This window comes from Pseudomonas sp. MH10 (genome assembly GCF_034353045.1).
In the GTDB taxonomy this organism is placed as follows: Bacteria; Pseudomonadota; Gammaproteobacteria; order Pseudomonadales; family Pseudomonadaceae; genus Aquipseudomonas.
Genome location: NZ_CP133783.1, coordinates 2,760,001 through 2,817,671, shown reverse-complemented (window position 1 = coordinate 2,817,671; position 57,671 = coordinate 2,760,001). Strand labels below are relative to the sequence as shown.

Below are 57,671 nucleotides of genomic sequence, written 5' to 3'. Positions count from 1 at the left end.
TCATGATAACGGGATCAAGTTTTTCTCCGGTCTGGGCGCCAAGCTTCCAGACGAAGTAGAAATGATGATCGAGGAACTGCTCGACACGCCGATGACGGTAGTGGAGTCGGATAAGCTTGGCAAAGTGTCACGCATCAACGACGCCGCGGGTCGTTATATCGAATTTTGCAAAAGCAGCGTTCCGACCAGTACCGATTTCGCCGGCCTGAAATTGGTGATCGACTGCGCGCACGGTGCTACCTACAAAGTCGCCCCCAATGTATTTCGCGAGTTGGGCGCTCAGGTCACGGTACTGTCTGCGCAACCCAATGGTCTGAACATCAATGACAACTGTGGTTCGACCCATATGGGTAACCTGCAAGCCGCAGTGCTGGCCGAACAGGCTGATCTCGGGATCGGCTTCGACGGTGACGGCGATCGAGTCTTGATGGTTGATCACACGGGTGCGCTTGTTGAAGGTGATGACCTTTTGTTTATCATTGCCCGTGATTTGCAGGAGCGAGGCAAACTGCAAGGTGGTGTGGTTGGCACCTTGATGACCAATCTGGGTGTTGAACTCGCTTTTGCCGAGCTTGATATTCCTTTCGTCCGTGCAAGTGTCGGTGACCGTTACGTGACCGCTGAGCTGCTCGAGCGTAACTGGCAGTTGGGTGGTGAAAATTCGGGGCATATCGTTTGCTTCCAGCACACGACGACGGGCGATGCGATTATTGCCGCACTCCAAGTGCTGCTGGCCTTGCGTCGTCGCGGTGAAAGCCTGGCGCTGGCGCGTCAATCGTTGCGCAAGTGCCCTCAGGTGCTGGTCAACGTGCGCTATGCCGGTGACATCGACCCTGTTGAGCATCCGGCCGTCAAAGAGGCATGTCAGCGCGTTACGGCCGCCATGGGAGGTCGTGGCCGTGTGCTATTGCGTAAGTCTGGCACTGAGCCGTTGGTGCGCGTAATGGTTGAAGGTGACGATGAGGTGATGGTTCATAGATATGCGGATGAGCTGGTAAAACTGGTTACTGAAGTTTGCGCCTGATTTCGGCTTGCCAGTGTTGTTGCGGTTGGGTAACATCTGCGCCCACTTTGACCGACGAGGTATAGCATGCGTCGCATTATGGTAGCCGGTAACTGGAAAATGCACGGTACCCGCGCCAGCGTCGCTGAGCTGACCAAAGGCCTTCGTAATCTGGTCTTGCCGAGCGGTGTTGATGTAGCGGTTTTTCCGCCTTTTTTGTACGTGAATCAAGTGATTGACGGGCTAAGTGGCAAGGCAATCGCTGTGGGTGCGCAAAACTCAGCGGCAGAATCATCGCAAGGTGCTCTGACCGGTGAAATTGCACCGAGTCAGCTGGCTGATGCGGGTTGTACGTTGGTGTTGATCGGACACTCCGAGCGCCGCCAGATAATGGGCGAGCATGACGAGTTGCTTAATCGCAAGTTTGCGGCTGCTCAGGCGTGTGGTTTGACGCCAGTGCTGTGTGTGGGGGAAACCCTTGAACAGCGCGAGGCGGGCAAGACGCTTGAAGTGGTAGGACGTCAGCTCGGTAGCATCATCGAAGAGCTGGGTGTCGGTGCTTTTGTAAATGCAGTCATCGCTTACGAGCCAGTCTGGGCTATAGGCACCGGGTTGACTGCATCGCCCCAACAGGCGCAGGAAGTGCACGCAGCCATTCGTGCGCAGTTGGCGGCAGAGAATGCTGAAGTCGCGCAAGGTGTGCGACTTCTTTATGGCGGCAGCGTGAAGGCGGCCAATGCGGCTGAACTGTTCGGCATGCCGGATATCGATGGGGGGCTCATTGGTGGAGCGTCCCTGAATGCAGATGAGTTCGGTGCGATCTGTCGCGCCGCGGGAAACTGAAAAAATGCTGGAAACAGTCGTAGTCGTTTTTCATCTGTTGGGCGCCCTGGGTGTTATCGCTCTGGTATTGCTACAGCAGGGCAAGGGTGCGGACGCCGGTGCGTCTTTCGGTGCAGGTGCTTCAAATACTGTATTCGGAAGCCAAGGTTCCTCTACCTTTCTCAGTAAATTTACTGCTATACTCGCGGCTGGTTTTTTCATAACCAGCTTGGGGTTAGGTTACTTTGCTAAAGAGAAAGCTCACCAGCTGACTCAGGTAGGTTTGCCAGATCCAGCGGTATTGGAAGTACCACAGAAAAAACCGGTAGTAAGTGATGTGCCGGTGCTCGAAGCGCAAAAGCCAGCAGTTGTTCCTGCTGACGTACCTCAAGCGCCACAGCAGAAATAAGTAGGGCAGGCGACTGATGCAGGGTCGCCAAAAAGTTGTATTGCCGAGGTGGTGGAATTGGTAGACACGCAACCTTGAGGTGGTTGTGCCCAATGGGTGTAGGGGTTCGAGTCCCCTTCTCGGTACCAATTGTCAGGAAAGCCCGCAATAGCGGGCTTTCCTGTAGGTGGAGGTTCGATTGACCCTGTAAGGGATCGGTCGTATACTTCCGCCCCAGCTTTGTCGCGGGGTGGAGCAGTCTGGTAGCTCGTCGGGCTCATAACCCGAAGGTCGTCGGTTCAAATCCGGCCCCCGCAACCAGTTTTAGCGGAGCCCCTTTTTAGGGGCTTTTTGTTAGCTGGACAGTTTATAACGCCGCTATTCGACGGCGTTTCAGGGATGGGCGTTTCGCCCATTTTTTATTTGCATCGCATGCACAAGGGGGTTCAGGTGTCGAGCAAGCTAGAACAGTTGCAGGCCTTGGTGGCCCCGGTGGTCGTGGCCCTGGGCTATGAATGCTGGGGGATTGAGTTTTCAGCTCAAGGTCGCCATTCACTGTTACGTATTTATATTGATAAAGAAGGCGGCGTTTTGGTGGATGACTGCGCCATTGTCAGCCGTCAAATCAGCGGTGTTTTGGACGTAGAAGATCCGATTGCCGTTGAATACACGCTTGAAGTTTCTTCTCCTGGTATGGAACGCCCTCTGTTCACTCTTGAACAGTTTGCCTTGCACGCCGGCGATCAAGTGAAAATAAAGTTGCGTTCACCCTTCGAGGGTCGTCGCAACTTTCAGGGCCTTCTCCGCGGGGTGGAGGAGCAGGACATCGTGGTGCAGGTAGAGGACCACGAATTCTTGTTGCCGATCGACTTGATCGACAAAGCCAACATTATTCCCAGTTTTGACTGAGACGCGGATCCCGCGGATCCAAATGGCTTGCGAAAGGCGAGGCGTACGATGAGCAAAGAAGTACTGCTGGTTGTTGAGTCGGTGTCCAATGAAAAGGGCGTTCCGGCAGGTGTTATTTTTGAAGCGTTGGAGCTGGCTCTTGCCACTGCTACCAAGAAGCGTTTTGAAGATGAAGTTGAACTGCGTGTGGAGATTAATCGCCAGACGGGTAACTACGAGACGTTCCGGCGCTGGACAGTTGTTGAAGATGAAGATCTCGACGACCCGGCACACGAACTGGCTGTAGATCAAGCTCAGGAAAAACAGCCGGGTGCAGTTGCCGGTGATGTAGTTGAAATTAAAATCGACTCCATCGAGTTCGGTCGAATCGCTGCGCAGACTGCTAAACAGGTCATCGTGCAGAAGGTTCGGGAAGCCGAACGTGCTCAAGTGGTAGATGCCTACCGCGAGCGTCTGGGCGAAATCATTTCCGGCACCGTTAAAAAGGTTACGCGTGACAATGTCATCGTCGACCTGGGTAACAATGCCGAAGCATTGCTGGCGCGTGAAGACATTATTTCGCGGGAAACCTTCCGCGTAGGTGTTCGCGTTCGTGCACTGCTTAAAGAAATCCGCACTGAAAACCGTGGGCCACAGTTGATCTTGTCGCGTACTGCGCCAGAGATGCTGATCGAGCTGTTCCGGATTGAAGTGCCGGAAATTTCCGAAGGTCTCATCGAGGTGATGGCTGCCTCTCGTGACCCAGGTTCGCGTGCAAAAATCGCTGTTCGCTCCAAGGACAAACGAATCGATCCGCAAGGTGCTTGTATCGGCATGCGTGGTTCGCGCGTTCAAGCTGTTTCTGGCGAATTGGGCGGCGAACGTGTGGATATCGTGCTGTGGGACGACAACCCGGCGCAGTTCGTAATTAACGCCATGTCGCCTGCTGAAGTAGCGGCGATTATCGTCGACGAAGATGCCCATGCTATGGACATCGCCGTTGGCGCTGACAATCTGGCTCAGGCCATTGGTCGCGGCGGTCAGAACGTTCGTTTGGCTAGCCAGTTGACTGGTTGGACCCTGAACGTCATGACCGAATCGGACATCCAGGCTAAGCAGCAAGCAGAGACCGGCGACATCTTGCGCAACTTCATCGAAGAGCTGGAAGTCGATGAAGACCTTGCCCAGGTGCTGGTTGATGAAGGCTTTACTAGCCTGGAAGAGATTGCCTACGTACCGTTGGAAGAAATGCTCAACATCGACGGCTTTGACGAGGAAACCGTCAACGAGCTTCGCGCTCGGGCCAAGGATCGGTTGTTGACTAAAGCCATCGCTACTGAGGAAAAGCTGGCAGACGCCCATCCGGCCGAAGACCTGCTCTCGCTTGAGGGTATGGACAAGGATTTGGCGATGGAACTGGCGGTGCGCGGCGTAGTTACCCGCGAAGACCTGGCCGAGCAGTCTATTGACGACCTGCTCGACATCGACGGCATTGACGATATTCGTGCCGGCAAGTTGATCATGGCCGCCCGAGCCCATTGGTTCGAGTAAGTAGGCGCGGCCTGAGGAGAGAAGTGCATGACGCAAGTCACGGTGAAAGAACTGGCCACAGTGGTCGACACACCGGTAGAGCGCCTGTTACAGCAGATGCGTGAGGCAGGTCTGCCGCACACCGCCGCCGAGCAAGTTGTGACCGACATAGAGAAACAAGCCCTGTTGACGCATTTGAAAAGCGGTCACAAGGCTAAAGTGGAAGAGCCGCGCAAGATCACTTTGCAGCGCAAAACCACTAGCACCCTGCGCGTTGCTGGCAGCAAAAGCATCAGCGTTGAAGTGCGCAAGAAGAAAGTCTTTGTACAACGCAGCCCGGAAGAAATCGAAGCCGAGCGCAAGCGTGAGCTTGATGAGCGTCGTGCTGTAGAAAACGCTGCGCGTCAGAAAACCGAAGAAGAAGCCAAGCGTCGTACCGAAGAAGATTCGCGTAACCAGCCTGCTGCTGCGCAATCGACTCCAGCCGTAGCCGCCGCTCCTGCTCCTGTTGCTGAGCCTGTGCGTGAAGCGCCGGTTGCAGCTGCACCGGTTGCTGATGCTCGCAAACGCAATGACGAACAGCGTCGTCCAGACAAGCCACGTGCCGACGATAACAATCGTCGTAGCACGGGCGGTGATGGCGACCGTAAAAACGCGCCGCATCGCGCCTCTGTTAAAGAGAAAGCGCCTGCGCCACGTGTTGCGCCTCGTACCACCGACGAAGAAAGCGACAGCTTCCGTCGTGGCGGTCGTGGCAAGGCCAAGCTGAAGAAGCGTAACGCTCACGGTTTCCAGAGCCCAACCGGCCCTGTAGTTCGTGACGTTGCCATCGGCGAGACCATCACTGTCGGCGAATTGTCGGCACAGATGTCGGTCAAGGCTGCTGAAGTCATCAAGTTCATGTTCAAGATGGGCACTCCGGTGACCATCAACCAGGTGCTGGATCAGGAAACTGCCCAGTTGATCGCCGAAGAGTTGGGCCACAAGGTCAAACTGGTCAGCGACAATGCCCTGGAAGATTCGTTGGCCGAATCGCTGAAGTTCGAAGGTGAGACGTTCTCCCGTGCGCCAGTAGTGACCGTAATGGGCCACGTTGACCATGGTAAAACCTCGCTGCTCGACTACATCCGTCGTGCCAAGGTTGCAGCGGGCGAAGCCGGCGGCATCACCCAGCACATCGGTGCATACCACGTCGAAACTGACCGTGGCATGGTGACTTTCCTCGACACCCCTGGTCACGCTGCGTTTACTGCAATGCGTGCCCGTGGTGCCAAGGCCACCGACATTGTGATTCTGGTTGTTGCTGCGGACGACGGCGTTATGCCGCAGACCATCGAAGCTGTTCAACATGCCAAGGCCGCCGGTGTTCCGTTGGTTGTAGCAGTGAACAAAATCGACAAGCCGGGTGCTGATCTCGATCGTATCCGTAGCGAGCTGTCTGTTTACGGCGTTACGTCTGAAGAATGGGGTGGCGACACGCCTTTCGTTTCAGTGTCCGCGAAAGTGGGTACTGGTGTAGACGAACTGCTTGAAGCGGTCTTGTTGCAAGCCGAAGTACTGGAACTGAAAGCAACTCCATCGGCTCCTGGCCGTGGCGTTGTAGTTGAATCGCGTCTCGACAAAGGTCGTGGTCCGGTTGCAACTGTTCTGGTTCAAGACGGTACGTTGCGCCAAGGCGACATGGTGCTGGTCGGTTCGAACTATGGCCGTATCCGCGCCATGCTCGACGAGAACGGCAAGTCGATCAAGGAAGCCGGTCCTTCCATCCCTGTCGAGATTCTCGGCCTGGACGGTACTCCGGAAGCGGGTGATGAACTCAGCGTACTGGCGGACGAGAAGAAAGCCCGTGAAGTGGCTCTGTTCCGTCAAGGCAAGTACCGCGAAGTCAAACTGGCTCGTGCTCACGCTGGCAAGCTGGAAAACATCTTCGAGAACATGGGCCAGGAAGAGAAGAAGACGCTTAATATCGTCCTCAAATCTGATGTCCGTGGTTCGTTGGAAGCGTTGAACGGTGCCTTGAATGGCCTGGGCAACGACGAAGTGCAAGTGCGTGTGGTAGGTGGCGGTGTCGGTGGTATCACCGAGAGCGACGCTAACCTGGCATTGGCTTCCAACGCTGTACTGTTTGGCTTCAACGTGCGTGCCGATGCTGGCGCTCGCAGGATAGTCGAGCAGGAAGGTCTGGATATGCGTTACTACAACGTGATCTACGACATCATCGAAGACGTCAAGAAAGCCCTCACCGGTATGCTTGGCAGCGACGTCCGGGAAAATATCCTGGGTACCGCCGAAGTGCGTGACGTGTTCCGTTCGCCGAAGTTTGGCGCGATCGCCGGTTGTATGGTTATCGAAGGTGTTGTTCACCGTAACCGTCCAATCCGTGTACTGCGTGAAGACATCGTTATCTTCGAAGGCGAGCTGGAATCCCTGCGCCGCTTTAAAGATGACGCTTCCGAAGTACGTGCCGGCATGGAATGCGGTATCGGCGTGAAGAGCTATAACGACGTCAAAGTCGGTGACAAGATCGAAGTCTTCGAGAAGGTCCAAGTGGCTCGCAGCCTCTAAGTCGCGAGCTTCAAGAGCCATGGTCGACCGCAGCATGCAAATGCCAGGCGGTTGTTCATGGGCTCTAAACGCAACGCCCGGTCTGACTTTTGTCAGGCCGGGCGTTTGCCGCTTTCAGACCGTGAGGGTTTTCGCCCCAGGTCGGTGACAGGTAGTAGACATGGCAAAAGAATATAGCCGTACCCAACGTATTGGCGATCAGATGCAGCGCGAGCTGGCTCAGTTGATCCGCCGCGAAATCAAAGACCCGCGCGTCGGCCTGGTGACTATCACCGCCGTCGACGTCAGTCGCGATGTCGGTCATGCGAAAATTTTTATGACCGTGATGGGGCAAGACAGCGCCGAAGAAATAGCGCAGACCATCAAAGTGCTCAACTCGGCAGCAGGGTTCCTGCGCATGCAGTTGGCCCGCGAAATGAAACTGCGCAGCGTTCCGCAGCTGCACTTCCACTACGACGAAAGTGTCGTGCGTGGTGCCCATCTTTCGGCGCTCATCGAGCGTGCTGTTGCCGAAGACGGTCAGCACCCGGAAGGCGCTCCGCAAAGCATTACGCCAGACAGTGACAAGCCAGAAACCAGCAAGGAGTAACGCAAATGGCTCAGGTCAAGCGTATACGCCGCAACGTCAGTGGGATCATTCTGCTCGACAAGCCGCTGGGTTTCACTTCTAACGCCGCCTTGCAAAAGGTCCGTTGGCTGCTTAACGCGGAGAAGGCTGGCCACACTGGCAGCCTCGACCCGCTCGCAACGGGTGTGTTGCCATTGTGCTTTGGTGAAGCCACCAAGTTTTCCCAATACTTGCTCGATTCGGACAAAGCGTACGAAACGAGGATGCAATTGGGTAAAACAACCACCACTGCCGACGCGGAAGGTGACGTGTTACAAATTCGTCCAGTGACCGTTGGTCGTGCCGATATCGAAGCTGTTTTACCGAGTTTCCGCGGTGAAATCAGTCAGATACCGCCCATGTACTCAGCGCTCAAGCGTGATGGGCAGCCGTTATACAAGCTAGCCCGGGCCGGGGAAGTGGTGGAGCGTGAACCGCGTTCTGTTACTATTGCGCGCCTGGAATTGCTTGAGTGCGAAGCCGACACGGCACGCCTCGCAGTTGATTGCACCAAAGGCACCTATATCCGCACATTGGTTGAGGATATTGGTGAAAAACTCGGTTGTGGTGCTTACGTTGCTGAGTTGCGTCGTACCCAGGCCGGACCTTTCAGCTTGGCCCAAACGGTCACGTTGGAAGAGTTGGAGCAAGTACACGCCGATGGCGGCAATGAAGCGGTTGATCGCTTCCTGATGCCATCAGACAGTGGTTTGTTGCATTGGCCGCTGTTGCAGTTTTCGGAACACAGTTCGTTCTACTGGTTGCATGGTCAACCCGTCAGAGCACCGGACGCGCCGCAATTCGGTATGGTCCGTGTACAAGATCATGAAGGTCGCTTCATCGGTATCGGTGAAGTGAGTGAAGACGGGCGCATCGCGCCACGTCGATTGATTCGGTCAGAATGACCGAACGAGGGTGGCTGTCAGTAGGCGCGGTCACAACTCATTTTAAAATACGGGGGTTTGCCCTCGGCCTATTGAAATCGTCTCTCTGGAGCGGTTTCCGTGATTAAGGATTGCCCACATGGCACTCAGCGTTGAAGAAAAAGCTCAAATCGTTGCCGACTACCAGCAAGCTGTTGGTGATACTGGTTCGCCAGAAGTGCAAGTTGCACTGCTGACCGCCAACATCAACAAATTGCAGGGTCACTTCAAGATCAACGGTAAAGATCACCACTCACGTCGTGGTCTGATCCGTATGGTAAACCAGCGTCGCAAGCTGCTGGATTACCTGAAAGGTAAAGAAGTTAGCCGTTACAGCGCCCTGATCGGTCGTCTGGGTCTGCGTCGCTAATAGCGATGTCGATAGAGGTTGGTTGTTTGTCACGACTTTTCGGGTTTGCTCGAACGGTCTGGCAGGCTTCCAGCCTCAAGTTTTATCTGGACGGTCGATAGGTCCGAACCCTTTCACTGCCCAAGAATTCGCAAGAAACCAGTTCCCCCAAGAGCCACCAAAGAAGGTAGGAAACCGTGAACCCGGTAATCAAGAAATTCCAGTTCGGTCAATCGACCGTCACCCTCGAGACTGGCCGTATCGCCCGTCAAGCTTCCGGCGCAGTATTGGTCACCGTTGACGACGACGTCAGCGTGTTAGTGACTGTGGTCGGTGCCAAGCAAGCTGACGCAGGTAAAGGCTTCTTCCCACTTTCCGTCCACTACCAGGAAAAGACCTACGCCGCGGGCAAGATCCCCGGTGGTTTTTTCAAGCGTGAAGGCCGTCCTTCCGAAAAAGAAACCCTGACTTCGCGTCTGATCGACCGTCCGATCCGTCCGCTGTTTCCAGAAGGTTTCATGAACGAAGTGCAGGTTGTCTGCACCGTTCTGTCCACCAGCAAAAAGACTGATCCAGACGTTGCCGCCATGATTGGTACATCGGCTGCATTGGCAATCTCCGGTATCCCGTTCGACGGCCCTATCGGTTGCGCGCGCGTTGCTTTCCACGAAAGCACCGGCTATCTGCTGAACCCGACTTACGAGCAACTCAAGGCTTCGAGCCTGGACATGGTTGTTGCCGGTACGTCGGAAGCGGTATTGATGGTTGAATCGGAAGCCAAAGAGCTGACCGAAGACCAGATGTTGGGCGCCGTTCTGTTCGCCCACGACGAATTCCAGGTGGTGATCAACGCCATCAAAGAACTGGCCGCTGAAACCGCCAAGCCTACGTGGGACTGGCAGCCGAAGCCTGAAGCTACCGAACTGTTGGCCGCGATCCGCAGTGAGTTCGGCGACGCGATCTCCCAGGCTTACACCATCACCGTCAAGCACGAGCGTTATGCTCGTCTGGGCGAGTTGCGCGACCAGATTGTTGCCAAGCTTTCCGGTGCAGAAGGCCAGCCTTCTGCTGGCGAAGTCAAAGCAGCCTTCGGCGAAATCGAATACCGCACCGTGCGCGAGAACATCGTAAACGGTAAGCCACGTATCGACGGCCGTGACACTCGCACCGTGCGTCCTTTGAACATCGAAGTCGGTGTTTTGCCGAAGACTCACGGTTCGGCGCTGTTCACCCGCGGCGAAACTCAGGCGCTGGTCGTAGCGACCCTGGGCACCGCTCGGGACGCACAGTTGCTCGACACCCTGGAAGGCGAACGCAAAGACCCGTTCATGCTGCACTACAACTTCCCTCCGTTCTCGGTAGGTGAATGTGGTCGCATGGGTGGTGCTGGTCGTCGCGAAATCGGTCACGGTCGTTTGGCTCGTCGCAGCGTACAGGCGATGTTGCCTGCTGCGGACGTGTTCCCTTACACCATCCGTATTGTGTCGGAAATCACTGAATCCAACGGCTCCAGCTCCATGGCGTCGGTGTGCGGTGCTTCCCTGGCATTGATGGACGCTGGCGTACCGATGAAAGCACCGGTGGCCGGTATTGCCATGGGTCTGGTTAAAGAAGGCGAGAAGTTCGCCATCCTGACCGACATCCTCGGTGACGAAGATCACTTGGGCGACATGGACTTCAAAGTAGCCGGTACCGCTAAAGGTGTCACCGCGCTGCAGATGGACATCAAGATCAAAGGCATCACCGAAGAAATCATGGAAATCGCTCTGGGCCAAGCCCTGGAAGCGCGCCTGAACATCCTTGGTCAGATGAACAAGATTCTTGCCGGTTCGCGTACCGAGTTGTCGGAAAACGCACCGACCATGATCGCGATGAAAATCGACACCGACAAAATCCGTGATGTTATCGGTAAAGGCGGTGCGACTATCCGTGCGATCTGTGAAGAAACCAAAGCTTCGATCGACATCGAAGATGACGGCACCATCAAGATTTTCGGCGAAACCAAAGAAGCGGCTGAAGCAGCACGTCAACGCGTTCTGGGCATCACTGCTGAAGCGGAAATCGGCAAAATCTACATCGGTAAGGTTGAGCGCATTGTCGACTTCGGTGCATTCGTCAACATCCTGCCTGGTAAAGACGGTCTGGTTCACATCTCCATGCTGAGCGATGCTCGCGTTGAGAAAGTGACCGACGTTCTGCAAGAAGGTCAGGAAGTCGAAGTACTGGTACTGGACGTCGATAACCGCGGCCGTATCAAGCTGTCGATCAAAGACGTAGCAGCAGCAAAAGCGTCCGGTGTGTAATTAGCCCTACGCTAAATATGGACTAAGGGCCGGTTGCTAAAGCCGGCCTCTGGTTCAGTTTAAGAAAACCGTTTCCTCTCTTGAGGAAGCGGTTTTTTTTTGGTCTCACGTTCCTATGGGTGGCCTAAGTTTCGTCGGTCAGACTTGCTGCATGACCTACTCGCATCGTCAGGAGCTAAAGCCAATGACCGCCCAGACAATACCTTCGATATCAAACTGGTTAAACAAGGTTCCCGAAGTCACCCTAGCTTTCTGGATCATAAAGATCATGTCGACCACTGTCGGTGAAACCGGCGCCGATTACCTGGCTGTCGATGCCGGATGGGGGCAGGGGCTGACAAGCTGGGTGATGGGCGCACTGTTAACCATCGCCTTGGTTCTGCAACTGCGCACACGCCGTCATACGCCCTGGACTTACTGGCTAACGGTGGTGTTGGTCAGTGTGGTGGGCACGCAGATCACCGACCTGCTTACCGATGGCCTGGGCGTGAGTTTGTATGTCAGCACCGGGGTGTTTGCCGTGACATTGGCGGTGATATTTGCGGTCTGGTATCAAGTCGAACGAACCCTGTCCATCCACGAGATATCCACGCTCCGTAGAGAGTTATTTTACTGGGCGACCATCCTTTGCACCTTCGCATTGGGCACCGCAGCGGGTGATCTGGCGACTGAAGCGCTGGGCCTCGGGTTCACGTTAGGAGCGATGATTTTCGGTGCTTTGATTGCGCTCAGTTACATCGCCTGGCGCCTTGGCGGCAACGCTGTCTTGACCTTCTGGATCGGCTACATCCTGACTCGACCTTTTGGCGCATCCCTGGGCGATCTGCTGACCCAAGCCAAAACCTATGGCGGTTTCGGCATGGGCGCTATGTGGACCAGCGCCCTCTTCTTGACCGTGATTGTAATCCTGGTGGCGGTGGCGCAAATCACCGTTGGCAGCCGTACCTCTGCACAGATCACGAAATAACCCACTTAATAATCCAAGGAAAAATCATGCATCGTTTTCATTCGCTAATACGTTCAGCCTCGATTGCTTCAGCCATTGCGCTGCTAACGCTTGCCGCCGGGTGCTCGAAACCCGACGACAAAACCAAGTTAAGCGCCGTACCTGCGGCGCCATCGACCCAGACGTCATTAGCCGGCCAAACTAAGTCATCTTCCAAACTGGGTGATGTGTCAGCTTTTCGCAGTATCGCCGCCGATGTCGCGGCCATCGTAGACAAGGGCGATTTGCCTGCTGCCAAATCGCGCATCAAGGATTTGGAGCTGGCTTGGGACTCTGCAGAAGCGGGCCTGAAGCCTCGCGCCGCGGACGACTGGCATATGATCGACAAGGCCATTGATCGATCTATCGAGGCACTGCGCACCGGCATCCCCAACCAAGCCGATTGCAAAGCAGCCATGACAGATTTGTTGAAAAAATTCGATGGCCTGTAAATACCGTATTGACGAGCTGATTGATCGGACTTACCTCTAGGGGCTCTCACTATAGGGTTTAGCTTCTACTGGGATCGTAGTTGCTGCGCGATAAGGCGCAGGGATCTATTATCAGGCTCGTTTGTAAAGAGAACTGCGGACATGCGGGTATTGCTGGTCGAAGATGACGTCATGATTGGAGAAACCATTCAGGCTGCCCTAAGGGATTCGTCCTACGCGGCGGACTGGGTGAAAAATGGTCACGCCGCACTGACGACACTCGGCAGCGAACACTACGATTTGGTGCTGCTCGACCTCGGGCTACCCGGCAAGGATGGGTTGGAAGTATTGCGTAGCATCCGCGCTAGCGACAATCCGGTGCCGTTGCTGATTATCACCGCACGGGACGGCCTTGATGATCGGTTGCGCGGTCTGGACGGCGGCGCTGATGATTATGTGCTCAAACCATTCGAGATGGCCGAGTTGCTTGCGCGCATGCGTGCGGTGCTTAGGCGCAAAGGCGGGAGCGCGATTCCATTACTCAGCAACGGTATGCTGTCACTTGACCCTGCTACACGCGAGTCCGTGGTCAACAATGGTACCCCGGTGCAGCTTTCCAATCGTGAATTCGCCTTGCTGCACGCGCTATTAGTGCGGCCGGGTGCGATTCTTTCTCGCAGCGATCTCGAAGACCGCATCTACGGTTGGGGAGAAGAAGTTGAAAGCAATGCGGTAGAGTTTCTGATCCACGCCCTGCGTCGCAAACTGGGGAGCGACGCGATCAAAAACGTCAGGGGGGTAGGATGGATGGTTTCAAAAAACGCATGAGCGAGTCGATTCAGCTCAGGCTTTCTTTTTCATTGGCGTTGGCGATTCTTGTCGTGGCCATTGCAGCCGGCATTTTTTCATTTATGTCCGCGTTCGACGAAGCCAACGAGCTGCAGGATGATGTGTTACGGCAGGTTGCGTCGATCTACGACCGTCAGCACCTTCCAATAATAGGTTTCAGTAAAGACAGTCAGGCCCAAGACGATGATGCTGAGTTCCGCGTTATCGTTCAGTACCTCGCGGATGGCGATGGCAAGGCTCTGGGAAACGACGAGTATGCACCATTACCTCTGCCCACTACGTTGTCGGATGGTTTGCATACCCTTGATGTGGGTGGCGAACCGTTCCGGGTACTCGTTAAAACAATGGCCAGTAAGCGGCGAATTGCCTTGGCGCAGGAAGCAAGTGTTCGCGATGAAATCGCACGCGACAGCGCGTTGCGTTCCGTCATACCACTGCTGATTCTGGTGCCGATCCTGCTCTTGGTAGTCGCCGACCTTGTGCGTAAGATTTTTCTTCCGATTACTGCCTTGTCCGTTGAGATCGATCAGCGCGCAGAGCAGGAGTTACATCCGGTGAAGGAAAGTCATCTACCGGCAGAGATTCGTCCCTTTGTCGTCGCAATTAATCGCCTGCTTAACCGCGTTGAGCAATCAATGGACACTCAGCGGCGCTTTGTCGCGGATGCGGCGCATGAGCTGCGGTCGCCACTGACGGCCCTTTCGTTGCAGGCTGAGCGCTTGGCTGAGGCTGACATGTCCTCGCAGGCGCAAGCCCGATTGGTATTGTTGCGACGAGGCATTGAGCGTAGCCGGAACCTTCTCGATCAGCTCCTGACCTTAGCCAAAGCTCAAACCGCGCTGGACCTGCCAAGGTCAGCGGTTTCTGTACTAGGTGTATATCGGCATGTTTTGGAAGACCTGCTTCCTTTGGCTGAGGCCAAGCATATTGATATTGGCGTGGAGGGAGATCTAGACGTGTGGGTTTTGGTTCACGAATTCGATCTGATCACCGTGATCAAAAATTTGGTCGATAACGCCATCCGCTATACGCCCAACGAGGGACGAGTCGACCTATCAGTTGCCGTTGAGGGGCAGCGCGCGCGATTGCAAATCAAGGATTCGGGCCCAGGGATTTCAGTTAACGAAAGGCTTAGGGTGTTCGACCCGTTTTATCGCACGCTTGGAAGCGACCAAGTGGGATCAGGTTTAGGTCTTTCTATCGTCAGCGCCATCGCGCAGCGGATAGGTGCTGACGTAGAGCTCGGCTTCTCTGATGTGGCCCGGGAAACGGGGTTGTGCATTTCGCTGCTACTGTCAGCGGCAGCGCCATTAGCTGCAACGGAAACTGGGCGCTAATTTTTGAGTGTTTTTAGGACGTTATGGTTTCAGCCAATATTTCAGCTAACGAAAACATGCATCCTGCACGCAAGCGACACAGTGAACGTGCAATTTGCACGAATCCAGCGTTAACATTGTTGTACAACTACATGTTTTTCAAAGGTTTTTTTTATATTGAAAAATGGCACAGCGCTTGCGATACCACCTGTAACCCTGCGGCCAACGAAACGGGCGCAGATTCTGAGAAAAACAGGAGTGACTCGTATGAATATGAATAAGTTCGCTATTGCCGCCGCTGCTGCCACTGCCCTTACATTCACCATGGCTAACTCGGCTTTCGCTCAAACTACAACTACCCAGGCTCCAATGGTGGTTGCTGCTAGCACGATGACTACGGCAGAAGGCGCAACTTCCGACACTTGGATCACCACCAAGGTCAAATCCGATCTGGTCACTGAAAAAGGCATTCCAGGCACTGACATTAAGGTAGAAACCAACAAAGGCGTGGTTTCCCTGTCGTCAACTGTAGCAATCACTCAGTCCCAGAAAGACATGGCTGTTGCCATCACCAAGAAAATCAAAGGTGTTAAAGCTGTGTCCGCTGCAGGCCTTAAGGCTCAGTAACACGCTCGCTACTACCATCGGTAACGTCAGTTGATAGCGAAGGAAGGTATCAGCTGATGCATTGAAGGTTTATGCCAAGCCTTAGAGATAGGGTTGTTACGGGCCCCGACGTTCGCGCCGGGGCCTGTTCTATTTAAGACGGAATAAAGAGACGCGAGTCAATTGCCGCGCTTGCTGTTGATTCCAATCAGGCGTCCGCCTTCAAAACGAAGGTACTGATACATGCCGTTGGTGGGGCCGTAGATCCACTCATCAATCTGCACTTCTTCGCGCCGGTTGGGGCTGTGTAAATAGCCGATCAGGTTACGAGCGGCGGGTTCGCCGCATTTCTGTTGCACTTCAAATTCGTGATCCCCGGAGCTTATCAACTGGCTCCCACAGCGCAGGCTGTCTGCCTGCGCTTGATGGGTCAATCCGGCCACTATCAGAAACAAAAAACGACTTACTCGCATGGTTTATTCGCTATCCAAATGCAGTTGACTGACTACCCGACCATCCGCTTCAGCTTTACCCAAACTCGCATCCACAAAGAAAATCCGCTCGTCCGTCAGCTTCGCCTTGTCGACCAGGTAATCCTTGATGCTGCTGGCGCGCGCTTGCCCCAACTGCCGCAGTAGCACCGTATTGGAGCTCCAGGATTTGATCACCGCATCATGCATTTTCGCGGCGCGGTCTTCTTTGCCCTGCTCGGCCCACTCGGCCGGCGGTTGCTGTTTCAAGTGGTCCCGGTAGATCGCTTCCAGCATCGGCGGTTTTTCGTTTTCCGGCACGGGCAGCAATGACGCCTGCGCAGGAACTTTATCTCCACGTCGCTGAAGAATCTTGTAATAGGTGCTTTGGTACTCGCGCTGAAGACGCTGCTCGGCAATCAATGGACCGTCGCTGCTTTCTGCGCTGGTGCCCTCGATCTCTAAACGCAGCGTCGGGCGCTCTTTCAAGGCCCCTGCAAGCTTGTTTAGCGCGGATTGCGCGTCGGGGCTCAGGTCGGTGGCACCCGGCGCGAACGCCACAGTGCCGAGGTCTTGAGAGTCGCCGCCGCTGATTAACCCACCAATGAATTTGAAGGGCGCCTGAGCGGCGCGCAAAACCAGATTTCGCAAGGTTTGCCAAACAATCGGCATCACGCTGAATTGCGGGCTGTTCAGGTCACCGGAAATCGGAAGCTCAATGGAAATCTTGCCGTCGGTGTCCTTGAGCAGGGCGATGGCCAAACGAATGGGTAGATCGACTGCATTCGGGCTGTCGACTTTTTCACCCAGTTGCAGTTCTTCGACCACCACTTTGTTTTCGGCTTTGAGCTGGCCTTTGGTGATCATGTAATGCAGGTCGAGATTAAGTCTGCCCTTGCGGATGCGGAAACCTGCGAACTTCCCTGAGTACGGCGTCAGGGTGGTCAGTTCTACGCGCTTGAAACTGGTGGCAATGTCTAGGCTTGCCAATGGATCGAAGGGATTCAGACTGCCCTTGATTGTGACGGGTGCGTAGCGGTCAACCTTGCCGTTAATATCGACGGTTGCAGGTTTTGGCTGACGATTATCCAGGGTGCCAATCTTACCGTTGAGCTGCTGAATCGCTGTGGCGAAGTTGGGTGTGAGACTGAGGTCGGCGAAGTTGGCTGAACCGTCATTGATACTCACTTCACCGATGCGAATACCCATCGGGCTGGGACCTTTAGCAGCAACGGTTGCCGAGGCTTTTGCGGCGGGTTTGTTGCTGTCAGCAGGCTGTTTGATCAGCAGGTCATCTATGTTGGTGGTGTGGTCATCGTTGATGATGAACCGCGCGTAAGGTTGCACCAGATTCACTTTGGCTATCGTCAGGTGATCACCGAGTTCGAAGTCCACACCTTCAAGACCCAGCTGCTGCCATTTGAGAAAGTCGCGCTGCTTGATGGTGTCGAGTGTGTGCAGTTGGTCGATTTGCGCTTTGCCGGTGATCCCGAGGGCCAGGGGTTCTGTGCTTTTCAGGTTGACTGCCAAATCACTGCCAAGCATTCCGCTGCGCAATTCCAGGCGGATATATGGAGTGATATAGGACTGCGCCAGGCGCAGGTCGATGTCTTTGGTGCTGACTTGCAGTTTGGCACTGACCGGGCTCAGATTGACGCCGCCAGCCGCTGTAATGTGGCCCTGTTTGCCCAACCCAGTGTCGAGTTTAAGCGTAAAAGGTGACTTGTTAAGGCTGTCGAAGTTCTGCAGATCCAGATTTAGCGGACCTACTTCCAATGCCACTGGTTCCTTTGGAACTCGGTCCGCCAGATGGATGTGGTAGTCGCGCAGTTGCACATCACGTAACAGCACCTGCCACGGTTTGCTCGGCGCAATAGGTTGTGCCGCTACTTCTGGAGCATTGCCTGCAGCCGCTGCTGGCGCCTTTAAAGCTGCGGGGGGCGGTGTTTTTGGCTGGCTGGCGAACAGCTTCTGCCAGTCGAGCTGGCCATCGGCTTCGCGAGCGGCCCAGGTTTCCAGTTTATTGCTGCGGATCTTGCCAACCGTGACTAACTGTTTAGCCAAGTCGATAGAGGTTTCGCTGACATCGAGGCGGTCAAGGCGCACCAGCGGCCGACCGTCAGGCGTGTCTATGGCAAGAGGCGCAACACTCAACGCGGTGTTGCTTAACAACAATTCCGTTCCTTTGGCCAAGCTCAGCGTGTAATCGGTGCTGAAGTTGAGAACGCCATCCTTTAGTTCCAGCGGCAGGGCGTCGCGTACATACGGCCACCAGACTTTCATCTTGCCGTCAGTGACTTTGAGTTTGCCTTCAGAGGTAATCGGAACCAGGCTGATACGTCCAACCCAATCAATCTGGCCGCCTTCGGGGCCTGCCGCGACTAAGGTCATGTCGGCATCGTCTTCGGGCAGGGTGCTGAGGTTCTTCAATTCAAAGTTGAGCGCGTCGTACAAAAATTCAATCGGTTCGCTGGGGCGCAGGTCCTGGAAGTGAACATAGCCCCCGGCCAGTTTTATTTGATCGATGCGCATCGGGAACGGCTTGCTGGACGGTTGGTCTTTGGCGGGCTCAGTTGGCGGCAGCTTGAACAACTGTGCCAGATTCAGCGTTCCATCTTTGCCGAACCGCAGCTCAGTCTTGGGTTTATCCAGCTCAATGGCCTCCAAATGTAGGGCGCCAGTCCATAAACTGTCGATTTGCAGGTTGGCGTACAGGCGCTCGAAGCCAATTTGTTCCAGACCCGGCGTACCAATGTTCAGGCCCCAGAGGGTAACTTCCAGGCTGAAGGGGTTAAGTTCCAGCCGATCAAGCTTTGCCGGAACCGTTGAGTAATTGGCCAGTTGTTGGTTGACGATACGCAGTGCGATGCCGGGCAAAATCAGAAAGCCCAGTACGCTGTAAAGTGCGATGACGGTCAGCAAGGCGCCAATGGCGCGAATCAATCCTTTGGACATGTGAGGCGTCGTCTCTCTATCGGAGGTCCTTTGAGTATGGCACGCGAAACTGGTTCCGAAGAAACGGCCTCGTCTGTTGTAGGAAACGTCCCAAGCTGCGTTTTATTTAAAACTGCAAAATTAGTGTTTTGAGGGGTGGCTGCTGGTCCATGGACGGAAAGTCACTGCCCGGGGTCATCACCTGCCACTCGCGTACCGGGCGCCCGGCTTTACTGGCACAGCGTAGAACCTGTTCGCGCCAATCCTCCATGCTGACTTTCGCAAGGTTGTTGCAGCAAATCAGAATCCCGTTAGGGGCGGTGGTGAGCACGGCAGGCTTGAGCAGACTTTGGTAGTCGCGGAGCAAGTCCACGGTGCCAAACGCACTTTTCGCCCAGGCGGGCGGATCGAGAAACACCAGGTCGTATTGCCGCTGCTGAAGACGCGGATAGTCCGGCAGCTTGTTTCCACGACGCGGGGCGATGGGTAGCCCTGCCAGTTGACGAATGGCCGGAAAATAGTCGGATTGCACGAACTTCATCGGTTTAAGTTCGGGGTTCAGCAGGCCGTTTTCCCGGCCGACTGCCAGGTTACCCTCTGCGAAATCCAGATTGCTGACTTCTCGTGCACCCCCCGCAGCGGCACTCAGGCCGACGCCACAGGTGTAGGAAAACAGGTTGAGTACGGTTTTTCCGGCACTGTGCTGTTTGATCCAGCCCCGGGTGTTACGCAAGTCGAGAAACAACAGCGGATCTTGCCCGGCGTGTCGCCCGCGCACGCGGTAGTTCAATCCCCACTCATGGCCAATCAAATCACCTAGCGCCGCTTGGTCTGCCGTGTAGACAGCGTCGTTGCGGTCGATGCGTGAGTTACCGTGTGAGCGGTCGTTGTAGACCAATTGCGTATCGATTCCCAGGCGTGCATTGACGGCGGCATGCAGCGCTAACAACTCGTCGTGTTCGAGCGCGTTGTGGAAACTTTGCACCAGCAATTGCGGGCCATAACGGTCGATGGTCAGGCCGCTGGCGCCTTCTTGGCTGCCGTGAAACAGGCGATAACAATCCGTGCCTTGCTCATGCAGCTCGGCGAGCAATGACTGACGGTTATCGAGGGCGACGCTGAGCGCCTGATTCAAGGAAGACATGCACCGCGCCTTGGTTGGAAATGGGCGCGGCAGTTTAACAGTTAAGCAACAGAGCGGTGCATCAGGTCATGCCTGCGCATTCGTAAGCGCCAACTTGTTTGCGAGGCGGCATGCCGGATACACCGCGCGGCGACCTTCGCCAACAAGTTGGTTCCTACAGGTGATCTGTCAGCGAGACAACGCCAATGCCACGCCTTGGCCGCCGCCGATGCACAGGGTTGCCAAGCCTTTTTTGGCGTCGCGTTTGATCATCTCGTGGAGCAAGGTCACCAGCACCCGGCAGCCTGACGCGCCAATAGGGTGGCCCAACGCGATGGCGCCGCCGTTGACGTTGACTTTACTCATGTCCCAGCCCAACTCTTTGGCCACCGACAGTGATTGAGCAGCGAACGCTTCGTTGGCTTCGATGAGGTCCAGTTGGTCAATCGACCAGCCGGCTTTTGCGAGGCAGCGGCGGGTGGCGCTCACAGGGCCGATGCCCATGATTGCTGGGTCGACGCCCGCGTTGGCGTATGCCGCGATGCGTGCGAGTACCGGCAGCCCAAGTTTTTCAGCCTTGGCGGCGCTCATCAAAATCACCGCAGCGGCGCCGTCATTCAGCGACGAAGCATTGCCCGCGGTCACGGTGCCGTCTTTTTTGAACGCAGGCTTGAGTTTGCCCAAGGATTCGGCCGTGGTGCCAGCGCGTGGCTGCTCGTCTGTGGCAAACGACACCGGGTCGCCTTTGCGCTGTGGAATCAGAATCGGGGTGATTTCATCGACAAAACGCCCGGCTTCGATGGCCGCTACGGCTTTCTGCTGCGAAGCTGCCGAGAACGCGTCTTGTGCTTCGCGAGTGATGCTGTACTTGTCGGCCAGGTTTTCGGCGGTGATACCCATGTGGTAGTCATTGAATGCATCCCACAGACCATCGCTGATCATGGTGTCGATCAAGGTGCTGTTGCCCATGCGCAGACCGGTACGTGCGCCGGGCATTACATAGTTAGACAAGCTCATGTTTTCCTGGCCGCCAGCGATGATGACGTCGGCGTCGCCACAGCGAATGGCCTGGGTTGCCAAATGCAACGCTTTCAAGCCCGAGCCGCAGACCTTGTTCAGCGTCATGGCTGGAACGGCGAAGGGAAGGCCTGCCTTGATTGCTGATTGACGGGCAGGGTTCTGTCCTGCACCAGCGGTCAATACGTGGCCCATGATCACTTCATCGACTTCAGCCGGATCAAGGCCGGTTTGTGCCAGCAGTTGACGAATGACGGCAGCGCCTAGATCGACTGCGGAAATATTTGCCAGAGCCCCCTGAAATGCACCGACTGCGGTACGGGTAGCGGCAACAATTACGACGTCTTGCATGGCAGGTCCTCACAATTAATAAATGTGCGTCGGGCCAGGTATGTTCGGCCCGATTCGCTGCGGCAGTAGCAGTAGCGGTGACAACGGCGGCATATGGTGTCACACATCGCCGGGTGGGTTCCAACGACGGCTTCTCTTCGCCTATTTGTAAGCCAGGCCCATTCGGCGATGGGCGCGATGAACCGAACCGTTACGCATTGCCCAGCGCAACACTGGTGAACTGCGTTTAACGCCGGCGCGAATCATCGAGCGCTGCAGCGGATGTTGGCTCAAGCCAAACAAACTGCAGGCCCAGAGCGGTAACAACTCAATGCCGGCTTGCATCATCAATGCGCCAAACGGCTTGGCCAGTCTACTCGGTGCGGGCGCGGCTAATAACCGGCTTAACACCTCCAGGCTGCGCTCATCGCATAACAACTGGGGGCGCATTCGTTCCAGGTAATCAGCAACCGCTTGGGACGAGCGTGGTACGTCGCGCGCTCCGAGCCGTTCGGCAATGATTGCAACTTCGGCGTAGTAACGGTCCTGATCGACGACGGAAAGATCCGGATTGCAGTAGCGCAGATGAGCACCCAGGAAGCTGCTGACTTCGGCGACATGCACCCATGTCAGCAGGTCCGGGTCACTGGCCGCATACGGCCGGCCATCCGGGGCGGTGCCGGTCACTTGCAGGTGAATAGTGCGCACCTTCTCGATCAGCCAGTTGGCGTCCTGAGTCGAGCCGAACGTGGTACCGGCAATAAATTGCCCGGTCCGACGCAGGCGGCCCATCATGTCGTGGCGAAAAGTCGAGTGATCCCAGACCCCGGCCAGGGCCAGTGGGTGCAGCGCTTGCAGCAATAACGCGCTGATGCCACCGATCAGCATGCTGCTGAAGTCGGCATGCACTTGCCAGCAAATGGCCTGGGGGCCAAATAAGCCCGGATCACCTTTTGGGTTTTCCAGGTCCAGTTGGCCAAGGGACAATCCGGTCAGGCTCATGACTTGTGTTTCGATACGGCTACGTATGAATTCCATGGGTTCGGCAGGCTCAACGGTTCAGGCGTTTATCAATCAGGCCTTCAACCACGCTCGGGTCGGCCAACGTCGAAGTATCGCCCAAACTGTCCAGTTCGTTACAGGCGATCTTGCGCAAGATGCGACGCATGATTTTACCCGAACGGGTTTTCGGCAGTGCCGGTGCCCATTGGATCAATTCGGGTTTGGCAAAGCTGCCGATTTCTTTGGTGACATGCGCCAGCAGTTGTTTCTTCAACGCGTCATCAGCCTCAACCCCATCCATGGGCGTGACGAACGCGTAAATGCCCATGCCTTTCACGTCGTGGGGATAGCCGACTACTGCTGCCTCGGCGATGCTGTCGTGCAACAACAGAGCGCTTTCAACTTCCGCCGTGCCAATGCGGTGTCCCGACACGTTGATTACATCGTCCACACGTCCGGTGATCCAGTAATCACCGTCTTCATCGCGGCGTGCGCCGTCGCCGGTGAAGTAGTAACCGGGGTAGGGTTTGAAATAGGTTTCAACCATGCGCTGGCGGTCGCCATAAATACTGCGAATCTGCCCCGGCCAACTGGCCTTGATGGCTAAAAGACCGCTGCCAGCGCCACTGATTTCCTTGCCTTGCTCATCCAGTAGCACCGGTTGTACGCCAAACATCGGGCGTGTGGCGCAGCCGGGTTTAACGTGTTGAGCGCTGATCAAGGGGGTGAGCATGATGCCGCCGGTTTCGGTCTGCCACCACGTATCGATGATGGGGCAGCGCTCTTTGCCGACTTTATGGAAATACCATTCCCAAGCTTCCGGGTTAATGGGTTCACCGACACTGCCAAGCAGGCGCAGGCTGTCACGCGATGTCGTTTGCAACGCTGCTGGGCCCTCACGCATCAGGGCGCGCAGGGCGGTGGGCGCGGTGTAGAAAATATTGACGTGATGCTTATCGATGACCTGCCAGAAGCGCGAGGCGTCTGGAAAGTTAGGCACACCTTCGAAAATGAGCGTGGTCGCGCCGTTCGCCAGCGGGCCGTAAACACTGTAGCTGTGGCCGGTGACCCAACCGACGTCGGCGGTGCACCAGAAGACTTCACCGTCGCGGTAGTCAAATACATGCTGGAACGTCATCGCCGCTTGCAACAAATAGCCGCCAGTGGTGTGCAATACGCCTTTGGGTTTGCCGGTACTGCCGGAGGTGTAGAGGATGAACAGTGGATCTTCAGCGTCCATCGGCTCAGGTGGGCAGTCGTTGCTGATGCCGCTAACGGCTTCGTGATACCAGATGTCACGGCCGGTCACCCAGTCAATTTCCCCCTGAGTGCGCTCGACCAATAGCACGGTATGCACGTCTGGACAGCTTTGCAGCGCAGTGTCGACGTTCTCTTTAAGCGCAATGTATTTGCCGCCGCGCACGCCTTCATCCGCGGTGATCACCACACGGCAATCAGCATCCAGGATGCGATCACGCAGCGCATCCGGTGAAAAACCACCAAACACTACCGAATGCACGGCGCCGATGCGCGCGCAGGCCAGCATCGCATAGGCAGCCTCGGGGATCATGGGCATGTAAATACACACCCGATCACCCTTTTTCACGCCACGGCCTTTAAGCACATTGGCCAGACGCCCGACGTTGTTGTGCAATTTTTTGTAGGTGATTTCAGCGGATTCGGAAGGGTTATCGCCTTCCCAGATGATCGCAATCTGCTCGCTTTGGTCTTTAAGATGGCGGTCGATGCAGTTATAGCTGACGTTCAGTTCGCCGCCCTTGAACCAACTGGCTTCTCCGGTTTTTATGTCCGCCTGATGCACCTGTTGCCAGGGTTTTGACCAGTCAAGAAAGCGCTTGGCCTGTTCCGCCCAGAACGCATCCGGATGATCGACCGATTGTTGATACAGCGTCTGATAGTCGTCTTCGCTGAGCTGCGCGGCAGTGCGCACGGCATCGGCGACAGGGAATTTGCTGATATCGAACATGGGCACATCCTAATTCTTATTAGCCTTACATTTCCTCAGGGTGCGCTTTGGTGTGAGTGGGTTCAAGGGGCACGGCACACCCTTAGCGATGCACCAAGCAGCAAAAACCCGCCGCTCTGACGAGGGGCGGGTTGTGTGATGAAGGCGAAAGATCAGCCGCGGTGACGACCACGGAAATAATTGATCAGGCCTTGGGTCGATGCATCGTCAGCGGGCTCCTCGATGGCACCGGTCAGGCGGTTGTAGACGCCTTTACCCAGTTCCTTGCCCAACTCAACGCCCCATTGGTCAAAGGCGTTGATGCCCCAAATGACGCTTTGTACGAACACCTTGTGTTCGTACATCGCCACCAAGGCGCCCAGACGACGGGGGCTGATGCGTTCAACCACCAGCGTGTTGCTTGGACGGTTGCCCGGAATCACTTTGTGCGGCGCAAGTTTCTGCACGTCTTCTTCGGACATGCCTTTTTCGCGCAGCTCGGCTTCAGCTTCGGCGTGGGTTTTGCCCATCATCAATGCCTGGCTTTGCGACAGGCAGTTGGCGTACAGCCACTGGTGGTGATCGGCAACCGGGTTAAAGCTGACAATCGGCACGATGAAGTCAGCCGGAATCATCTGGGTGCCTTGGTGCAGCAACTGGTGGTAAGCGTGCTGACCGTTGCAGCCGACGCCGCCCCAGATAACCGGGCCCGTGTCGGTGGACACCGGGGTACCGTCCTGGCGCACGCTTTTGCCGTTTGATTCCATGTCCAGCTGTTGCAGATGCTTGGTGATATTACGCAGGTAGTGGTCGTACGGCAGGATCGCGTGGCTTTTTGCGCCCCAGAAGTTACCGTACCAAACGCCCAGCAGACCCAGCAGCACCGGCATGTTCTGTTCAAACGGCGCGCTTTGGAAATGCTGGTCCATGGACGAGGCGCCAGACAGCAGCTCCTTAAAGTTGGACATACCGATGGCCAATGCAATCGGCAAGCCGATGGCTGACCAGAGCGAGTAACGACCGCCGACCCAATCCCACATCGGAAAGATGTTTTCTTCTCGAATACCGAAGGCGACGGCGGCAGCGTTGTTGCTGGAAACCGCGATGAAGTGGCGATATAGCTCAGCCTCAGAGCCACCTTGCGCCAAGTACCAGGCTCGAGCGGCTTGGGCGTTTTTCAGGGTTTCCAGAGTATTGAACGATTTGGATGACACGATGAAAAGCGTGGTCTCGGCGCGAAGCTTCATCGTCAGTTCATGGAACTCACTGCCGTCGATGTTGGCTAAATAATGGCAGCGCACGCCTTTTTGCGCGTAGGACAACAGCGCTTCGGACACCAACTCAGGGCCGAGGAACGATCCACCGATACCGATGTTCACTACGTCAGTGATCGGTTTCTCGGAGTAGCCGCGCCACAAACCGTCGTGGATTCGGCCCACCAGATCGGTGATCTGATTAAGGACTTTGTGGACTTCGGGCATCACATTGACGCCATTCACCGACAACTTGTCGCCAACAGGGCGGCGCAGTGCGGTGTGTAAGGCTGGACGACCTTCGGAGGCGTTAACGATTTCGCCGTCGAACAGCGCTTTGATCGCGCCCTTGAGATCGACTTCGTTGGCCAAGTTCACCAGCAAATCGCGGGTTTCAGGCGTGATCAGGTTTTTCGAGTAATCGAGGAACAGCCCACAGCTACTAAGGGTGAATTCATTGAAACGCTGGGGGTCTGTGCTGAACGCTTCGCGCATGCTGAAATCCTGCATGGCTTTGCGGTGTTGGGTCAGCGCCTGCCAGGCGGGTCGGGTGGTCACGTCGAGAGGAGTGCGGTAGTACGCCATCGCTGCGGGTTTCCTTGTACTTGAACTGCCTTTTGGCCACTAAAAAAGCCCGGACGGTGTATGAATAATCGAAGCATGATCATTAATCGCATCCAGGCAGCCGAACACTAACCCCAGTCTGCTCGCTTGTCTGCGCCTTGCCTGACCTTTGCTCGGTACTATTTCGCACATCTGTTGCCGGGCTTTCCAGTGAGTCGTTATCTGTGCTGATGCGAAAAAAAATATTAGGCTACCTGTACGGGTATGGCATTACTGGTGTGGCTAAGTTCATTCCCGGGGGCCATGTACAGCATGCGCGGCTTGAACGTGAGTAACTCGGCTTCGCTGTAATGAGCATAGGCCGCAATGATGACCCGATCCCCCACGTTCGCTTTATGTGCTGCGGCGCCGTTGACTGAAATCATCCGCGAGCCTTCTTCACCCCGAATAGCATAGGTGGTGAAGCGCTCGCCATTGTCGATGTTGTAGATCTGGATTTGTTCGTACTCACGAATCCCGGCAAGGTCGAGCCATTCGCCGTCTATGGCGCAAGAGCCTTCGTAGTCGAGAACTGCATGCGTAACCTCGGCACGGTGTAGCTTGGCCTTGAGCATGATTGCGTGCATGTTTATTCCTTGGTCAGGTGCAAATTGTCGATCAGTCGGGTGGAGCCTTGGTACGCGGCGGCCATGATCACTAAATCCTGATCGTCGGCAGCGGCGGGGCGCAAGGTCGTCGCTTCGCGAACGTCCAGATAGTCAGTGCGGAAATGGGCGGCCTCAAGGAGTGCCCGTCCTTCTGCGAGCAAGCGTTCAAGATCCTTTTCGCCGTTCTGAATGCGGTCGGCGATTAGCTTGATGGCGCTGTACAACGCGGGTGCTGCCGCCCGCTGCTCCTCACTGAGGTAGATATTGCGTGAAGACAGCGCCAGGCCATCGGCGGCGCGTACCGTGGGTTCGCCAATGATCTGGATGGGCATGTTCAGGTCGCGAACCAGCGCTTTGATGACCGCCAGTTGCTGAAAATCTTTTTGGCCGAACACTGCCAGATCAGGCTGAACCATATTGAACAGCTTGCTGACGACAGTGGCCACGCCTTCGAAATGACCGGGACGGCTGCCGCCGCACAAGCCTTCAGACAGGTGCGGGACGCTAACTCGGGTTTGGTTGTCCATGCCATGGGGATACATTTCATCCACCGAGGGCGTGAACAGCAGATGGCAGCCGGCTTGCAACAGGGTTTCCTGATCGGCAGGCAAGGTTCTGGGGTAAGTCGCCAAGTCTTCGTTCGGGCCAAATTGCAGCGGGTTGACGAAAATGCTCGCCACCACGAAGTCGGTGCGTTGAGCGGCCTTTAGGACCAGTGCGGCGTGACCACTGTGCAAGTTGCCCATGGTCGGGACCAGGCCGACACGTTTGCCCTCGCTGCGTGCCCGAGCGACCGCAGCGCGTAGCTCGCGGACGGTTTTTACTGTGTTCATGCGGAAAATCCGTGTTCTATTGCCGGGAAACTCACATCTTTAACTGCGGCGACATATGCCTGTAGCGCCGACTGGATATCTGGCTGGCCCGACATGAAGTTCTTCACGAACTTGGGCACGCGGCCAGTGATGGCCAACCCGAGCATGTCGTGCAGGACCAGCACTTGGCCGTCGGTCGCACTACCAGCACCAATGCCAATCACCGGTACTTTGACCGCTTGGGTGATTTCCTGTGCCAATTCGCTGGGCACACACTCGAGCAGGATCATCGCCACACCTGCTTGCTCCAGAGCGATGGCATCAGCGCGCATTTGCCGGGCTTGGGCTTCTTGTCGGCCCTGCACTTTATAGCCACCGAGAATATTTACTGATTGGGGGGTCAGGCCCATGTGAGCGCATACCGGAATGCCGCGCTCGGCCAAGAGCTTGATCGATTCGGCCAGCCAGGCCGCACCCTCGACTTTGACCATGTGTGCGCCGGCTTGCATCAATTGCGCGCTGTTGGCAAAGGTCTGTTCGAGCGTGGCGTAGGCCATGAACGGCAGGTCGGCGAGGATCAGCGCGCCTTGGTTGCCGCGTTTGACGCAGGCAACGTGGTAGGCCATTTCGGCATTGGTCACGGGCAGCGTACTGTCATGACCTTGCAAAACCATGCCCAGCGAGTCGCCGACCAGCAATATTTCGACACCGGCCTGGCTGACAGCGTGAGCAAAGGTCGCGTCATAGCAGGTCAGCATGGTGATTTTTTCACCTTTCTGCTTGAGGCTTTGCAAGGTCGTCAGGGTTATGTCTGGCATGAAAAAAATCCTCGTTCAGGCGCTGTGAAACTACTGCGAGCAACGCATGAGATCATCTGGAAAAACAGGCACACCGTCGTATGCGGAGTTTTGCAAAGGCCTGATTCGCGCCCTTTTGCCAAGTGATCGGCAGCGGGACGCCTATCTTCGTGATGAGGGGGCGTGAAGTCAATTACGGGTGTTACCGTTTGTGGGATCTGTTACCGCTGGCGGGTTTCAGGCGGTAACTATCTTTGATCGTTCAAACCTTTGTGGGGGATGCCACCCCGTCTTCGACGCCGCGCTGTTGCTCACCCAACGGGGTGGCACTTTTGTGTGGTTTGAGGTTGCGGAGTGTCAAAACTGAAGCCTTCCCGAATGAATTCGGTCCCACGGATTTTGGCGATGCATAGATTTCTGCAGACACAAGCTGCCGGAGGCTGCGATCAGGTCCGAAGGACCTTCGCCAACAAGTTGGCTCCGAGTGGGATTATAGGCGTTCGAGACCCACGAAAGGGCAGTCGGCTAGCAGTTGATCAAGAGAGCGGCCATCGGCCAATTGCAGGTGGGGGGCGAGTTCTGCCAAGGGGTACAGGACGAAAGCGCGAGCGTGCAGGTGGTAGTGAGGGACTTTCAGCCGAGGCTCGTCAATGAGCCGGTCACCAAAGAGAATGATGTCAAGGTCTAGCGTTCTTGGGCCCCAACGCTCATGGCGCTCTCGGCCTTGATCCAATTCGATAGCCTGCAATGCATCAAGTAATGCCAGCGGTTCAAGCGCTGTATTTAGCGCGGCGACGGCGTTGGTAAAGCGGGGCTGGCCGGGCAGCAGCGAATCGCTGGCATAGAACGACGACACGCCGGCCCATTCGCAAGACGGTAATTGCGCCAATGCCTTGATGGCATGGCGCAATTGTTCTGCCGGGTCAGACAAATTGCTGCCCAAGCCGACATAGACGCGTTCCACGATCAGTCGCCCGAGGTGATCGGTGCGTCGCAAGCATTGCGTTTACGCTTGCTGCCGCTGCTGCGACGGCGTTTGCGCGGGGCAGCGCCGGTCGCATCGGGCTTGTTGCCCAAGTCGCGAATCATGTTGCGGCGCTCGCTTTCGTTGCCTTCCTGGTAGTCGGTCCACCAATCGCCAAGGCCTTCGGTTTCCTCGCCTGCTATTTCGCGCAGCAGCAGGAAGTCGTAGCCAGCACGGAAACGTGGGTTATCGAGCAGCAGGTCGGCGCGTTTTCCGGTACGGCGTGGAAGACGTTCCTGCATGTCCCAGATTTCACGGATCGGCATGGTGAAGCGTTTTGGAATGGCGATCCGCTGGCATTGCTCGACGATCAGTTCGTGTGCAGCTTCTTGCATGGCTGGAATCGGCGGCATGCCGCGTTCCTGCAAGCGAATGACTTTAGCGGGCAGCGCGGGCCAGAGCATGGCGGCAAACAGGAAGGCGGGCGTGACTGGTTTGTTCTGCGAAATACGCAGGTCGGTATTGGCCAGCGCTTCACTGATCAGCGTGTGGGTGTAGGTCGGGTTCATCTCCAGCGACCTGGCGCTGGCGGGGAACAACGGCTCGAACAGTTCAAGATCGACCAGCATCTCAAACGTCGATTCGGCATAGCCGGACAAAAACAGTTTCAGCACTTCTTCAAACAAGCGTGCGGAAGGAATATCGCGCAGCATGGGCGCCAATTGCCGAATCGGCGTAGCACTGTGTTTTTCGATACCGAAATCCAGCTTCGCAGCGAAACGCACCGCACGCAGCATCCGCACCGGGTCTTCTTTATAGCGCTGCTCGGGATCACCGATCAGGCGGATCAGACGATTACGGATGTCGTGTACGCCGTTGGCGTAATCGAGAACGCGCTCGGTGACCGGGTCGTAATAAAGCGCATTGATCGTGAAGTCGCGACGTTGGGCATCCTCTTCAAGGGTGCCGTAGACGTTGTCGCGTAGGATGCGTCCGCTTTCGTTGCGTGAAGACTGATTGCTGTCTTCTTCCTCATCATCTTGGGGATGATTGGCGCGAAAGGTCGCGACCTCAATGATTTCTCGGCCGAAATGAACATGGACCAGTTTGAAACGCCGACCGATCACTCGGGCATTGCGGAACTCGGCACGCACTTGTTCCGGCGTTGCGCTGGTGGCAACGTCGAAATCCTTGGGCGTGATATGCAACATCAGGTCGCGCACGCAGCCGCCCACCAGATAAGCCTGGTACCCGGCGGTCTGCAAACGCTCGACAATGTTTACGGCATAACGACTGAACTGCCCGCGCTGCAGCGAATGTTGGCTGCTGGTGAGCACTTCAGGCGTGGTGCGTATGTGTTGCGTTTGTTGCGGCCGACGCAATGGAGAGCGGAATGACTGGAACAGCTTTTTCAGCATGGGATGCACTGTTTGAAGGAATATTCGGCCAAAAACGAGAATGACCGCATGATGGGCGGGGATTCTAGCATTTAGTCAGGGGATGGTGTAGGAAGCTGAGCAAGCGGCTGCCGGAGTGGTTAGCAAACGGCAAGGGAGAAATGACAGAAGCTACTGGGGGAGCCGAAGCTCCCCCAAAGTGTTTGCGCTTTATTTTTATTATTGAGTCGGGCTTTTTGTTTTTATTGAGTGCCCAATCCACAGGGTTTCACCTGCGAAACCTCCCAGTCGGGAGTCAAGAGCAAACGGATTGCTTTGGTCGCTGCGTTGCAATGATCGTTCGATCCAACCAGTTCAGGCGCTACCTCAGGGTAGTTTTTATAATTCTCAGCCTGGTCGTGGGGCAAGCCCCAAATACAACTCCTCTCCAAAAGAATCAGTTAGCTGCGCCTCCGCCGTGTTGTTTTTATTATGCGTGAGTCGATTCGTCTTATTTTTATTATGGTGTCTTTCGATGCTTTTTATTGTTCTTGTACTAGAGATATAGCAGGACCTGTGCCAACTTTTAGAAGTCCTTTAAAACCGGGGCTTAGAGCGGGATAGAGGTTTTTAGTGGGTCTAAAAAAGCCGGGCTTTCGTTACCTTAAGACCCGGCGTTTGTTACGTGTTAGGGAGGGGGTAACAGTTGTTTCGCACGCTGGAGCAACGCGGGCCAGAGCCTCGCGCGCTTTTTAGGTCTCAGCTTTCGCTGGCAATGCTAGTTTTGCGCCGTGGGATACCCAGGCGCTGGCGACGTTCCCAGAGACATTTACGGCTGACCCCAAGTTTGCGGGCCAATTCGGTTTCGGTCATGTGGTCCTGATGCTCAAGGACAAAGTGCTGGAAGTAATCTTCCAGCGACAAATCTTCGGTAGGCTCATGGCTAGTTGAACTGGTCGAACTCTGCTGCGGACCCAGGCCGATGAAATCCTCATCATCCAGATCGCTCAACTCGATATCGATACCCAGCAGCTCGGCGGAAATTTCAGGACTCTCGCACAGGATCACCGAGCGCTCGACTGCGTTTTCCAACTCGCGAACATTACCCGGCCAGGTGTAATGACGAATCGCCTGTTCGGCATCGGGTGCGAATTTCAGGTCTGTGCGGCCAACCTTCGCGCTTTGCCGGGCCAGGAACGACTGGGCAATTTCCAAGATGTCGGCGCCACGTTCACGCAGCGCAGGCAGTTTCAGCGCAATCACGTGTAAGCGGTAATATAAGTCCTCACGAAACTGGCCCACTTTGGCCAAGCTTTTGAGGTCACGGTGAGTCGCGGCGATTAGACGCACATCGACTTTTTGCGATTGCACCGAACCGACACGGCGGATTTCGCCCTCTTGAAGCACGCGCAGCAAGCGCGCTTGGGCTTCGAGCGGCAGCTCGCCAATCTCATCGAGGAACAAGGTGCCGCCATCTGCGGCTTCAACCAAGCCGGCACGGCCAGCGCTGGCCCCGGTGAACGCCCCTTTCTCGTGGCCGAACAGCTCGGACTCGATGAGGGATTCCGGGATCGCGGCGCAGTTGACCGAAATCATCGGTGCTTTGGCGCGTTTGGACAGGTTGTGCAGTGCGCGGGCCACCAATTCTTTGCCGGTGCCCGACTCACCCTGGATCAAAACGTTGGAATCGGTGGGCGCTACTTTGCGGATCTTGACGTACAAATCTTGCATCGGTGGACATGAACCGATGATGCCGATTTCGCCATTGCTGTTGTCGACCACGCCCTTGTCGGACACGCTGGCCGGTTTGGCCCCGGCCGCGGTGCGTTCAGCCTGCAGGCTTTGGATCGATTGCCGGTCACGCAAAATACGCGCGACGGCCTGGAGCATTTCGTCGTGGTCAAAGGGCTTGGCGATGTAGTCCACCGCACCCATTTTCATTGAGTCCACGGCAGAGCGCAGGCTGGCATAGCTGGTCATGATCAAGACCGGTTTGCCCTGGCCGAGCTTGATCAGTTCAGTGCCCGGCGCGCCAGGTAGGCGCAGGTCGCTGACGATCAAATCAAACGAGGAGACGGTGAAACGTTCCTGTGCTTCCTGCACTGAACCGGCTTCACTGACCTGGTACTGATTTCGTTCCAGCAGGCGTCGCAGGGCCGAGCGGATAATTGTTTCGTCTTCGACGATCAGAATGTGAGGCATGTGATTCAATACTCTCGACGGTCTCAGTTAACAGCGGACGTCGCTTCGACATGACGCGGCAATGTCACCCGAATACGGGTGCCGCGTTGATGCTCGGGGTCAGCCGGGCTGTCGATGGTGATTTGTCCATAATGCTCTTCAACGATGGAATAGACCAGTGCAAGGCCCAGTCCGGTGCCTTCCCCCGGGTCCTTGGTCGTGAAAAACGGTTCGAATAATCGGTCCATGATTGATTTTGGAATCCCACTGCCTTCGTCTTCTACGATCAGATCGACCGTGTGTTCGGATAGTTCTGTTTTTACCCGCACGGCGCTGCCCGATGGCGATGCGTCACGTGCGTTGGTTAGCAGGTTTATCAACACCTGAGCGAGCCGTTGGGGGTCGCCGTCAACCCAGTGTTCCGGGTTGCACAGGTTGAAAAATTGCACTTCGTAGTTACGCCGATTCAGCGCCAGTAAACCGATAGCATCCTGGGCCACTTCAGCCAGGCATACCGCTTCATCGGAATGTTGATGGCCGCCGGCATGGGCAAAGCTCATCAATGATTGCACGATGCGTGAAACGCGTTTGGTCTGCTCAAGAATCTGGCTACTGATTTCGGTCAGCTCGCTGTCGTCTTCGCGTTCTTCGCGCAGATTTTGCGCAAGGCACGCGATGCCGGTAATTGGGTTGCCGATCTCGTGAGCAACGCCCGCAGCCAGCCGGCCGATGCTGGCCAGGCGCTCGGAGTGAACCAGCTTGTCTTCGAGCATTTGGGTGTCGGTCAGGTCTTCGACGAGCAACACCAAACCGCTGTTGCCCGGCGCGAGAGGTTCGTCGATGGCGGCTTTGTGCAGGTTCAACCAGCGCGTCTGGCCATCTAGCCCAAGGCGTTGCTTGTGCAGGTGTTCGTCTGGCAGGTCGATAAAGCCTTGAAGCAGTTCTTTCCACGGGTCGGCGATGGTTTCCAGCCGAGAACCCACGACGCGCTGCGCCGCGATGCCGGTCAATTCTTCCATGGCTTTGTTCCACATCAGGATCTCTTGATCCTTGGCCAATGAGCACACGCCCATGGGCAGCTCTTGCAAGGTCTGGCGGTGATAACGGCGTAACGCATCGAGTTCGGCAGCCAGGCCGGTCAGTCGTGAGTGGTAGTCCTCAAGACGGCTTTCGATGAAGTGAATGTCTTCGGTGACGTAGTTTTCACTGCCGGACTTGTAAGGCAGGAACGTTTCAACCATGTCTTGGGCAACACTCGGGCCCATCAACCCCGACAGATTCGCTTCGATCCGATCACGCAAGCGGCGCAACGCGTAAGGGCGGCGTTCATCGAAGGGCAGGTAAAGGTCCCGCAGTGCTTGTTCGACTTCTTTCTGTGCCGCTTTGGCACCCAGCGGTTTGGCCAGTTGCGTGGCAAATTCCTGAGGGGACGCGGCGTGCAGTTCTCGCCGTTGCGGGCGTCGCACGTTATCCACGGCGCAGGCTTCGGCGGCGCTGGCTTCTTCCGGGCTGGCGTCACTGAACAACGAGATCAAGGTGAAGATCAGGACATTAGCGGCCAGTGAAGCGATGGCTGCCATGTGCCAACTGGCGTCATCTGGCACATAAATCATGTCCAGCATCGGGATGTAAAAGCCGTGGAAGTTGCCAATCAGTGGCAACAACATGCTCACCATCCACACGCCAATCCCGGCTACCAGCCCGGCGATGAATCCGCGACGGTTGGCCGTGGGCCAGTACAGCACCGACAATACACCTGGCAGAAACTGCAAGGTGGCGACGAAGGCCACGATGCCCAGGTTCGCCAAGTCTTGCTGTTTGCCGAGTAACAGATAGAACCCGTAGCCAAGCATGATGATGGCGACGATCAGGCCGCGACGGGTCCATTTCAGCCAGCGGTAGATATTGCCTTCCGCAGGCGGTTGATAAAGCGGTAACACCAAATGGTTGAGCGCCATGCCCGACAAAGCCAGCGTGGTGACGATGATCAACCCGCTCGCCGCCGACAAACCGCCGACATACGCCAATAACGCCAACGCTTTGTTATTGGCCGCAATACCGACGCCCAAGGTGAAATATTCCGGGCTGGTTTGAGCACCTAGTTTAAGTCCGGCCCACAGGATAAGTGGCACCGCCAAACTCATCAGCAACAGAAACAGCGGTAAACCCCAACTGGCGCTGACCAGCGAGCGTGGATTGAGGTTTTCAGTGAAGGTCATGTGGTACATGTGCGGCATGACGATGGCTGAGGCGAAGAACACCAACAGCAGCGTGCGCCATGGGCCTTCTTGCAGCGGGGTATGAAGCGCGGCGAGGGCGGCCTGGTTTTGCAGCAACCACTGCTCCAACTGCGTCGGGCCGTCGAATACCCCGTACAAGGCGTATAAACCAACGCCGCCCATGGCCACCAGCTTGATGACTGACTCAAACGCGATGGCAAACACCAGGCCTTCGTGTTTCTCCCGGGTCGCGATATGCCGGGAGCCGAAGAAGATAGTGAACAGTGTGATCAAGGCGCAGAACGCCAGTGCGACTCGGTTTTGCACTGGTTCGTGGGTCAAGATGCCGATGGAGTCGGCGACTGATTGAATCTGCAAAGCCAGCAACGGCAGCACGCCGATCAGCATAAAGATGGTGGTCAGTGCGCCGGCCCACGTGCTGCGGAAACGAAAGGCGAACAAATCTGCCAACGATGACAGCTGGTAAGTACGGGTGATCTTGAGGATCGGATAGAGCAATACCGGCGCCAGCAGAAATGCCCCGGATACGCCGAGGTAGCTGGATAAAAAGCCGTAGCCGTATTGATAGGCCAGTCCCACCGTGCCGTAGAACGCCCAGGCGCTGGCGTACACGCCGAGCGATAAGGTGTAGGTCAGCGGGTGACGAATGATCCAGCGTGGGATCAGGCCACGCTCACTGACCCAAGCGACGCCGAACAGTACCAGCAAATAGGCGGCGCTGATCAGGACCATTTGGGTCAGGCTAAAGCTCATCGGCATCTCGTTGACTCTGCAGGATAAAGGTCACGACGATCAGAATCAGCCAGAGCAAATACGGGCGATACCACGCGCCTGTTGGTTCAATCCACCAGTCCATGATGGCTGGGGAGAACAGGTATATCCCTACCACCAGGAGCAGGACCAATCGATAGATGTACATACTGGCCTCACTAAAAAGGTCGGGCGATGGTACTGGATGGCAGCGAAGCTGCAAGTGGCGTTTTGCGGACGGTTGCCACCTGGCCACGCCGAAGGCTCTAACTCAGCTTAACTCAGCTTCTTCAAGGCTTCGCAATCGGGGGATTAAGGTAGCATTCCATCGCTGGATTCCCCATTTCAACACCTCGTGGGGGCTCGCGTAGTTAAGTTCATCGTCCGCAGGTTGACCTAAGGCCCGTAAGGCGCGAAGCAGCAGCGAGGTTGCCTGGCCTTGTTCTAGTGGTGGTGAACGGTACGATTTGCCCAGCTTGTTGCCGTCGGGTTGAACAATCAGCGGCACATGAAGATAGCGGGGTTGCGGCAGGCCGAGCAGTTCCTGGAGGTAGATCTGGCGGGGTGTCGAATCGAGCAAGTCCGCGCCACGGACAACATCGGTGATCCCCTGCCAAGCATCATCGATGACCACTGCCAGTTGATATGCATATAAGCCATCGCGGCGACGGATAACGAAATCGCCGACGTCGCGCCCTAGGTGTTGGGTAAAAAGACCTTGTACCCGGTCTTCAAAAACGTAGTTCAGTTCGGGCACACGTATGCGTATTGCGGCGTTGTCAGTGTCGTGCCCGAGGTTGCGGCATCCGCCGGGATACACACCGTTGGAGCGTTCCAATTGTTTGCGTGAGCAGGTGCACGCATAAGCCAAACCCTGACTCAACCAGCGATGGATGACCTGCTCGTAGGCTTCATGTCGTTGGCTTTGATTGATCAGTTCGCCGTCCCACTCAAACGCGTAGCTCTCCAGAGTGCGCAAAATGGCTGTCTGCGCGCCGCTGACTTCGCGTGGCGGGTCGAGGTCTTCCATGCGCATCAGCCATTTTCCACCCACGGCGCGCGCGTCGAGGTACGACGCCAATGCGGCAACCAGTGAGCCGAAGTGCAGATAACCGCTGGGGGTTGGCGCAAAGCGCCCGATATACGAGGGGGATTTCATCGTGCGATGGTAATGGAACAGTCAGCATTGATATATGGGGTATTTGCGCTCCATTACTGTAGGCGCGAACGTGTAGCGATCCAGTTTTCTTGGACCACCCAGCCGAGTCCTATAATTTGCCAGTGTTTGCTGCGCGACAGGTCCACGTCGAAGACGGGGCGGCATCTCCTAAAGAGATTGAGAACGCCAGAAACAACAAGGGGCGCCGAAGCGCCCCTTGTTACAGGTCATTTACCGACCTGTTTTTCTTTGATTTCCGCCAACGTCTTGCAGTCGATGCAAAGGTCAGCGGTAGGGCGGGCTTCAAGTCGGCGAATGCCGATCTCTACGCCACAAGACTCGCACCAGCCATATTCTTCTGCTTCGATCAGCTGTAACGTTTTGTCTATCTTCTTGATCAACTTGCGCTCACGGTCGCGGGCGCGCAGTTCCAGGTTGAACTCTTCTTCCTGGCTTGCACGATCTGCTGGATCGGGAAAGTTGGCCGCTTCGTCCTTCATGTGATCCATGGTCCGATCGACCTCTTGCATCAACTGCAGCTTCCACTTATTGAGGATGCCGATGAAGTGGAAACGCATAGGCTCGCTCATGTATTCCTCGCCCTTACTGATTGCGTAAGGTTCGAAGTCACGAACTGGCTGGCTGCTTTGCTGCTTTTCTTGGGTGGGCATGAATGGACCGCCTCTCGCTTTTCTCTATCCATTGCGCAGGATTGTTTCTACACCGACACCTGCCGGCCCTGCGGCTGCAAGCGGGCGAACTTACCAGATCAAATCGGAGCGCGCTACTCCCGGTTGTCGAGCCTGCTAGCACCTTTTTACCTTTGTAGGCTGTGATACTTGAGTAGGGTACGAAAAATCGTTCGCAAAAATTGATTTTAGTCCGGTGGTAAGTACCCGTTTGGTTTTTTTAGCGCAAGGTTTGGTTGTCCAAAAGTAAGCGTCATAAACCGGACTGTAAGGCGGCCGGTTGGGTAGAATCAGGCGATTGATATTCCGATTCTCCGTTTAAGGAAGGCTCATGGCTTACCCCTACAGTGCGCGTAGTCGCGCTATCGAACCCTTTCATGTCATGGCCCTGTTGGCGCGGGCGAACGAGTTGCAGGCGGCAGGGCACGATGTCATCCACCTTGAAATCGGCGAGCCCGATTTCACGACAGCCGAACCGATCATCGCCGCAGGCCAGGCCGCGTTGGCAGCAGGCAAGACCCGGTACACCGCCGCCCGTGGGTTGCCTGAACTACGCGAAGCCATCGCCGGGTTTTACGCTCAGCGCTACAACGTAACGGTGGATCCCAACCGGATCCTGGTTACGCCGGGTGGCTCCGGGGCGTTACTGCTGGCCACCAGCCTGTTAGTAGATCCTGGCAAACACTGGTTATTGGCCGATCCAGGTTACCCCTGCAATCGTCACTTTTTGCGACTGATCGAAGGCGCTGCGCAACTGGTCCCGGTGGGTCCGGACGTGCGCTATCAATTAACCCCTGATTTGGTGGCCCGCCATTGGGATAAAAACACCGTCGGTGCATTGGTCGCTTCGCCCGCCAATCCCACCGGCACGATGCTCAGTCGCGATGAGTTGGCCGCATTGTCTGCGGCGTTGAAAGTCCGAAATGGTCATTTGGTGGTGGATGAGATCTATCACGGCCTCACGTATGGCTGTGACGCGGCCAGCGTGCTTGAAGTTGATAACGATGCCTTCGTTCTCAACAGTTTCTCCAAATACTTTGGTATGACCGGCTGGCGGTTGGGTTGGCTGGTCGCGCCGGAAGATGCGGTGGCAGATTTGGAGAAACTTGCGCAAAACCTCTACATCAGTGCCCCGAGCATGGCCCAATACGCCGCGCTTGCGTGTTTTGAACCACAAACCCTGGAGATTCTCGAAGAACGGCGCGCTGAGTTCGGGCGTCGACGTGATTTTCTGTTGCCCGCGTTACGCGAATTGGGCTTTGGCATCGCTGTCGAGCCGGAAGGGGCGTTCTATCTCTACGCAGACATCAGCGCGTTTGGTGGCGACGCCTTTGCGTTCTGTCAGCATTTTCTTGAAGTCGAACACGTCGCAATCACTCCGGGCCTGGATTTTGGCCGCTATCAATCGGGCCATCATGTTCGATTTGCTTACACTCAAAGTCTGCCTCGGTTACAAGAAGCGGTTGAGCGAATTGCCCAGGGTTTGCGGAGCTGGCAAGGCTGATGCGGTTTTCTCCCGAACTCGAACACGGTCGCCTGCTGGTTCGCTATAAACGCTTTCTCGCTGACATTGAAACCGCCAGCGGTGAAAAACTGACCATTCACTGTCCCAATACCGGTTCGATGTTCAATTGCATGGCGCCCGGTGGGCGGGTTTGGTTCAGTCGTTCCAGCGATCCGAAACGCAAGCTGCCTGGAACCTGGGAAATTGCCGAAACACCACAGGGACGTTTGGCCTGTGTTAACACGGGGCGGGCGAATAACCTGGTGGAAGAAGCCCTGCGTGCGGGTGTGATTACCGAGCTAAATGGCTTTACGGTGCTCAAGCGCGAAGTGCCGTACGGGCAAGAAAACAGTCGGGTGGATTTTCGCCTGGACTACCCGAGCGGGCCAGCATTCGTAGAAGTCAAAAGTGTCACCTTGGGTTTTAACGACTCGAAGATCGCGGCGTTTCCTGACTCGGTGACCCAGCGGGGCGCCCGTCATCTTCGTGAGTTGGCGAGCCTGGCGCGCAATGGGGTGCGTGCGGTGTTGGTGTATTGCGTCAACCTTACTGGCATCGATGCGGTACGCCCAGCAGAAGAGATTGACCCCATTTACGCGGCGGCCCTGCGTGAGGCGGTGGCCGCTGGCGTAGAGGTGTTGGCCTACGGCGTGCAATTGACCCCCGAAGAAATTCGCATAGACCGTCGCCTTGATGTGCATTTGGCGGGCGCCAAGCCTAGTTGTCAGAAGGCAGGCTGACCCAGATTCCGCTTAAGTCCTCACGGCAAGTCATTGCGCTCAGTGACTGACCGGCACAAGGCCCCGCCACGCATTCCCCGCTCTCAATGAGAAACAGTGCGCCGTGGGTGGCGCACTGGATCAGGCTGCCACTCAAGTCGAGAAATTGATCAGCCTCCCATTCAAGCGGCACCCCCCGATGCGGGCAGCGGTTGCGGTAAACAAATACTTGGCCTTCCCTTCGGATTGCCACCAGCTTGAGCCCGTCGATGTCGAAACCTCGGCTTTGGGCTTCGGCTAGATACTCTGCGTCGCAGAGGAATTTCATGCTGGGCTCCATTGTCTTTCAGTGGAGGGCCAGTGTCGCAGGTCCGGCAGTTCGACGCTGCTCGTCCGGGAATTCAATGCGATAATGGCACTTTGACACATAAATTCACTAAGTTGCCGACCAAGGGCGCTATAGCGGCATGACTTGGGTCTTACAGCGCGTTAATGTGGCCGTCTGCCGCTCTTGAACTGTGCAGGTTTTTTGGCAGTGTAGGGCTTTGGCGATGACAGGCATTCACCAGAGGCAGATTTGATGCTTCGTTTGCTGTTGATAATACTGCTGGCAGGAGGGCTAGGGGCGCCGGGCACTGATCAGGCGGCTTCTCAGTCAGGAAATATACCGGCTTGGCAAAGCCGTCTTGGGTATGAGCGTGTGAATGCAGGCATGATTCGTGATTTAAACACTGGTCAAAAACTGACGGCGCAGCAATTGGCTGATCGTCTGGCGCAGGCCCCCAGAGTGTTGGTCGGCGAGCAGCATGATAATCCAGACCATCACGCGTTGGAGTTATGGGTGTTGCAGGTGCTGGCCGATCGACGTTCTCAGGGCAGCCTGCTTCTGGAGATGCTCGACCCGAATCAGCAATCAAGGGTCGATGAGGCCAAGGCGGCGTATAAGTCGGTAGTCCCCGCTGATCTTCCTACCGAGCTGGCATGGCAAGAGGGTTGGGACTGGGCTTTATACGGCCCCATTGTTCGTTATGCGCTTGGGCAGTCTTATCCTCTGTTGTCTGCAAATCTGGACCCTGATGAAATCACTGCAATCTATACGCAACAGCCCCTGTTGACGGGAGTTCACTCTACGGCGTTGGTTGTGCGTGAGCAGTTGCTGGCGCAAATTCGTGATTCCCATTGTGGTCAACTTCCAGAAGAGCACATGCCTGCGATGCTTGCCGTCCAGCAACAACGTGATCGACGAATGGCTCAGCGGCTGCTCGCCGCTCCCGTTCCGGCGCTGTTGTTTGCGGGGGCGTACCACGTGCGCAAGGACGTCGGCGTACCAATCCATCTTCTTGATCTGGGCGCGGCAGACGGTACTGTCGTGCTGCTGTTGGCGGAAGTGGGCGCTTATGTGACGTCCGCTTCTGCCGATTACGTGTGGTACACCGCCGCATCGTCACGGAAGGATTACTGCGCGCAATGGCGTAATCAGTCTAAATAGTGTTGCTTGCCATTTAGGATACTTCCTGTATTTGTGTAGTCCCTTTCTCTGTTCTAAGGTCGGACACGTTTGTTGCTTGCGTCTCGTTTATTGTCTCGGTTGCCACTGAGCGGCTGAACAGGATGAGAGAAATGACATCGCAAGAGGAGCAGTTAGCGCTTCAAATGATTGGGTTGCTGGATTTAACTTTGCTCAACGCAGATGACAACGAAGCGCGCGTCCTCGCTCTTTGCCGACGGGCTATCACGCCTGTGGGCGCGGTCGCTGCGGTGTGTGTCTTTCCACACTTTGTTCACTTGGCGCGCCGCGCCCTGGACGATTTGCGTGCTGATACTGTGCGCATCTCTACGGTCGCCAATTACCCTTATGGTGGGTCGAATCTTCTGTCAGCCGTGTCCGAAACCCGTGCAGCGTTGGCATCGGGCGCTGATGAAATCAGTCTGGTATACCCTTATCGCATGCACCTTACTGGCAATAATCAGGGGGCGACGGATTTGGTGGCAGCCTGTAAAGCAATGTGCGGGGATCGGGCGACACTCAAAGTTATTTTGGAAGCCGGAGAGTTGAGAGACCCCCAAATCATTCGCAAAGTGTGCGTGGACATGTTTGCGGTGGGTGCGGACTTCATCGAAACCAGCACGGGCAAAGTCATCGTCAATGCCACGCCGCAAGCCGCGCGGATTATTCTGGAGGTGATCGCTGAAGCGGGCGGGCAGGGCGGATTCAAAGCGGCTGGCGGTATCCGAACGTTTGATGAAGCGAGGGTCTATCTCGACTTAGCAAAGGCCCGTTTCGGCCCACATTGGGTGGGTGTCGACCGCGTGAGGTTGGGCGCCGCAAGCTTGCTGGATGATGTGCTCACTCGCTTGGGCGTATTGGCGCCGGGGCGTTGATAAGCAGATGAGCACTTATCGGCAGGCAAAAAAAGACCCGGCAAAACTGCCGGGTCAAATAACCGTGATTAGCCTGATGAGGAGATAATCTGAGATTCCGAACCAATGGTCTGCCAAATCATCGACCAGTCTCGCGACCAGTTGTGCGAATCATAGCAATTCTCATTTGTATGTCAACACCGTCATTCACGCTATTTTCATTGGGCTGACCTGGCGTTTGAATTCAAGGCATTTGGGCGCAGCGAAATCGCGTCGAGTTGTTCGTTCAACGCGTCCTTGCGCTCGGCGGGTATGTCGCTCCAATGGATGTCTAAAAGTGCCCCCTCGATGGCATAGAGTAGAACTTTTGATGCACGGAAACCTCGCGTACGCACCGCCCTGTAAGCGTCCACCGCACCCAGCCGACGTAAATCGGAGGCGCTGTGGATACCCACTGCGTGCAACCACTGTGACGATGTTTTACCGAGATTTTTCAGGTGTTGCAGTTCATCGTTCATCCTGCCTCCTTGCGATGGCTGAGCACTGCACTGCGTTTGCTGTGTTAGCAAACCTTAAAGAAGTGTAGCGGGGAGTAAAAAAAGCGCGTAAGGCGCTGATCAGCTGACAATGAGGAGTTGGGAAGGTTGCTGCGGCGAGTTCAATCTCGCTGGGATTTCGGTCGGCGTGCTGCGACCCTCCCCCGCACGGAAGAACGTGCGGGGAAAAACGGTACCTCAGGCAGAAGTATCGATTACTTGGTTCGGTAGCGCAGGCGCGTACCGAAATTCACCGACATCAGAATTTCGTCTGCCGACAGTTCTGCCGGGAAAAAGGCCCCAGAGATTTGCGCATGGCCTAGGCTCGCACCTTCCATTGAGGTATGACGCAAATCAAGTCCTCGCAAATCAGCGGCACGAAAGTACGCATCGGTGAAGTCAATGCCCACAGCATCCAGTTGCCTTAAGTCCAGCCCGCGAAAATCTCCGCCAGCCAAATCTATGGGGCCCGTCCTGGGTTTCTGAAGATTGAAATCTTCAATTTTTTCGTGGTGCAGCAGCACATAGAGGTGGGAGTCGAGCTGCTTGGGATGGCTCATGAAACTTCTCCTGTTTTATTTATGACGCCAGTATAGTGCCACTACTTTTGAGCCGTGAAGCGATAACTGCTGTACGGCTCAAAAAGACGCTCAGAGGCCCGGCAAGCGTTGGCGGAGGTGGGCGACCAGACCGTCTAAATCGCTGCTGTTGTTGGTTTCGACCTGCGTGCTGCGCAGAATTTCATCCGCACCCAGTGGCTCACGATTAGCTTGTTGAGCTTCGATTACTTCCAGAGTGGCGTCGGACGGATCGTTGTTTTGTGCCTGACGTTGCGCCAGCCAACCTTCGATAACGGCTTGCGGCGCGCTGCAATCGAGAATAAGGAACGGCGCGCCAGACGCTTCGGCAACTTTGGCTGCGGCGTCACGTTGCTCGCGCTTCAGATAGGTTGCATCGATGACCACGGGAAAACCCGCGCGCAGGATGCTATCGGCGAGTTGATTCAATCGGGTGTAGGTGGCGGTGCTGGCATCAGCGCCATAAAGGTCGCCAGTCTCTTTGTTATTGGCGAAAAGGCGCTTGCGTTCAATGTCCGAACGCAAGCGAATCGCCCCCAATGCTTCCACCAGACGCATCGCCACGTGGCTTTTTCCTACGGCAGAGACGCCGTGGGTGATGACAAGAAAGCGTGATGGTATTGCGCTATAGCTTTCCGCCAGATTGGCATAGTTGCGATATTGACGCAGCGTGGTCGCTCGCTGCACGGGCTCAGCGTCTGCAGGCAGGCTGAACAGCGCGACTTTTGCGCGAACCAGCGCCCGATACGCCTTATAGAAGTTCAGCAGTTCAAGGCCCTGATAGTCGCCGGTCAGTTCCAGGTATTGGCTGATCAGACGTCGTGACAAAGACTTCAGGCCACGGTCTTCGAGGTCCATCGCGAGAAAACCTATGTCTGCGTAGACGTCGGTAAACCGGAAGGGTTCGTTGAATTCGATGCAATCGAAAATGACGACCTTTGCGTCGATCATCGTGACGTTACCCAGATGAATGTCGCCATGGCATTCGCGAATAAATCCCTCGGCTTTACGCTGGGAAAGCAGGCTTTTGAGCCGTTCGAAGCTGCATTGCGCCCAGGCTTCCAATGCTTCCAGCTGTTGCAAGTCAGCTTTATCGCTGATCAGTGCTCGAATTTGATCGAAGTTTTGCTGCACCGGCGCCATTACGGATTCAGGCGTGCCTTGCGCGTGCTCCAACGGCACATGAGGTGCGGCGAGGTGGAACTCAGCAATCTGCTTGGCCATTTCGTCGATGTGCGACGTGGTGAGTTCGCCATTGGCCTGCAAGGTGCTGAGTAACTGACTTTGTGGGAACTGGCGCATTTTCAGGGCGTATTCGATCACTTCGCCATCACCGCCTATCTGCGGTACGTCGACGCTGCCGGTAATCGGCAAGACTTCCAGATAAAGGTCCTCGGTCAGGCGCTGGTTCAAACGCAGCTCTTCGCCGCAAAAGTGTTCCCGGGCTGAAAGCGTAGTGAAGTCGAGGAAACCGAAATTTACCGGTTTTTTGAATTTATAAGCATAAGGGCCGGTTAGCAGTACCCAGGAAATATGTGTCTCAATGACCTGAAAACTGTCGACCGGGTGTGGAAATAAAGCCGGGTTTTGCAGTGCGGTTATCAGGGATTGGCTCACAGGCGATCCTTCAAGGGGTTAAAATTCAGGCCGCTATTATGGCGACTCATCGCTGTGCTGCAAACCGCTAGACGCGCGTCTTTCGATCATCGATAAAGTGCGTATAATCCGCCGCCATGACTCGTACCCGCACTTCTCGTACCCCAAAAAAACGCGCCTCTGGCGGTCTTCGTCCCTGGTTAGGCTGGGCGCTGAAGCTCGGTCTGGTCGGCTTGGTCGTGCTCGCCGGGTTTGCCATCTACCTTGATGCCATCGTTCAGGAAAAGTTTTCCGGTAAGCGATGGACTATTCCGGCCAAGGTTTACGCGCGTCCGTTGGAGCTGTTCGTCGGGCAAAAGCTGTCCCAGGTCGATTTTCTGACTGAACTCGACGCGCTGGGCTATCGTCGTGAAGCAGTGGCCAACGGTCCGGGCGCAGCGGCGGTCAGCGGGACAACCGTTGATCTCAATACGCGGGGTTTCCAATTCTACGAGGGCACTGACCCTGCCCAGAAAGTGCGTGTCCGTTTTGCGGGAAACTCTGTCGCCGCTTTATCAGCGACCGACGGTTCCAAGCTATCAGTGGCTCGGCTTGAGCCGCTGATGATCGGCGGGCTGTACCCGAAAAACCTCGAAGACCGCATCCTGATCAAGCTCGATCAGGCGCCGCCGTATCTGCTCGACACCCTGGTGACGGTCGAGGACCGGGATTTCTATCACCACTTTGGCGTGTCACCCAAGTCGATTGCCCGGGCATTCTGGGTCAACGCCTCATCTGGCCAGATGCGCCAGGGCGGCAGTACGCTTACGCAGCAGTTGGTCAAAAACTTCTACCTGACCAACGAGCGTAGCCTCAGCCGTAAGCTGACCGAGGCCATGATGTCAGTGCTGCTGGAGATTCATTACAGCAAAAAGGAAATTCTGGAGGCTTACCTCAATGAGGTTTTCCTTGGTCAGGATGGTCAGCGCGCCGTTCATGGTTTCGGGCTTGCCAGCCAATATTTTTTCAGTCAGCCGCTGTCTGAACTGAAGCTGCACCAAGTGGCGCTGTTGGTCGGTATGGTCAAAGGTCCGTCCTATTACAACCCTCGTCGCTATCCTGACCGGGCAATGGAGCGCCGCAATCTGGTGCTTGATCTGCTGGAGCAGCAGGGCGTAGCGACGGCGGAGGTGGTTGCCGCCGCGAAGAAAATGCCCTTGGGCGTGAGCAAAGTCGGCAGCCTGGCGGACAGCTCGTTCCCGGACTTCCTGGATCTGGTCAAGCGACAGTTGCGTGAAGATTACCGCGACGAGGATTTGACCGAAGAAGGTCTGCGCATCTTCACCAGTTTTGACCCGATCCTGCAGATGAAGTCCGAAGCCGCAGTCACCGAGGCATTCAAAAAGCTTGATGGGCGCAAGGGTGGCGAGGACGTGGAAACTGCCATGGTCGTGACCAACCCGGAAACCGGTGAAGTTCAAGCCCTGGTTGGTAGCCGTCAAGCAGGCTACGCCGGATTTAACCGAGCACTGGATGCCGTACGTCCGATCGGATCACTGGTTAAGCCGGCGATTTACCTGACGGCGCTGGAACAGCCAAGTAAATACACCTTGACCAGTTGGATCGCCGACGAACTATTTTCGGTCAAAGGCGCGGATGGTCAGATCTGGAAACCACAGAACTTCGATCACAAATCCCACGGTAATATTTTTCTGTATCAGGGCTTGGCGCATTCCTACAACTTGTCCTCGGCGAAGCTGGGTCTCGAACTAGGTGTGCCTAATGTGTTCAAAACATTGGCTAAGTTGGGCATAACCCGAGAGTGGCCAGCGTATCCATCGATGCTATTGGGTGCGGGCAGCCTCAGTCCGATTGAAGTGGCAACGATGTACCAGACCATTGCCAACGGTGGTTTCAATACCCCGATGCGAGGCATCCGTAGCGTACTGACCGCCGAAGGTGAACCCCTTAAGCGTTACCCGTTCCAGATCCAGCAGCGCTTCGATCCGGGCTCCATTTATCTACTGCAAAATGCCATGCAGCGCGTCATGCGCGAAGGCACTGGCAAGTCGGCATATAACCAGTTGCCGAGTACGCTGAATCTGGCCGGTAAAAGCGGTACTACCAATGATTCGCGTGACAGCTGGTTTGCTGGTTTCAGCCAGGATTTGTTGGCGGTGGTCTGGGTAGGTCGCGACGATAACGGCCAAACACCGTTCACTGGCGCAACGGGGGCGTTGCAAATATGGACCAGCTTCATGCGCCGGGCCGATCCGATTTCGCTGGAAACCGCGCAGCCCGATAATGTGGTTCAGGCCTGGATCAATTCCAGCACGGGCCAAGGCTCTGATTCGACCTGCCCGAATGCGGTGCAGATGCCGTATATTCGCGGCAGTGAACCGGCGCCCGGCACTGCTTGTGGCGGCGTCCCCGCCGCAGCCGATTCCGTCATGGATTGGGTCAAGGGCTGGTTGAAATAAGCAAAGAGGATGTGACGTGAATAAGTGGTTGATTCCTGCTTTAACAGCGGTGGCTTTGCTAAACGGTTGCGCCAGCGTACAGCGTGGTTCCATTCCGGTAGAAGATTCCGGTAGCAAAGTCTCCAATAGCGAGCGTGTTCAGGGTAATCGTGCAGGCGGCTATCGTCAGACCGCGCCTCAGCAGCAACAGCAAGCGGTGCCACAAGATTCGGGTGTGACCGTAATGATCCCAAGTGGCGGTGGCTCGGCTCCGATCCAGAGCTACCCTTCATCAACGGGGGCTCCCCAGTTCAATACCAGTCCAATCGACACCATGCCTATCGATACGGCCCCCATCAATTCAGCCCCGATGAATCCAGCGCCGATCAACAACAGCTATAACTCCACAGCGCCGACAGGGATTCCCAGCAGCAACAGCGGCGGGGGCTTGTCAGCGGATGAGCAGCTCGATGGCGCGGTACTTTCGTTGCTCACCACCGCACAGCAGCAACAATCCAGCGGCGATCTGAATGGTGCGTCGTCGAGTCTGGAGCGCGCTCAACGTGTGGCTCCACGCGAACCACAAGTGCTATTCCGTCTGGCCCAAGTGCGTTTGGCTCAGGGCGATTCTCCTCAGGCTGAGCAACTTGCTCGCCGCGCTTTGACCTACTCCAACGGCCGATCAGACTTGCAGGCGAGTCTGTGGGGGTTGATTGCTCAATCCCGCGCAAAACAAGGTGATGCGGCGGGTGCTGCGTTGGCCCGTCAAAAAGCGGGAACCGGCTCCTGATGGACAAGCGCTTCGCTCAAGTGGCTGAGCATTTGCTGCTGATCGAGCGCGAATTACGCGTGCTGGGATGGTGGCGCGAGTCGCCACCCAGTGCGCAAGCTTTGGCCAGTCATGAACCGTTTTGTGTCGATCTGCTGGCGTTTGATCAGTGGTTGCAGTGGATTTTTCTGCCAAAAATGAAAGTTATACTTGAGCAGGACCTGCCACTTCCCAGCGCGTCGGGCATTCTGGAAATGGCCGAAATGGTCTATTCAGGTCATCCGCAAGATACGCGTACTCTTCAGCAATTGCTGGCGCAGTTCGACCGGTTAATCACCGAAACACGCTAAGGCATACGTCGGACCTACTCCGGAGTAGGTCTATTGGCAATTGTCCGCGATTCCTTTTTCAGCTTCGGCGGTGCGGGTCTGGCGTTCCTCGTCAGTCAAGCGCCTGATCACGCCGTTGACCTCCAGACGGGCCCGTGGATTATTGCGAAGCTGCGCGAGGTTAGTCCTCACGTTCTCGCAGTAGGTGGCACGCTTGGCTTCCTGAACCGCTACCTGCTTTTTGACCTTGGCGTCTATCGCGGCCTGATCACCGTGGTCACTTCCTGACAAGGGCGCTTTCGGCAGAGCTGCCCTGGATGGTGGTGTCTGCGTTTGCTTGATGTCTATCTGCTGCGCCGGCTGGTTAGCAGGCGGCTGCGCATCAAAATGAGTCTGACCTTGAGCATCGACCCACTTGTAGATCTGGCCTGCCTGGCAGACGGCGCTTAGCGAACACAACAAGGTTGCCGCTAAAATCATGCAACGCATGGTTCCTTCCTTCGATGACTGTGCACGCGGCAAACTACCATAAGTGCGGGGTCAGAGCCGTGATTCAGTGATTTTTCATGCTGTTAGTCGGAAGAAAGCGCACGGATGACTTGACTTGAGCAGGTCTAATCACAACAATCCAAAGTTCGCTGAAGACGGACTGCCAGAAGCAGGCCGTCTCGGTAGATCATGAGGCGCACATCCGCGCCGACCTGTAACACCCGCAACGCGTTACCTCGCGCTGGGTGGGAAAGCCCCGCAACACTTGGGGAACTCCCAATACTTGCTCAGTCAGTGCTGACGTAGTCGGCGACCACCGTCGCTCATGCTCTGCTAGCAGTAAACCTAATTAAGATCCGTCCCGCGTGTGGGCGGAATTCTGGCGTTTTAGAGGTGAATAACGTGGAGCTTTTATCTGGCGCTGAAATGGTCGTCCGCTTTTTGCGTGACGAAGGCGTTAAGCATATTTACGGGTACCCCGGCGGTGCCCTCCTGCATATCTATGACGCCCTGTTCAAAGAACCGGCTGTGACTCACATCCTGGTTCGCCATGAACAAGCCGCAACGCACATGGCTGATGGGTATGCTCGCGCGACGGGCAAGGCTGGCGTAGTGCTGGTGACGTCCGGTCCGGGGGCAACCAATGCCATTACCGGTATCGCGACTGCGTACATGGACTCGATCCCAATGGTGATCCTGTCGGGTCAGGTTCCGAGCAACATGGTCGGTACCGACGCGTTTCAGGAAACCGACATGATCGGAATCTCCCGGCCTATCGTGAAGCACAGCTTCATGATCAAAAACGCCGCAGAAATTCCTGAAGTGCTCAAAAAAGCCTTTTATCTGGCGCAATCCGGTCGTCCGGGTCCAGTCGTGGTCGATATCCCGAAAGATATGACTAACCCGGCTGAGAAGTTCGAGTACATTTTTCCGAAGAAAGCCAAGCTGCGCTCCTACAGCCCGGCCGTTCGGGGTCACTCGGGCCAGATCCGCAAGGCAGTGGAAATGTTGTTGGCTGCCAAGCGGCCGATCATTTACGCCGGCGGCGGTGTGATTCTGGGCAACGGTTCAGCGCCGTTGACCGAGTTGGCACAATTGCTCAACGTGCCAGTGACTAATACCTTGATGGGCCTTGGTGCGTATCCGGGCAATGATCGGCAGTTCCTCGGCATGCTGGGCATGCACGGCAGCTACACCGCCAACCTGGCCATGCACCACGCCGATGTGATTTTGGCTGTCGGCGCGCGGTTCGATGATCGGGTTATCAATGGTCCGGCCAAGTTCTGTCCGAGCGCCAAGATTATCCATATCGACATCGACCCGGCTTCGATCTCCAAGACCATCAAGGCTGACGTTCCTATTGTCGGCCCGGTCGAAAGCGTATTGACCGAGATGGTTGCGACCCTCAAGGAAATCGGCGAAACCCCGAACAAGGAAATCGTCGCCAGTTGGTGGCAACAGGTCGAAGAGTGGCGCGGTGACCGTGCCATGTTCCCGTACAACCGGGGCGACGGCAGCATCATCAAGCCGCAAACCGTTATCGAGACGCTCAGCGAAGTCACCCGTGGCGATGCGTATGTGACGTCCGACGTAGGCCAGCATCAAATGTTTGCTGCGCAGTACTATCGGTTCAACAAGCCTAATCGCTGGATCAACTCCGGTGGTCTGGGCACGATGGGCTTCGGTTTCCCTGCGGCCATGGGCGTCAAGCTCAGCTTTCCGGAGTCAGACGTTGCCTGCGTAACGGGCGAAGGCAGCATCCAGATGAACATCCAGGAGCTGTCCACCTGCTTGCAGTACGACTTGCCGGTGAAGATCATCAACCTGAACAACGGCGCGCTGGGTATGGTGCGTCAGTGGCAGGACATGAACTACGGTGCTCGTCACTCACATTCCTACATGGAGTCGTTGCCGAATTTCGTCAAGCTGGCTGAAGCCTACGGCCATGTCGGCATGCGCATCACTGAGCTGAAAGATTTGAAGCCGATGATGGAAGAAGCGTTTGCCATGAAAGATCGTCTGGTGTTCCTTGATATCAAGGTCGACACCAGCGAGCACGTCTATCCCATGCAGATCAAAGACGGCTCGATGCGCGATATGTGGCTGAGCAAGACGGAGCGGACTTAATCATGCGGCACATTATTTCCTTACTGCTGGAAAACGAACCCGGCGCTTTGTCGCGGGTGGTTGGCCTGTTTTCGCAGCGCAACTACAACATCGAAAGCCTCACCGTGGCGCCGACCGAAGACCCGACATTGTCGCGTCTGACGCTGACTACGGTTGGGCACGATGAAGTCATCGAACAGATCACCAAAAACCTCAACAAATTGATTGAGGTGGTCAAACTGGTCGATCTGTCCGAGAGCGCGCACATCGAGCGCGAGCTGATGCTGGTCAAGGTCAAGGCGACTGGCGCCCAGCGCGCCGAGATCAAGCGCACCACGGATATCTTCCGTGGGCAAATCGTTGATGTAACCAGTAGCGTTTACACTGTGCAACTGGCAGGGACTAGCGACAAACTGGACAGCTTCATTCAGGCCATTGGCACTTCAGCCATCCTGGAAACAGTACGCAGTGGCGTAACGGGCATTGCCCGTGGCGACAAAGTACTGAGCATCTAACTTAATTTGATAATGGCCCGAGTGGCCACGATAACAGGGGAATTTCATGAAAGTTTATTACGACAAAGACTGCGACCTTTCGATCATCCAGGGCAAAAAAGTGGCCATCATCGGTTACGGTTCTCAAGGTCACGCTCAAGCGTGCAACCTGAAAGATTCCGGCGTAGATGTCACTGTTGGCTTGCGTAAAGGTTCGTCTACTGTCGCCAAGGCTGAAGCTCACGGCTTGAAAGTGACTGACGTTGCTTCCGCTGTGGCCGCTGCTGACCTGGTCATGATCCTGACTCCTGACGAATTCCAATCCCAGCTGTATCGGGACGAGATCGAGCCTAACCTGAAGAAAGGCGCGACTTTGGCCTTCTCCCACGGTTTCGCCATCCATTACAACCAGGTTGTTCCGCGTGCCGACCTCGATGTGATCATGATCGCGCCGAAAGCACCGGGGCACACTGTCCGCTCCGAGTTCGTCAAAGGCGCAGGTATTCCTGACCTGATCGCGATCTACCAAGATGCTTCCGGCAACGCTAAAAACGTTGCACTGTCCTACGCTTCGGGCGTTGGCGGCGGCCGTACCGGTATCATCGAAACTACCTTCAAAGACGAAACCGAAACCGACCTGTTCGGCGAACAAGCCGTTCTGTGCGGCGGTACCGTTGAACTGGTAAAAGCTGGCTTCGAAACCCTGGTTGAAGCTGGTTATGCGCCGGAAATGGCCTACTTCGAGTGCTTGCACGAATTGAAGTTGATCGTTGACCTCATGTACGAAGGCGGTATCGCCAACATGAACTATTCGATCTCCAACAACGCTGAATACGGCGAATACGTGACCGGTCCTGAAGTCATCAACGCTGAATCGCGTCAGGCTATGCGCAACGCTCTGAAACGCATTCAGGATGGTGAGTACGCCAAGATGTTCATCAGCGAAGGTGCTACTGGCTACCCTTCGATGACCGCCAAGCGTCGCAACAACGCTAACCACGGCATCGAAATCATTGGCGAGAAACTGCGCTCGATGATGCCTTGGATCGGCGCTAACAAAATCGTCGACAGAACCAAGAACTGATTTCAGCTCTGACGGTTTTTGTTGTAGGAAAACGCGGCTTCGGCCGCGTTTTTTCGTTATGGCGGCACGCTTCTGGTATAAAGCTGCATCGTTTGATAACGAACCTTCGTTGCAAACCTCTATTGAAACTTTCCACACCGTTGCAAGGTATTGTCCATGAGCGAACGTCCCGAAGAGCCAAACCAGGCCTCTGACGCCGAAAGCCTGTTACCGATCGATGAGCATGTTGAAGAAGGCCATGACGCCGAAGGACGTAAAGTCCGGCATCGCGGCATCTACCTACTGCCAAATCTGTTCACCACGGCGAATCTGTTCGCAGGCTTTTACTCCATTATCAGCTCGATGAGTGCGCAAAGCGCGATGAGTGCCGGGGACCCGGCCGAAGCGAGCAAGTATTTTGGCTTCTCTGCCATCGCTATTTTTATTGCCATGGTGCTCGACGGTCTTGATGGCCGAGTGGCACGCATGACTAACACCCAAAGCGCTTTTGGCGCCGAGTACGATTCCCTGGCCGACATGGTTGCTTTTGGCGTTGCACCGGCCTTATTAGCGTTTGGTTGGGCGCTGGGTGATATGGGTAAAGTTGGCTGGATGGTTGCATTTATCTATGTCGCGGGTGCCGCATTGCGCCTGGCACGCTTCAACACCCAGGTTGGCAAGGCTGATAAGCGCTACTTCATCGGTTTGGCCAGCCCGGCTGCGGCAGGTGTAGTCGCCGGCCTTGTCTGGTCATTCAGTGATTACGGGATCCAGGGATCGAAGATGTCATTCCTGGTCGCGTTGCTGGTTGCAGCGGCTGGAATGCTGATGGTGAGCAATATCAAGTACAACAGCTTCAAGGAACTGGATCTCAAAGGGCGCGTGCCGTTTGTTGCCATTCTCGCGGTGGTGCTGGTTTTTGCGGTCGTGTTCAGTGACCCTCCACGCATCCTATTGCTGATATTCCTCGCGTACGCGGCGTCCGGCCCGGTTCAATATTTGTTAAGACTTCGTCGCCATAAATCGGCCGAGTAGCCCGATTTCCCCCATACTCCACAGTCTATTGGTGCACTAGCCCCCAACGCTGTGGAGTCATCATGCTAATCAAGCTGCCCTCGGCATCCGACTGCAATGAGTCGGATGTCACGCCTGAATCGTCTTACTTCTCCCGTCGTGCATTGCTGGGCAGCTCAGTTGCTGCTTTGGCGGCTAGCGCATTGCCCCGTTGGGCCGACGCGGCAGATCCCTCTCCTTATGCCGATGTCGAGCCCGGTTCCGCGCCTGCTTGGTTCGAGGCAAAGCTGCCAGATACCAAGTGGCAGGCAGTTACGGTCAAGGGTGAGGCGATCACGCCATTCAAAGATGCGACTCACTACAACAACTTTTATGAGTTCGGCACCGATAAAGGTGACCCCGCGCAAAATGCGGGTGCGTTGAAAACCGAACCGTGGACTGTGGTGATTGACGGCGAGGTGGGGAAGCCGGGTCGTTATGCGCTTGAAGACTTGATGAAGCCCTATCAATTGGAGGAGCGGATATATCGGTTGCGCTGTGTAGAGGCATGGTCGATGGTCATTCCCTGGATGGGCTTCCCTCTGTCTGCGTTGCTAAAGCAGGTACAGCCGACGGCCAGCGCCAAATACATCCGCTTCGAAACACTCCAGGATCCTAAATCCATGCCGGGTCAGCGTTCTGATTTTGCATTGATTGATTGGCCTTACGCTGAAGGTCTGCGCCTGGATGAGGCAATGAATCCTTTGACGATTCTGGTAGTCGGGATGTACGGCCGCGAATTGCCTAATCAGAACGGCGCGCCGTTGCGTCTTATCGTTCCGTGGAAGTATGGCTTTAAAAGCGCAAAGTCCATCGTACGCATCAGTTTGGTCAGCGAGCAGCCGAAAACCACCTGGCAAAGTATTGCAGCGAATGAGTACGGGTTTTACGCCAACGTGAATCCTACGGTTGACCACCCGCGTTGGACACAGGCACATGAGCGGCGTCTGCCCAGCGGTTTGTTCAGTCCCAATATTCGGCAGACGGAGATGTTCAACGGGTATGGGGAGGAGGTTGCCTCTTTATATACGGGTATGGACCTGCGGAAGAACTATTGATGCGTTATCCATTTTGGCGTGTTGGCGTTTTTATCGCGGCCTGCATCGCACCTCTTTTGTGGCTATACCAGGCTTGGATTTTTGCGTTAGGGCCTGATCCCGGCAAGGTTTTGGTTGATCGTCTCGGTTTGGGTACGTTGACCTTGTTGTTGATTACATTGGCGATGACCCCCTTTCAGCGTTTGAGCGGATGGGCGGGGTGGATTGCGGTGCGCAGGCAGCTAGGGCTGTGGTGCTTCACCTATGTTGTTCTGCACATGAGCGCTTACGCCTTCTTCATTCTGGGATTGGACTGGTCCCAATTGGGTGTCGAGTTGGTTAAGCGTCCCTACATCATTGTGGGCAGTTTGGCGTTTCTGTGTTTGCTCGCGTTGTCGATAACGTCCAATCGTTATAGTCAGCGTCGGTTGGGCACGCAGTGGAAGAAGCTCCATCGCCTCATTTATGTGATTCTCGGGCTGGGGCTGCTTCATATGTTCTGGATTGTCCGTGCCGACCTTAAGGAGTGGGCGCTGTATGCCGGGATCGGTGCGTTGTTGTTATTGCTGCGGGTGCCAATAATTGCTAGGGAAACTCTGAAAAAGGTTTTCAAATCTGGTGAAATGTCCCCCATCACATGAGCCGAGCGGTTGCCCCCCCATGAAGCAAATTTCTTTCGCCGATGCCGAGTACGCCGGTAAACGTAAGCGAACCCGCCGTGAGATTTTCCTGAGCGAGATGGACAAGGTCGTCCCCTGGAAGGGGTTGATCGCTTTGATCGAGCCGCATTATCCAAAAGGCGAAGGGGGCCGCCCGGCGTATCCCTTGATGGCCATGTTGCGTGTGCACCTGATGCAGAACTGGTTCGGCTATAGCGATCCAGCAATGGAAGAGTCTCTTTATGAGACCACGATTCTGCGCCAGTTCGCGGGGTTGAATCTGGAACGCATTCCCGACGAAACCACGATTCTCAACTTCCGTCGCCTGCTGGAGAAAAACCATCTTGCCGGGGGAATCCTGGAGGTCATTAATGGCTACCTGGGAGACCGAGGTTTGATGCTTCGTCAGGGCACAATTGTTGATGCCACGATCATTCATGCGCCGACGTCGACCAAGAATAAAGAGGGTAAACGCGACCCCGAAATGCATCAGACCAAGAAAGGTAATCAATATTTTTTCGGGATGAAAGCGCACATCGGAGTAGACGCTGATACGGGTCTGACGCACAGCGTGGTGGGCACGGCAGCCAATGTCGCGGACGTCACTCAAGTCGATCAGTTGCTGCACGGCGAAGAGACCCATCTCTGTGGCGACGCGGGCTACACCGGCGTAGAAAAGCGGCTTGAACATGAGGGGCGCGAGATGATCTGGTCGATCTCCGCCAGGCCCAGCAGCCGCCGCAAACATGGAGAAAAAAGCGTCATTGGCCGTGCGTTGCGCAAGATTGAATACGCCAAATCGCAAACTCGGGCCAAGGTTGAGCACCCGTTTCGGGTGATCAAGCGCCAGTTTGGTTACACCAAGGTGCGGTTTCGCGGGTTGGTAAAGAACACGGCGCAGTTGGTGACACTGTTTGCACTGTCGAATCTGTGGATGGCGCGCCGACATTTGATGGAGCCTATAGGACAGGTGCGTCCGCAGTATGGAAATTAAGGGTTAATAAGTGCTTAAAACCGGCTTATTCATCAATAAAAGCCGATATTTTCGAAATTTCAGTGAAGTACTTTCTTTCGGAGCGCTTGACGCCCGATTTGCCAGAAAAAGAAGGTCTTATTTCAGACCTTCCTTAGGCGAATACCTAGGCTTATGGGGCCAAAAGCAACTTATGTTACAAAAGTATGAATAAGCCCTTGACGTAACTTTTCCTGGGCCTATAATTCGCACCTCTTCCGGAGCAGATGAAACGGAAACTCCTTGGTAATCAATGAGTTAGCCAGATTTGTCAGCGAGGAAGAGCCTTCGGTCGCGGTGATCGGAAGCGGTGAAAAAAGGCAGTTGACAGCGAGTTGAAACGCTGTAGAATTCGCCTCCCGCTGACGAGAGACGCGAAGTTGATCGAAGCGCAAGTGGTTGAAGTTGCAAAGGAAACTTTGAAACGTGTTTGAAATAACCGCTTGACAGTAACGGGCGCTGCTGTAGAATGCGCGCCTCGGTTGAGACGAAAGAATCAACCCACCGCTCTTTAACAATTGAATCAAGCAATTCGTGTGGGTGCTTGTGCCGTAAGACTGAAGTCAACTGATTATCAGCAGTCACCAGTTACTCCGCGAGAAATCAAAGAATAACCAACGATTGCTGAGCTAAATTTAGGGTTTTTTAAAAACCCAAAGATGTTTGAACTGAAGAGTTTGATCATGGCTCAGATTGAACGCTGGCGGCAGGCCTAACACATGCAAGTCGAGCGGCAGCACGGGTACTTGTACCTGGTGGCGAGCGGCGGACGGGTGAGTAATACCTAGGAATCTGCCTGGTAGTGGGGGATAACGTTCGGAAACGGACGCTAATACCGCATACGTCCTACGGGAGAAAGCAGGGGACCTTCGGGCCTTGCGCTATCAGATGAGCCTAGGTCGGATTAGCTAGTTGGTGAGGTAATGGCTCACCAAGGCGACGATCCGTAACTGGTCTGAGAGGATGATCAGTCACACTGGAACTGAGACACGGTCCAGACTCCTACGGGAGGCAGCAGTGGGGAATATTGGACAATGGGCGAAAGCCTGATCCAGCCATGCCGCGTGTGTGAAGAAGGTCTTCGGATTG

General features: G+C 55.7%; 51 protein-coding genes, 2 tRNA genes and 1 rRNA gene (2 of these 54 only partly in view). 32 read left to right on the top strand and 22 right to left on the bottom strand.

What is annotated here, in order from left to right:
* The 17 genes from glmM to RHM59_RS12555 form a co-directional block, all read left to right on the top strand.
* Positions 1-1,024 carry the 3' portion of a phosphoglucosamine mutase gene (gene glmM, locus RHM59_RS12635; RefSeq protein WP_322167625.1) on the top strand. The gene continues 314 nt to the left of window position 1, outside the view, so the window shows 1,024 of its 1,338 coding nt (coding positions 315-1,338); its start codon lies off the left edge, out of view; it ends in the stop codon at positions 1,022-1,024.
* A gap of 66 nt (positions 1,025-1,090) precedes the next feature.
* On the top strand, positions 1,091-1,846 hold the full coding sequence (tpiA, locus tag RHM59_RS12630; RefSeq protein ID WP_322167626.1) for a triose-phosphate isomerase: 756 nt from the start codon (positions 1,091-1,093) through the stop codon (positions 1,844-1,846).
* A 4-nt stretch (positions 1,847-1,850) separates the two neighbouring features.
* Positions 1,851-2,234 (top strand): preprotein translocase subunit SecG, encoded by a 384-nt coding sequence (secG, locus tag RHM59_RS12625; RefSeq protein ID WP_322167627.1) that lies wholly within the window; start codon positions 1,851-1,853, stop codon positions 2,232-2,234.
* Positions 2,235-2,276: 42 nt separating this feature from the next.
* A tRNA-Leu gene (locus RHM59_RS12620) sits at positions 2,277-2,362 on the top strand.
* Positions 2,363-2,457: 95 nt separating this feature from the next.
* Positions 2,458-2,534: transfer RNA gene (locus RHM59_RS12615), tRNA-Met, on the top strand.
* A 129-nt stretch (positions 2,535-2,663) separates the two neighbouring features.
* Entirely contained in the window at positions 2,664-3,122 is a 459-nt protein-coding gene (rimP, locus tag RHM59_RS12610) for a ribosome maturation factor RimP (protein ID WP_322170719.1), read from the top strand.
* A 48-nt stretch (positions 3,123-3,170) separates the two neighbouring features.
* Positions 3,171-4,652: a transcription termination factor NusA gene (gene nusA / locus RHM59_RS12605; RefSeq protein WP_322167628.1), complete on the top strand. Its 1,482-nt coding sequence runs from the start codon at positions 3,171-3,173 to the stop codon at positions 4,650-4,652.
* A gap of 27 nt (positions 4,653-4,679) precedes the next feature.
* The gene (gene infB / locus RHM59_RS12600) at positions 4,680-7,196 is read left to right on the top strand and encodes a translation initiation factor IF-2 (RefSeq protein ID WP_322167629.1); all 2,517 of its coding nucleotides are present in this window, start codon (positions 4,680-4,682) and stop codon (positions 7,194-7,196) included.
* A gap of 160 nt (positions 7,197-7,356) precedes the next feature.
* Positions 7,357-7,785: a 30S ribosome-binding factor RbfA gene (gene rbfA / locus RHM59_RS12595; protein WP_297843241.1), complete on the top strand. Its 429-nt coding sequence runs from the start codon at positions 7,357-7,359 to the stop codon at positions 7,783-7,785.
* Between the two features lie 5 nt (positions 7,786-7,790).
* Entirely contained in the window at positions 7,791-8,708 is a 918-nt protein-coding gene (gene truB, locus RHM59_RS12590; RefSeq protein WP_322167630.1) for a tRNA pseudouridine(55) synthase TruB, read from the top strand.
* A gap of 118 nt (positions 8,709-8,826) precedes the next feature.
* Positions 8,827-9,096 carry a 30S ribosomal protein S15 gene (gene rpsO, locus RHM59_RS12585; RefSeq protein ID WP_299832411.1) on the top strand — a complete coding sequence of 90 codons (270 nt, stop codon included), beginning with the start codon at positions 8,827-8,829 and terminating at the stop codon, positions 9,094-9,096.
* A 176-nt stretch (positions 9,097-9,272) separates the two neighbouring features.
* On the top strand, positions 9,273-11,378 hold the full coding sequence (gene pnp / locus RHM59_RS12580; RefSeq protein WP_322167631.1) for a polyribonucleotide nucleotidyltransferase: 2,106 nt from the start codon (positions 9,273-9,275) through the stop codon (positions 11,376-11,378).
* 184 nt (positions 11,379-11,562) lie between these two features.
* A complete protein-coding gene (locus tag RHM59_RS12575) occupies positions 11,563-12,345 on the top strand; it encodes a hypothetical protein (protein ID WP_322167632.1) in 783 nt (260 codons plus the stop codon).
* Positions 12,346-12,371: 26 nt separating this feature from the next.
* Positions 12,372-12,815 carry a hypothetical protein gene (locus tag RHM59_RS12570; protein ID WP_322224152.1) on the top strand — a complete coding sequence of 148 codons (444 nt, stop codon included), beginning with the start codon at positions 12,372-12,374 and terminating at the stop codon, positions 12,813-12,815.
* A gap of 141 nt (positions 12,816-12,956) precedes the next feature.
* Positions 12,957-13,622 carry a response regulator transcription factor gene (locus RHM59_RS12565; RefSeq protein ID WP_322167634.1) on the top strand — a complete coding sequence of 222 codons (666 nt, stop codon included), beginning with the start codon at positions 12,957-12,959 and terminating at the stop codon, positions 13,620-13,622.
* Positions 13,598-14,980 (top strand): sensor histidine kinase, encoded by a 1,383-nt coding sequence (locus tag RHM59_RS12560; protein ID WP_322167635.1) that lies wholly within the window; start codon positions 13,598-13,600, stop codon positions 14,978-14,980. Before RHM59_RS12565 ends, RHM59_RS12560 begins: the two co-directional genes overlap by 25 nt.
* A 252-nt stretch (positions 14,981-15,232) precedes the next feature.
* Positions 15,233-15,586: a BON domain-containing protein gene (locus RHM59_RS12555; RefSeq protein WP_322170722.1), complete on the top strand. Its 354-nt coding sequence runs from the start codon at positions 15,233-15,235 to the stop codon at positions 15,584-15,586.
* 158 nt (positions 15,587-15,744) lie between these two features.
* On the opposite strand, the gene RHM59_RS12550 is transcribed toward RHM59_RS12555, so the two are convergent.
* The 17 genes from RHM59_RS12550 to dksA all read right to left on the bottom strand — a co-directional run bounded on the left by RHM59_RS12550 (position 15,745) and on the right by dksA (position 37,821).
* Entirely contained in the window at positions 15,745-16,038 is a 294-nt protein-coding gene (locus RHM59_RS12550) for a DUF2845 domain-containing protein (protein WP_322167636.1), read from the bottom strand.
* Positions 16,039-16,041: 3 nt separating this feature from the next.
* A complete protein-coding gene (locus tag RHM59_RS12545) occupies positions 16,042-18,990 on the bottom strand; it encodes a DUF748 domain-containing protein (protein WP_322224150.1) in 2,949 nt (982 codons plus the stop codon).
* A 106-nt stretch (positions 18,991-19,096) separates the two neighbouring features.
* Positions 19,097-20,113 carry a class I SAM-dependent rRNA methyltransferase gene (locus tag RHM59_RS12540; protein ID WP_322224148.1) on the bottom strand — a complete coding sequence of 339 codons (1,017 nt, stop codon included), beginning with the start codon at positions 20,111-20,113 and terminating at the stop codon, positions 19,097-19,099.
* Positions 20,114-20,281: 168 nt separating this feature from the next.
* A complete protein-coding gene (locus RHM59_RS12535; RefSeq protein ID WP_322224145.1) occupies positions 20,282-21,460 on the bottom strand; it encodes an acetyl-CoA C-acetyltransferase in 1,179 nt (392 codons plus the stop codon).
* A gap of 141 nt (positions 21,461-21,601) precedes the next feature.
* A complete protein-coding gene (locus tag RHM59_RS12530) occupies positions 21,602-22,477 on the bottom strand; it encodes an oxygenase MpaB family protein (protein WP_322167640.1) in 876 nt (291 codons plus the stop codon).
* A gap of 13 nt (positions 22,478-22,490) precedes the next feature.
* Positions 22,491-24,428, bottom strand: coding sequence for an acetate--CoA ligase (gene acs, locus RHM59_RS12525; RefSeq protein WP_322224143.1), 1,938 nt, complete (start codon positions 24,426-24,428; stop codon positions 22,491-22,493).
* A 152-nt stretch (positions 24,429-24,580) separates the two neighbouring features.
* Positions 24,581-26,245, bottom strand: coding sequence for a glucose-6-phosphate isomerase (gene pgi / locus RHM59_RS12520; protein ID WP_322167642.1), 1,665 nt, complete (start codon positions 26,243-26,245; stop codon positions 24,581-24,583).
* A 224-nt stretch (positions 26,246-26,469) separates the two neighbouring features.
* On the bottom strand, positions 26,470-26,850 hold the full coding sequence (gene panD, locus RHM59_RS12515) for an aspartate 1-decarboxylase (RefSeq protein WP_322167643.1): 381 nt from the start codon (positions 26,848-26,850) through the stop codon (positions 26,470-26,472).
* Positions 26,851-26,852: 2 nt separating this feature from the next.
* Positions 26,853-27,704 (bottom strand): pantoate--beta-alanine ligase, encoded by an 852-nt coding sequence (gene panC / locus RHM59_RS12510; protein WP_322167644.1) that lies wholly within the window; start codon positions 27,702-27,704, stop codon positions 26,853-26,855.
* A complete protein-coding gene (gene panB, locus RHM59_RS12505; protein ID WP_322167645.1) occupies positions 27,701-28,501 on the bottom strand; it encodes a 3-methyl-2-oxobutanoate hydroxymethyltransferase in 801 nt (266 codons plus the stop codon). Before panB ends, panC begins: the two co-directional genes overlap by 4 nt.
* A 469-nt stretch (positions 28,502-28,970) precedes the next feature.
* A complete protein-coding gene (gene folK / locus RHM59_RS12500) occupies positions 28,971-29,444 on the bottom strand; it encodes a 2-amino-4-hydroxy-6-hydroxymethyldihydropteridine diphosphokinase (protein WP_322167646.1) in 474 nt (157 codons plus the stop codon).
* Between the two features lie 2 nt (positions 29,445-29,446).
* On the bottom strand, positions 29,447-30,862 hold the full coding sequence (locus tag RHM59_RS12495; protein ID WP_322167647.1) for a polynucleotide adenylyltransferase PcnB: 1,416 nt from the start codon (positions 30,860-30,862) through the stop codon (positions 29,447-29,449).
* A gap of 717 nt (positions 30,863-31,579) precedes the next feature.
* Entirely contained in the window at positions 31,580-33,022 is a 1,443-nt protein-coding gene (locus RHM59_RS12490) for a sigma-54 dependent transcriptional regulator (protein ID WP_322167648.1), read from the bottom strand.
* Between the two features lie 23 nt (positions 33,023-33,045).
* Positions 33,046-36,000 carry a sensor histidine kinase gene (locus tag RHM59_RS12485; RefSeq protein ID WP_322286649.1) on the bottom strand — a complete coding sequence of 985 codons (2,955 nt, stop codon included), beginning with the start codon at positions 35,998-36,000 and terminating at the stop codon, positions 33,046-33,048.
* Positions 35,984-36,160, bottom strand: coding sequence for a hypothetical protein (locus RHM59_RS12480; RefSeq protein ID WP_003250005.1), 177 nt, complete (start codon positions 36,158-36,160; stop codon positions 35,984-35,986). The genes RHM59_RS12485 and RHM59_RS12480 overlap by 17 nt, the downstream gene beginning before the upstream one ends.
* Positions 36,161-36,262: 102 nt before the next feature.
* A complete protein-coding gene (gluQRS, locus tag RHM59_RS12475; protein WP_322286648.1) occupies positions 36,263-37,150 on the bottom strand; it encodes a tRNA glutamyl-Q(34) synthetase GluQRS in 888 nt (295 codons plus the stop codon).
* A 227-nt stretch (positions 37,151-37,377) separates the two neighbouring features.
* Positions 37,378-37,821: an RNA polymerase-binding protein DksA gene (dksA, locus tag RHM59_RS12470; protein WP_322167651.1), complete on the bottom strand. Its 444-nt coding sequence runs from the start codon at positions 37,819-37,821 to the stop codon at positions 37,378-37,380.
* 349 nt (positions 37,822-38,170) lie between these two features.
* On the opposite strand from dksA, the gene RHM59_RS12465 reads away from it, so the two are divergent.
* Positions 38,171-39,343 carry a pyridoxal phosphate-dependent aminotransferase gene (locus RHM59_RS12465; protein WP_322167652.1) on the top strand — a complete coding sequence of 391 codons (1,173 nt, stop codon included), beginning with the start codon at positions 38,171-38,173 and terminating at the stop codon, positions 39,341-39,343.
* Positions 39,343-40,083 carry a DNA/RNA nuclease SfsA gene (sfsA, locus tag RHM59_RS12460; RefSeq protein ID WP_322167653.1) on the top strand — a complete coding sequence of 247 codons (741 nt, stop codon included), beginning with the start codon at positions 39,343-39,345 and terminating at the stop codon, positions 40,081-40,083. Before RHM59_RS12465 ends, sfsA begins: the two co-directional genes overlap by 1 nt.
* On the opposite strand, the gene RHM59_RS12455 is transcribed toward sfsA, so the two are convergent.
* On the bottom strand, positions 40,061-40,390 hold the full coding sequence (locus RHM59_RS12455; RefSeq protein WP_322167654.1) for a Rieske (2Fe-2S) protein: 330 nt from the start codon (positions 40,388-40,390) through the stop codon (positions 40,061-40,063). The genes sfsA and RHM59_RS12455 overlap by 23 nt on opposite strands.
* A 252-nt stretch (positions 40,391-40,642) precedes the next feature.
* Between RHM59_RS12455 and RHM59_RS12450 the strand changes: the two genes are divergently transcribed.
* The gene (locus RHM59_RS12450) at positions 40,643-41,551 is read left to right on the top strand and encodes a ChaN family lipoprotein (RefSeq protein ID WP_322167655.1); all 909 of its coding nucleotides are present in this window, start codon (positions 40,643-40,645) and stop codon (positions 41,549-41,551) included.
* A gap of 122 nt (positions 41,552-41,673) precedes the next feature.
* The gene (gene deoC / locus RHM59_RS12445) at positions 41,674-42,444 is read left to right on the top strand and encodes a deoxyribose-phosphate aldolase (protein ID WP_322167656.1); all 771 of its coding nucleotides are present in this window, start codon (positions 41,674-41,676) and stop codon (positions 42,442-42,444) included.
* Positions 42,445-42,641: 197 nt separating this feature from the next.
* On the opposite strand, the gene RHM59_RS12440 is transcribed toward deoC, so the two are convergent.
* From RHM59_RS12440 to RHM59_RS12430, 3 genes are all read right to left on the bottom strand, one after another.
* Positions 42,642-42,941, bottom strand: coding sequence for a TfoX/Sxy family protein (locus RHM59_RS12440; protein ID WP_322167657.1), 300 nt, complete (start codon positions 42,939-42,941; stop codon positions 42,642-42,644).
* Between the two features lie 233 nt (positions 42,942-43,174).
* The gene (locus RHM59_RS12435; RefSeq protein WP_322167658.1) at positions 43,175-43,519 is read right to left on the bottom strand and encodes a pentapeptide repeat-containing protein; all 345 of its coding nucleotides are present in this window, start codon (positions 43,517-43,519) and stop codon (positions 43,175-43,177) included.
* Between the two features lie 90 nt (positions 43,520-43,609).
* Positions 43,610-45,154 carry a bifunctional aminoglycoside phosphotransferase/ATP-binding protein gene (locus RHM59_RS12430; protein ID WP_322286647.1) on the bottom strand — a complete coding sequence of 515 codons (1,545 nt, stop codon included), beginning with the start codon at positions 45,152-45,154 and terminating at the stop codon, positions 43,610-43,612.
* Between the two features lie 116 nt (positions 45,155-45,270).
* Between RHM59_RS12430 and mrcB the strand changes: the two genes are divergently transcribed.
* The 3 genes from mrcB to RHM59_RS12415 are packed head-to-tail and all read left to right on the top strand — an operon-like array spanning position 45,271 to position 48,690.
* A complete protein-coding gene (gene mrcB / locus RHM59_RS12425) occupies positions 45,271-47,592 on the top strand; it encodes a penicillin-binding protein 1B (protein ID WP_322167660.1) in 2,322 nt (773 codons plus the stop codon).
* Positions 47,593-47,647: 55 nt separating this feature from the next.
* Complete coding sequence (locus RHM59_RS12420) at positions 47,648-48,361, top strand: hypothetical protein (protein WP_322286700.1); 714 nt, start codon at positions 47,648-47,650, stop codon at positions 48,359-48,361.
* Positions 48,361-48,690, top strand: a complete 330-nt coding sequence (locus RHM59_RS12415) for a YqcC family protein (RefSeq protein WP_322286646.1) — start codon at positions 48,361-48,363, stop codon at positions 48,688-48,690. Before RHM59_RS12420 ends, RHM59_RS12415 begins: the two co-directional genes overlap by 1 nt.
* 30 nt (positions 48,691-48,720) lie before the next feature.
* Here RHM59_RS12415 and RHM59_RS12410 read toward each other — a convergent pair whose 3' ends face one another.
* Entirely contained in the window at positions 48,721-49,158 is a 438-nt protein-coding gene (locus RHM59_RS12410) for a DUF4124 domain-containing protein (RefSeq protein WP_322167662.1), read from the bottom strand.
* Positions 49,159-49,560: 402 nt separating this feature from the next.
* Here RHM59_RS12410 and RHM59_RS12405 point away from each other — a divergent pair, with 402 nt between their 5' ends.
* The 8 genes from RHM59_RS12405 to RHM59_RS12370 form a co-directional block, all read left to right on the top strand.
* The gene (locus RHM59_RS12405) at positions 49,561-51,285 is read left to right on the top strand and encodes an acetolactate synthase 3 large subunit (protein WP_322167663.1); all 1,725 of its coding nucleotides are present in this window, start codon (positions 49,561-49,563) and stop codon (positions 51,283-51,285) included.
* A gap of 2 nt (positions 51,286-51,287) precedes the next feature.
* Entirely contained in the window at positions 51,288-51,779 is a 492-nt protein-coding gene (ilvN, locus tag RHM59_RS12400; RefSeq protein ID WP_299835450.1) for an acetolactate synthase small subunit, read from the top strand.
* Positions 51,780-51,825: 46 nt separating this feature from the next.
* Entirely contained in the window at positions 51,826-52,842 is a 1,017-nt protein-coding gene (ilvC, locus tag RHM59_RS12395; protein ID WP_322167664.1) for a ketol-acid reductoisomerase, read from the top strand.
* Positions 52,843-52,998: 156 nt separating this feature from the next.
* Entirely contained in the window at positions 52,999-53,856 is an 858-nt protein-coding gene (gene pssA / locus RHM59_RS12390) for a CDP-diacylglycerol--serine O-phosphatidyltransferase (RefSeq protein WP_322167665.1), read from the top strand.
* A 62-nt stretch (positions 53,857-53,918) separates the two neighbouring features.
* Positions 53,919-54,932: a protein-methionine-sulfoxide reductase catalytic subunit MsrP gene (gene msrP, locus RHM59_RS12385; RefSeq protein ID WP_322286645.1), complete on the top strand. Its 1,014-nt coding sequence runs from the start codon at positions 53,919-53,921 to the stop codon at positions 54,930-54,932.
* On the top strand, positions 54,932-55,552 hold the full coding sequence (msrQ, locus tag RHM59_RS12380; protein WP_322286644.1) for a protein-methionine-sulfoxide reductase heme-binding subunit MsrQ: 621 nt from the start codon (positions 54,932-54,934) through the stop codon (positions 55,550-55,552). Before msrP ends, msrQ begins: the two co-directional genes overlap by 1 nt.
* Positions 55,553-55,571: 19 nt before the next feature.
* A complete protein-coding gene (locus tag RHM59_RS12375) occupies positions 55,572-56,564 on the top strand; it encodes an IS5 family transposase (protein ID WP_322165339.1) in 993 nt (330 codons plus the stop codon).
* A gap of 683 nt (positions 56,565-57,247) precedes the next feature.
* A 16S ribosomal RNA gene (locus RHM59_RS12370) occupies positions 57,248-57,671 on the top strand (it continues 1,115 nt past the right edge of the window).

Excerpts from the sequence above, each read along its gene's own strand:
- tpiA (WP_322167626.1), top strand. The coding sequence starts at position 1,091 with ATGCGTCGCATTATGGTAGCCGGTAACTGGAAAATGCACGGTACCCGC.
- secG (WP_322167627.1), top strand. The coding sequence starts at position 1,851 with ATGCTGGAAACAGTCGTAGTCGTTTTTCATCTGTTGGGCGCCCTGGGT.
- nusA (WP_322167628.1), top strand. The coding sequence starts at position 3,171 with ATGAGCAAAGAAGTACTGCTGGTTGTTGAGTCGGTGTCCAATGAAAAG.
- infB (WP_322167629.1), top strand. The coding sequence starts at position 4,680 with ATGACGCAAGTCACGGTGAAAGAACTGGCCACAGTGGTCGACACACCG.
- rbfA (WP_297843241.1), top strand. The coding sequence starts at position 7,357 with ATGGCAAAAGAATATAGCCGTACCCAACGTATTGGCGATCAGATGCAG.
- truB (WP_322167630.1), top strand. The coding sequence starts at position 7,791 with ATGGCTCAGGTCAAGCGTATACGCCGCAACGTCAGTGGGATCATTCTG.
- rpsO (WP_299832411.1), top strand. The coding sequence starts at position 8,827 with ATGGCACTCAGCGTTGAAGAAAAAGCTCAAATCGTTGCCGACTACCAG.
- RHM59_RS12575 (WP_322167632.1), top strand. The coding sequence starts at position 11,563 with ATGACCGCCCAGACAATACCTTCGATATCAAACTGGTTAAACAAGGTT.
- RHM59_RS12570 (WP_322224152.1), top strand. The coding sequence starts at position 12,372 with ATGCATCGTTTTCATTCGCTAATACGTTCAGCCTCGATTGCTTCAGCC.
- RHM59_RS12565 (WP_322167634.1), top strand. The coding sequence starts at position 12,957 with ATGCGGGTATTGCTGGTCGAAGATGACGTCATGATTGGAGAAACCATT.
- RHM59_RS12560 (WP_322167635.1), top strand. The coding sequence starts at position 13,598 with ATGGATGGTTTCAAAAAACGCATGAGCGAGTCGATTCAGCTCAGGCTT.
- RHM59_RS12555 (WP_322170722.1), top strand. The coding sequence starts at position 15,233 with ATGAATAAGTTCGCTATTGCCGCCGCTGCTGCCACTGCCCTTACATTC.
- RHM59_RS12550 (WP_322167636.1), bottom strand. The coding sequence starts at position 16,038 with ATGCGAGTAAGTCGTTTTTTGTTTCTGATAGTGGCCGGATTGACCCAT.
- RHM59_RS12545 (WP_322224150.1), bottom strand. The coding sequence starts at position 18,990 with ATGTCCAAAGGATTGATTCGCGCCATTGGCGCCTTGCTGACCGTCATC.
- RHM59_RS12540 (WP_322224148.1), bottom strand. The coding sequence starts at position 20,113 with ATGTCTTCCTTGAATCAGGCGCTCAGCGTCGCCCTCGATAACCGTCAG.
- RHM59_RS12535 (WP_322224145.1), bottom strand. The coding sequence starts at position 21,460 with ATGCAAGACGTCGTAATTGTTGCCGCTACCCGTACCGCAGTCGGTGCA.
- RHM59_RS12530 (WP_322167640.1), bottom strand. The coding sequence starts at position 22,477 with ATGGAATTCATACGTAGCCGTATCGAAACACAAGTCATGAGCCTGACC.
- acs (WP_322224143.1), bottom strand. The coding sequence starts at position 24,428 with ATGTTCGATATCAGCAAATTCCCTGTCGCCGATGCCGTGCGCACTGCC.
- pgi (WP_322167642.1), bottom strand. The coding sequence starts at position 26,245 with ATGGCGTACTACCGCACTCCTCTCGACGTGACCACCCGACCCGCCTGG.
- panD (WP_322167643.1), bottom strand. The coding sequence starts at position 26,850 with ATGCACGCAATCATGCTCAAGGCCAAGCTACACCGTGCCGAGGTTACG.
- panC (WP_322167644.1), bottom strand. The coding sequence starts at position 27,704 with ATGAACACAGTAAAAACCGTCCGCGAGCTACGCGCTGCGGTCGCTCGG.
- panB (WP_322167645.1), bottom strand. The coding sequence starts at position 28,501 with ATGCCAGACATAACCCTGACGACCTTGCAAAGCCTCAAGCAGAAAGGT.
- RHM59_RS12495 (WP_322167647.1), bottom strand. The coding sequence starts at position 30,862 with ATGCTGAAAAAGCTGTTCCAGTCATTCCGCTCTCCATTGCGTCGGCCG.
- RHM59_RS12490 (WP_322167648.1), bottom strand. The coding sequence starts at position 33,022 with ATGCCTCACATTCTGATCGTCGAAGACGAAACAATTATCCGCTCGGCC.
- RHM59_RS12485 (WP_322286649.1), bottom strand. The coding sequence starts at position 36,000 with ATGCCGATGAGCTTTAGCCTGACCCAAATGGTCCTGATCAGCGCCGCC.
- RHM59_RS12480 (WP_003250005.1), bottom strand. The coding sequence starts at position 36,160 with ATGTACATCTATCGATTGGTCCTGCTCCTGGTGGTAGGGATATACCTG.
- gluQRS (WP_322286648.1), bottom strand. The coding sequence starts at position 37,150 with ATGAAATCCCCCTCGTATATCGGGCGCTTTGCGCCAACCCCCAGCGGT.
- dksA (WP_322167651.1), bottom strand. The coding sequence starts at position 37,821 with ATGCCCACCCAAGAAAAGCAGCAAAGCAGCCAGCCAGTTCGTGACTTC.
- RHM59_RS12465 (WP_322167652.1), top strand. The coding sequence starts at position 38,171 with ATGGCTTACCCCTACAGTGCGCGTAGTCGCGCTATCGAACCCTTTCAT.
- sfsA (WP_322167653.1), top strand. The coding sequence starts at position 39,343 with ATGCGGTTTTCTCCCGAACTCGAACACGGTCGCCTGCTGGTTCGCTAT.
- RHM59_RS12455 (WP_322167654.1), bottom strand. The coding sequence starts at position 40,390 with ATGAAATTCCTCTGCGACGCAGAGTATCTAGCCGAAGCCCAAAGCCGA.
- RHM59_RS12450 (WP_322167655.1), top strand. The coding sequence starts at position 40,643 with ATGCTTCGTTTGCTGTTGATAATACTGCTGGCAGGAGGGCTAGGGGCG.
- deoC (WP_322167656.1), top strand. The coding sequence starts at position 41,674 with ATGAGAGAAATGACATCGCAAGAGGAGCAGTTAGCGCTTCAAATGATT.
- RHM59_RS12440 (WP_322167657.1), bottom strand. The coding sequence starts at position 42,941 with ATGAACGATGAACTGCAACACCTGAAAAATCTCGGTAAAACATCGTCA.
- RHM59_RS12435 (WP_322167658.1), bottom strand. The coding sequence starts at position 43,519 with ATGAGCCATCCCAAGCAGCTCGACTCCCACCTCTATGTGCTGCTGCAC.
- mrcB (WP_322167660.1), top strand. The coding sequence starts at position 45,271 with ATGACTCGTACCCGCACTTCTCGTACCCCAAAAAAACGCGCCTCTGGC.
- RHM59_RS12415 (WP_322286646.1), top strand. The coding sequence starts at position 48,361 with ATGGACAAGCGCTTCGCTCAAGTGGCTGAGCATTTGCTGCTGATCGAG.
- RHM59_RS12410 (WP_322167662.1), bottom strand. The coding sequence starts at position 49,158 with ATGCGTTGCATGATTTTAGCGGCAACCTTGTTGTGTTCGCTAAGCGCC.
- ilvN (WP_299835450.1), top strand. The coding sequence starts at position 51,288 with ATGCGGCACATTATTTCCTTACTGCTGGAAAACGAACCCGGCGCTTTG.
- ilvC (WP_322167664.1), top strand. The coding sequence starts at position 51,826 with ATGAAAGTTTATTACGACAAAGACTGCGACCTTTCGATCATCCAGGGC.
- pssA (WP_322167665.1), top strand. The coding sequence starts at position 52,999 with ATGAGCGAACGTCCCGAAGAGCCAAACCAGGCCTCTGACGCCGAAAGC.
- msrP (WP_322286645.1), top strand. The coding sequence starts at position 53,919 with ATGCTAATCAAGCTGCCCTCGGCATCCGACTGCAATGAGTCGGATGTC.
- msrQ (WP_322286644.1), top strand. The coding sequence starts at position 54,932 with ATGCGTTATCCATTTTGGCGTGTTGGCGTTTTTATCGCGGCCTGCATC.
- RHM59_RS12375 (WP_322165339.1), top strand. The coding sequence starts at position 55,572 with ATGAAGCAAATTTCTTTCGCCGATGCCGAGTACGCCGGTAAACGTAAG.